We start from the raw sequence: 57,671 nt of genomic DNA, 5'->3' as shown, positions 1-57,671 counted from the left end.
ATAAGCTGACTTGTACGTACGATGGTATTATTGGCGATAGAATCATGCACGCTGGTAACATATGGGTTAAACGCCCCACTAAAGCTGATATTTACCTTTTGCTTAAATATAGCCGTATGACCCGAAAACTGGATGTTTGCCAGTTTCATAGAATCCGCCGCGAAGTTGTAAAAGGTTGAAAATGATAAACCCTGTAGCAATGTTATTTTCCTGTCGGTACCAGATGTATCGGTACTTTTGGCTTTTAACTTAGCTTCGATTGTATTATCCAAAGCAAAACTGATACCCGCCTGTTTACCGCTTGAAGGATAGCCATAAACACCGTTTTCAAAAATAGAATATTTGGTATGCGTGTAAGGGTAAGGCACACTTGCCGTACTTACGGCAGTTTTATAGTAGCCGTAAGTTGGGTCCGAGTAATCGGGGGTGTAACCAAAACCCAATGATGGCGTCATCACGTGCCTGATGGCTTTTAGGTTACCGTGTTTAAAATTCCAGGTGCCATATACTTTGGTTGATAAACCGGTGCTAAGGCTGTAGTTACCGGCGCGTTTAAAGCCCTGTAAAGTATCGGTAATTAAAGCGTCGGTACTGGATATACTTCCGCGTTCAAAATGTTTGTTGATGCTTTGAAAATACCAGCGTTCGGTGTAGTTCACGCTGCTGTTAAATTGAAAGTATTTAAGCACATTAAGGCCCAAACTTACCGGAATCTGGTGCTGAAAACCGTTTTGCAGGCGCCTGGTAACGGAGCTTTTAAATAGTTCCGATTCCGGAATGTTGTTTACCTTATTGGTGGCATTAAGGTTATAACTAATGGTAATTTTTTGATACCATTTTTGCTCGCCTACCCTATCCTTTGAATCGAAGGGATTGATGGACGACATACCAAACGCTACAGTGGGCAACTCAATGGTGATGGTTTTATTGGCAATATCCTGACTATGCCCAATACCCACACTTAAGTTAAACGGCGTACCGGCCCAGGTTTTACCATAGGATATACTTGAACGCAAGCTACTTTGCGCAGCTGTTACCACGTTATAATTTGAAGTTGATGGGTTACGCGAAAAGTAACCGGATGTACCCGCGTTTACCGAAGCACTGAACGTTGAACCAGGGTTGGCACTTGGATCTTGCGAGTGCGTCCAGTCGATGTGAATATCCTTTACCGGTGGGTCGCCCGGCAACTGGTAATTATGCGAACCATAACTTAAAGATAAGTTACCGCTGTATTTATAACGCACTAAATACCTCGATGTAGCATTTACTTCATATGATCCTTTAGAATATATGGTACCCGTAGTGGTTAAATCCATGTAATCGCTAAAACCAAGGTAATAGCCAAAACCGGCCAGCTTAAAGCCCAGTTTGGCATCCTCGCCAAAGGTTGGCAATATCACCCCGGATGTTCGCTGGTTGGGCTTAGGGAAAAAGCCGAACGGAATAGCCAGTGGTAAAGGAACGCCCTCAATTTCAAGGTAAGCCGGGCCGGATATGATCCTGTTTTTTTCGCCAATCCCTTTGGTGATCACGATACCAAAGTGGGTATCAGGATACGGCAAATCGCAGGTACTAAAAATTACGTTGCGATAAGCAACCTCAGTTTCGTTCAATTTTTTGGCCTGGCCGCCAGATATAAAGTTACCCTCCTGCTCAGATGCAGGATTGTATAGTTTACCTTTTTTGGTATTGTAGTTAAATAATAAGGAATCTGAAGCGATTGGCTTTTCGTTTTTGGATTTTGAAATCGGTCGACCTATATAGCGTTTTGTCCGTGGGTCGATGCTGCCGCTGGCAAAAATGAGGTGATTTTTTTGGTCAACCCTAATGTAATCGGCATCCAGCTCAAAATCTTCATAAGTTACCCTTGCCCTGCCGTATAGGTACAATACGTTATGATCATTGTCAACAATGGTCGAATCTTCGGCAACAGCCTTTACTTCAGATTGTATGGCACCTTTATCTTTGGTAGTATCTACTTCGGTAGCAGCTTTTTTACCAGGAATAACAGGCACAGGACTAATCTTTTTATTTTTCCCGGTGTCTATCTTTTTAGTAATAGTATCGTTTAAGGGAGCGATATTCAGGTTTTTTCCGGCCTGCCCATCATTATTAAGCGATGAACTTTGAGTAGATTTATTAATTTTAAGAAGTTTACGATCCTTCTTCTTGTTGGTGTCAAGTTTTATAATAGTATCGGCAACAACCTTGCGGCTATAGCGCTTATGTGTACCTTTGCTTTGCGTAACATATACACTCACCGTTAAAATAATTGCAAGTAGAAAAAAAGGTGTTATGAATTTCAAAATTGATTATGAATAGTATTTTTGCAGATATAGTTAACAGCGTTCAAAAATAATGAAAAATAGGGCATTGAAAAGATTGATTTATAGTTTATCGGTATTAGTGATACTCCTTTCATATTTCCCGGGTACATCTTATGGTTCCATAAAAACAGACACTATTTTAAATAACGGTGGTTTTAAAATCAAAACTATCATTGTCGACCCTGGTCACGGTGGTAAACCTACCGGTACGGGTCACTTTTCTCATGGAGCTTCGGGCAGCTTTTCACAGGAAAGAAATGTAACGCTTGCCATCGCACTAAAATTGCAAAAAGCCATAGAAAAAGATATGGCCGGTGTAAACGCGGTTTTAACACGTAGTACCGAAGACGATGTATCATTTGAACGCCGTGCCGAAATAGCGAACGAGAACAAGGGAAACGTATTTGTATCTATCCACTGCAATTCATTATCAGACAGGCGCGTGCGCGAGCAGGTGGGCACCAAACATCATAAAGCTGTTTATCGTACGGTTACCGTACCAGATCGTTCTGGCCGAGGGGTGTTGCTGCTTATTTATGGTTTACACAGATCAAAAGAAGAAGAAAAAACAATTGTTCACAACCAGGTTGAAGAAGACTCTGGCATGGATGCCGGCTTGGACCCCGATGATCCTGTTACTGTTATTTTAACTAACGAGTATAAAAGAAAATTCAGACAGCAAAGTATTAAACTGGCTACGCTGATTAATAACGAGTTTACCGAAACAGATGGCCGTCAAAGTGAAGGTTTAAGGGAACAGGGTATTTATGTATTATGCCATACCGCCATGCCTTCGGTATTGGTTGAAACAGGATATATTAACAATCCTAAAGATGAAGAATACCTAAACTCAGAAGACGGACAAAACGAGATTGTAAACTCAATAGTACGTGCTTTATTAAACTATAAAGCAGCCGTTGAGCAGGTTGCCCAGTAATAAAAACAAGCACTTAGCGTTTACTGCCAAACTTAATGCCCTGCTCAAACGTATATTAAAAAGTAAATACATTACCTATAGCACTATGGTGCTTTAAAGCAAAAACATATAATCACACATACTACTTACTCTGCTTAATGAAAATTTCAAACGAAACCAAAATAGGTGCGCTTACCGTAATAGCTATAACTATACTTGTATTAGGCTATAGCTTTTTAAAAGGCAACGACGTTTTTTCGGGATCAAATAAATTTTATGCTGTTTACAATAGCGTAGAAGGACTTGGCGTATCCAAACCGGTATTAGTAAATGGTTTCCAGATTGGTCGTATTTCCAAAATGGAGCTTCAGCCCGACGGCCGTACTATTGTTGAGTTTAATATTGAAGAAAAGTACGATGTACCTAACAACACACTGGCTAAATTAGAAAGTACCGACCTTTTGGGCAGTAAAGCCATTGTTTTTGAACTGGGTAACAGCAAAGTGCTTGCCGAAAATAAAGATACTCTTAAAGCTGATATTCAAGGCAGCCTTGCAGAAAGTCTGCAACCTATCCAGAAAAAGGCCGAGCAATTAATCAACAAGCTCGATTCATCGCTTGCGGCTATCAACAAAATTTTGAACCCCAACTTTCAAAAAAATGTTGACCGTAGCTTCATGAGCATTGCCAACTCATTGCAAACATTAGAAGGTGTTACCAAAAAAATTGACAACCTGGTGGGCAGCCAAACCAAACACATTGATGGTATCCTTTCAAATGCCGAAGTAGTATCTGGTAACCTGAAAACCAGCACAGTACATGTTAACGGCATTACCGCCAACTTTGAAAAAGTAAGCAATGATCTTGCTGCATCAAACATCAAAAACACCTTAGATAACGCCAATAAAGCCATGGCCGACCTTCAAGCTACCATAGCCAGTATGAACTCGACCAAAGGTACCTTAGGCTTACTGATTAACGATGATAAAGTTTACCGCAACATGGATAACGCAACCAACAGCCTCAACAACCTGTTGATCGATCTTAAAGCCCACCCTAAACGCTATGTAAGCTTCTCCGTATTCGGCGGCAAAAAAGACTGAGAAAAGAATAAAGAGGTTAGAGTCAAGAATCAAGACAGAAAAATAGCAAACAAAAAGGCCTGCAATCGCTTTGATTACAGGCCTTTTTATTTGTAAAAGAATCCTGATTGAAAATCAAAATCCAAAAAATCTGAGAAATCTCCTTAATCCCGGTTCAGAAAAAATCATTTTCAAATCAAAAAATCTGCACATCTGAAATTTGCACATTTGCACATCAGTCTATATAAAACGTCCTGCCTTCTATAGCCAGATCTGTGTTGGGAAAAACAGAACGTGCTTCTTCTAACAGTTCGTTGAGCGTTTTATAACGCGCCGAAAAGTGCCCAATAAGTAAGCGCCTCGCATTCGTTTTTAATGCCACCTCGCCAGCCTGTAAGGCTGTGGTGTGATTTGTTTCCCTGGCCCTATCCAACATATCATTCAAGAATGTGGATTCGTGATATAGCAGTGTAGCGTCGGTGATCTGCTCAAAATAAGCTTCTGAGTAAATAGTATCAGAGCAATAAGCATATGATTTGGGCTCGGCCGAATCTGTAGTTAAGTCTTCGTTTTTAATTACGTCGCCGTTAGGCGCTGTATAATCAAATCCTTTTTTTAATGAGGTGAAATATGGTACCGGGATTTCTAATTGTTCAATCACTTCTTTACGAAGTTTACGCAAGCGTTTCTTCTCCCTGAAAATAAATCCGGTACAAGCTATACGGTGAAAAAGCGGGATTGTTTCAATGATAATATCATTGTTGCTTACTATCACCTCGGGTTTTTCTGTATTGGTTTCTTTAAACTCCAGCGGAAAATGAAGTTCTGTTTCTGAATATTTTAATTGCAGATTAATAATCTCCATTAAATGTGGCGGACCGAAAAGATAAAGCGGCTTTTTGCGCCCGTTAAGATGCATGGATGATAGTAAACCTACCAGGCCCAGGTAATGATCGCCGTGAAGGTGGCTGATAAAAATATAGTCTATCCGGCTGGCTTTAACATCAAAACGAAGCATTTGTTGCTGGGTGCCTTCGCCGCAATCTATTAAGTACAGGTGCTCATTGATGTTGAGCACCTGCGCTGTAGGATTTCTGTTAAATATGGGAGTTGCAGAGCTGCTACCGAGTATTGTTACCTCAAATTTCATAATGGGATAACAATAAATAATTTATCTTGATTCTTTTTTCAATTCCTTTTCGATCTCTTCCATAAAGATCAAATCAACACCTTCTTCTGCTGTAGGTACAATGGTAAGTACGTTATCCAACTGCGAAATGGTGATTAAACGTGCAACAGCATCGTTTAAACCGGCAAGAATAAATACGCCCGAAGCGTTTTTACATAAACGATGACCAACCAACAGGCTACTTAAACCAGATGAATCGGCAAACTTTACGTTAGAAAGATCGAGAATGATATTCCTTTGTCCCTCCGTATTGATCAGAATCAGTTCGGATTTTAGTTGAGGTGTAACTAATGAATTCAGCTTTGATTCATTCAATTTCACCAAAATATACTTCTCGTGTTTATCGACAGCAAATTTCATTCTTATTAAAATTTATAAGCTAAGATATGATTTATTTATGTGGAATTAAAAATTACATCACACTAAGTGCGTTGTTAATCGCTCCTTCTACCCTGTTTAATACGCTTTCGGTATCCGATTTTACAAACGGTTCGCCAATTATCTTTTCGTAAAGCTCAATATAGCGTTCAGAAATCGACTCCACAATTTCGGGTGTCATCACCGGCACTACCTGTCCGTCTTTACCCTGAAAACCGTTTTCAATCAACCACCTTCTTACAAACTCTTTTGATAATTGCTTTTGAGGCTCCTCCTTTTGCTGGCGCTCCTCGTAACCTTCTTTATAAAAATAGCGTGATGAATCGGGCGTGTGAATTTCATCTATCAGGAAAATCTCACCATCAACTTTACCAAACTCGTATTTGGTATCAACCAAAATTAGTCCTTGCTTAGCGGCAATTTCGGTACCACGTTTAAATAAGGCCTGGGTGTAGGCTTCCAATTGAGCATAGTCTTCGGCAGATACAATGCCACGTGCAAGGATATCTTCTTTTGATATATCCTCATCATGCCCTACCGATGCTTTGGTGGTTGGCGTAATGATGGGTTGTGGTAAAATGTCGTTCTCTTTTAAACCCTCGGGTAAGCTAACACCACAAACCTGCCTGCGGCCGGCAGCGTATTCACGCGCCGCATGACCAGCCAGATAACCGCGTATTACCATCTCTACCTTAAATGGCTCGCAGATACGGCCAATGGTAACGCTTGGATCTGGCACCGAAATAACCCAGTTGGGTACAATATCGGCAGTAGCCTCTAAAAAGCGGGCAGCTATCTGGTTTAACACCTGTCCTTTGTAAGGAATAGCTTCGGGCAATACCACGTCAAAAGCCGATATCCTGTCAGATACCACCATAGCCAGGTATTTATTATGTATGGTGTAAACATCGCGTACCTTACCCTTATAATAGCCCGTTTGTCCCGGGAAGTTAAAATGTGTTTCTTTTATTGCGTTCATTCTTTTAGTATCAAGTAGTAAGTATCAAGTAGTAAGACAAAGGTTGGCACTTCTTATCACGTATCAAAAATCAACTCTTAAAGTCAAAATCTTGATACTTGATACTTACTACTTGCTACTCCTTTATTGTATATCCCCGTAAGCTGCTAATATTTTGCGTACCAGTTTGTGGCGTACAACGTCTTCTCCGCTTAGGTATACTATTTCAATTCCTTTAATATCTGTTAATATGCGCAGGGCTGTGTGCAGGCCCGATTGTTGTTTTTTTGGTAAATCTATCTGGGTAACATCGCCGGTAACAATAAACTTAGCCGATGGACCCATACGTGTTAAAAACATTTTTAACTGCATATCGGTAGCGTTTTGGGCTTCGTCCAAAATCACAAAGCAATTATCCAACGTACGGCCGCGCATAAAGGCTAATGGTGCAATTTCAATGGTACGGTTCTCCAGGTAAAACTTCAGTTTTTCTGCCGGGATCATATCATCTAAAGCATCATATAACGGCCTCAGGTACGGATCAATCTTTTCCTTCAAATCGCCGGGTAAAAAACCAAGGTTCTCTCCTGCTTCAACCGCTGGGCGAGTAAGGATAATACGCTTGATCTCTTTGTTTTTGAGTGCACGTACAGCAAGTGCTACCGCGGTGTAGGTTTTACCTGTACCGGCGGGGCCAATGGCAAAAAGGATATCGCTTTTGTTAATACTATCAACCATTTTACGCTGGTTGGCAGTACGCGCCTTTACCATTACACCATTCGGACCGAAAACAATCACCTCGCCGCTGGCAAACTTATCGGTTACCTGCTCGGCAGATGGCGCTGTAGTTGCTTTTGACCCTAAAATACGTTCAAGGTCGGTAATGTTCAGGTTCTCAAATTTCTCAACGTGACTAAGCAGGTGCGAAAATTTCTCCTGGAAAACATTCAGTTCGTGATCATCACCCAAAACTTTTACTTCGCTGCCCCGTGCAACTATTTTAAGCTTGGGATACTGTTTCTTAATGATCTCAAAATGATCATTATTAGGCCCCCACAATACGGCTGGATTTACGTTTTCAATTGATAGCTTTAGTTCGTTCAATACTAATTTGATTTTTAGTTACGGATTTTTATGAATTAAAAATTGAATATTTGTAGCTTCAAATGCTATTACAAGATTAGCAATAAATATTTATAAAATTAATGGCAATAATAACATTAACTACTGACCTGGGCGATAAAGACATTTATCAGGCTGCTTTAAAAGGAAGCATCTATAAATTACTCCCCACAGTGAATATTGTTGATATTACCAACAGTGTGGCGGCCTTCAATGTGCAGCAGGCCGCGTTTATATTAAAGAACAGCTTTTATTACTTTCCCGAGGATACCGTGCACCTTATAGGTATTGATACCGTTTACAGCGATCATACAAAGTACCTGGCGGTAAGGTACAAAAAACATTATTTTGTAGGTGCCGATAATGGAATTTTTTCGTTGATGTTTGATACCGAGCCCGAGGAAATTGTGGAGATAAATATTATGCAGGATTTGAAGTTTTTACACTTCCCTCTTGCCGATATTTTTGTAAAAGCCGCCTGCCATTTGGCTAAAGGCGGTAAGCTAAATGAAATTGGTTTACCGGTGCAGGATATAGAAAACAAAATGAACCTGCAGCCTGTTATCGAAAAAAACCTGATCAAAGGCGTGGTGATTTATATTGATTCGTTTCAAAATGTAATAACCAATATTACCAAGGAGTTTTTTAACAGCGTACAGCAAGGCCGTAAGTTTGTGTTGAATTTTAAACGCAATGAAACCATAAACCACCTAAGCTGGCATTACAACGAGGTGCCCGTTGGCGAAAAACTTTGCCTGTTTGGCATAAGCGATCATTTAGAAATTGCCATTAACAAAGGTAACGCCAGTGGCTTATTGGGCTTAAACCTTAATGATAAGGTGATTATTGAATTTCAGTAGTTTTAGGATATGAAAAAATTGATACTACTTGGTTTACTGTGCCTTTTTGCCATGGGCGATGTTTTCGCGCAAACTCAAATTGATGCCGATTCTGTTGCCTACCAAAATCAGCGTAAAAAAATAAACCAGATGCTGGCCGACCGTAAACTTAAATTTGGGCAATACAGCCAAAGTTTAAGTCAGCATACCGGTATTTTTGGTTTTCAAACCAAAGATGATATTCGCCGGTCGAGCGCTATTTTGATGGATATAGCCAAAACGGACGATAACATTTTTAAAGAATTAAAAATTCTGTTTGAATACAGCGCTTTTCAGCAACGCCGCATACAGGATCACGGGAAAGAAGCTGAAACTATCAGTCAAAATTACGCGGCCGCTTTAAATAAACTAAAGCAACGCGACGCGCAGTTAAAGGTCGATTTAGAACACAAAAGTACCCTTAGCACGGTTTATATTACCATCATCGTATTCATGTTTGCGTCAATTTTGTATTTGTTATACCAGAGAAACAAACTTAAGGCTTAAATTTGCCGGCTTAACTACTAAAACTATAAATGGCAAGAGGACGACTGAACAGTGGCGCGAAGACTGAAACCGAACTACCAAAAGCAAAAATAAACAGGCAGAGCATCCAAAACATCCGTAAACTGCTCAATTACATTAAACCTTACAGCGGCAAATTTATAGCAGGTATGCTATTTTTGTTTATATCAAGCCTGGTTGGTTTAGCGTTTCCTAAAATTTTAGGTTCGTTAATTGACGCGGCGCAAGGCAAGTATGTAAGCAAATACCTACCGCATAGCCTCAATGGCATCGCCGTTTTTGGATTTCTGCTGCTTTTTGGACAGGCCTTTGTGTCGTTTTTCAGGGTAGTGTGGTTTGTACAGGTTGCCGAACGTTCATTGGCCGATATTAGGCGCGATACCTATTTTAAGCTCATCACGCTTCCGATGAACTTTTTTGCCAACCGCCGTGTTGGTGAACTAAACAGCCGCATTTCTGCCGATCTTTCTCAAATTCAGGATACTTTAACAACCACCATAGCCGAGATTATTCGTCAACTGGTTATTATGGTAGGTAGCGTTATTTTATTGGCCATAGTATCCATAAAATTGACCCTCGCCCTTTTAGCTATCCTACCTTTCCTTGTTGCTTTCGCCGTATTTTTCGGAAAGTTTATCCGCAAGCTATCGCGCCAGGCGCAGGATAAATTGGCCGAGTCGAACACTATTGTTGAAGAAACTTTGCAAGGTATAGCCAACGTTAAGGCTTTTGTTAATGAGGCTTATGAGGCAACCCGTTACGATAAAATTTTACGCAACGTGGTTGATATAGCTGTTAAAGGGGCCAAATTCCGTGGCATTTTTGCATCATTCATCGTATTTTGCTTGTTTGGTACATTTGTGGGTGTTATTTGGTATGGATCTGTTTTGGTAAGCCACAATGAGATCTTAGTAGGCGATTTAACCACTTTTATCATGTACTCCATATTTGTGGGTGCAGCTATGGGTAGTTTTCCAGACTTGTATGCTAACCTGCAAAAAGCGGTTGGCGCAAGTGAACGTGTGTTAGAGATATTGGCCGAGAAAGGTGAAGATATCTCCATGATTGAAAGCAACAACAAAATAGACCAACCTATAAAAGGCGACCTGGCTTTTGATAACGTAGTATTTGCCTACCCGTCCCGTTCCGAGTTAACCATTTTAAAAGGAATTTCTTTTGAGGCATCAGCAGGGCAAAAAGTGGCTATTGTGGGGCCAAGCGGCTCTGGTAAATCAACCATGGCTTCGTTGATATTGCAATTTTATCACCCGCAAAACGGCAGCATTTTATTTGACGGTCGTGAGGCATCGGCATATTCAATTACCGATATCCGTAACCAGGTAGCCATAGTACCGCAGGACGTTTTGCTATTTGGCGGATCGATATTAGAGAACATAGCTTACGGCAGGCTTAATGCATCTAAAGAGGATATTATACAGGCTGCTAAACGTGCGAATGCGCACCAGTTCATTAGTTCGTTTCCCGAAGCTTATGAAACCATTGTAGGCGAGCGCGGAGTGAAACTTTCAGGAGGGCAGCGCCAGCGTATCGCTATAGCGCGGGCATTACTTAAAAACCCGTCAATCCTTATCCTTGATGAAGCCACTTCATCTTTAGATTCAGAATCCGAGCGTTTGGTACAGGAGGCTTTGGAGGAATTGATGAAAGATCGCACATCCATCATCATCGCTCACCGCCTTTCAACCATCCGTGAGGCTGACAAAATCATCGTTTTAGAAAAAGGCGAGATCATTGAAAGCGGTAACCATGCCGAATTGATTGGCAACGAACAGGGCTTGTATCGCTATTTAAGTCAGTTACAGTTTGAAACGCAAGCCGGGTAGTTTAGGTTATACGTTGAGCGTTTTACGTGATACGTTTTGAAAAGCCCTGAATAAACTATTATATTCACCAAATAAGATGTGATTGCCTTGCATCGCAGTCACACAACACATAAGCGTACAACGTAATACGTATAACGTTCAACGTAACAAATGAAATTAACTATTCACGGGGCAGCCCGACAGGTAACCGGCAGCATGCATTTGCTTGAGGTTGACCAATATAAGATATTAGTGGATTGCGGGTTAGATTATGAGAAGGACCGCAGCATACAATCAAACGAAAACTTCCCTTTCAGGCCCGAGGAAATCGACCTGGTAATACTTACACACGCGCACATTGATCATTCGGGCAATTTGCCAACACTGGTTAGGCTTGGCTTTAACGGCCAGATCCTGTGCACCCCTCCTACTGCCGATCTTACAGAGTTACTTTTGTTAGATTCGGTGAGTATTTTCATGAATAAAGCCGGCAAGGGTAATCGTAAAAAAGGCAAAGGAAAATTCAATTCCGGCGGCGGCGCTCAGCCGCTATACCTGCAAAAACACGTGATGGATACGGTGGATAGGTTTGTAACCATTGGCTTTAACCGCCCGTTTAGGATTAATGGTAATATCGAATTAACCTTTATCCCGGTTGGTCATCTTTTAGGCGCGGCAGCAGCGGTTTTAAGGGTGACAGAACACGGCGAAGAAAAATCAATCGCCTTTACCGGCGATATCGGCCGGAAAAACTACCCGGTGCTAAATGATCCGCAGGAATTGCCTCCGGTAGATTTTATCGTATCAGAATCAACTTACGGCGGCCGATACCATACCAAAGGTAAATCTGTAGAGGATGCTTTAATTGAGGTTATTGAAAAGGCTTGTATAAAAGAGCAGGGGCGTTTAATTATCCCGGCTTTTAGTATTGGTCGTACACAATCTTTAGTGTATTCTCTAAACAAGATTTTCACCGAGGGTAAGCTTCCGCAGGTAAAAGTTTTTGTTGATAGCCCAATGGCTACCATGGCCACCGGGATTTTTCGCAAATACCACAGCCACGTAAACCAGGAAGCACAGGATTTTTATAAAGACAAAGGTGATGAGTTTGAATTTGATAACCTCACCTATGTAGAAACCTTGAAGGATAGCCGTCAGATATCTAATTACTGGGAACCTTGCATTATTATTTCATCGGCAGGTATGTTAGAGGGTGGCCGTATCCAGGATCACCTGTTTTACAATATCCAGAATTACTATTGCACCATTCTATTCATAGGCTATTGCGCCAAAGGAACTTTAGGTCACCGGTTATTAAGGGGCGATCCTATCGTTCGTATTAAAGACCGTGAGCTATCCGTTTACGCCACCATACAACAAACCGATGTACTAAGCGCTCACGGCGACCACCAGGATTTAATGGATAACATTAAACACCAGGATAAAGCCAAACTTAAAAACGTTTTCCTGGTACATGGCGAAGACTCATCTATGCAGCTATTGGCTGATGATCTGGAAAAGGAAGGTTATAATGTTACCGTACCGGAGAAGGATGTGACTTATAGTCTTTAGCTCCAAGTTAAAGTCATGCCGAATTTATTTCGGCAACCCACAGGACATTTTGCTCGCATGAAGTATACTTAGCAAGTGGGGGGTGTTGAAACAAGTTCAACATGACAGATCATAAAGCTAAGGCGGCCGGTCATCCTGAGCTTGTCGAAGGGCGCGCGCAGAGGCCTTCGCCCGCGTGCTTCGACAGGCTACCCATGACATCTTTAATTAGACAGGGACTAACTCCCTATTCAACTCAAAGGCGAGTTTTACTAATCGCCTTTCTTTCTGTTCTTTAAGGATATTTTCGTAGGCTTGCAAACCATTTTCAACAAATTCGCTTCCTTTCACAATCAGACGCCAATACTGGGCTGCTAATTTCCTGGCAGTTGCTTTAATTGCTATTGCAAGGCCTTTCCTCCCCCTTAGCCTTCTTGCAAAAGCGCCCCATCCGATATATTTACTGTTTAACAGACCGTGGGCCATCTGTTTGAAGATTTGTCCTACAGTGGGTTTTCCCTTGCTTTTATTTTTATTCTTCTTTCCCGACCTGTCTTGTCCCGGGGCTAACCCAAGCCAACTCGTAAAATGTTTTTCACTCGGCCAGTTACTTAGGTCTGATCCTACTTCAGCATACAATTGCAACCAATTGTAATCGGTGAAGCCCGGAAGTTTGGTTGCATCCCTGCCGCCAAATATCTTCAGCAGATGGTCACCAAGGCCTTTGATAGTGGGTTTATTATGCCGGATCGTTTTTCTCTTTCCTCCTCCTGTACCCGGCGGCAGCTGTTTATCTTTATTGATCTTTTGCAATGTAGCGTCTATCTGCCGGTCGCAATCTAAGATTTGCCCCTGGTAAAACTGATAAGCTTTCAAAGCCTGTTCTAATGCAAAAAGTCCTTGAGGGGTGTAATGACCCTGCAAAGCCTTCAGCAGTTCTTCCTCTTTCTTTTCTCTGATACTTTTGTGGCACAATGAAACCAACTTACGTAAGTCTCTTTCACCACCCAGTATGGCAGTGATCAGGGCCATACCACTTGCTCCATGAACCTGGCTTAAGACTTCCGGTAGCCGGATATTCATTTCTATCAACGCTTTTTGCATATGCTGGACATGCATCGCAGCACTCCTTAAATGATCTTCCCGAAGGCGTTGATAGCTACGCAGTTCCTTGATCAATCCTTCCGATACATAACAACGGTTTAATAAACCATAACTATGCAGCTGCTGTATCCACTGGCAATCTTTTACATCTGTTTTTCTACCCGGTAACTGGCGTGTTTGCCGGCCGTCTACAAGCCACACATCAAGGCCTGCATCCACCAGGATATCATAAAGAACATACCAGTAAACACCCGTCGCCTCCATCGCAACAGTCGTTACTTTATTATCCAATAAATAATCACCGAGAGAAACCAGATCGCTTGTGAACGTCTCAAAGCACCGTACCGGACTATTTTCAACACCTACAAATACTTTACGGGAGCCGATATCAATACCGGCTGCATGAAAATGCATCTTTTCCATTCTTTGACTTAGTTTAATAAGCCGTGCCCGAAGGAGTGTAAAAAAAGACAGGCTACCCATCGGACAAATCACTCTTAGAAAGGATCGTACCACACTTTCAGACTCTGTTCTTCGGAACCATACTCAGCAACAGGCAATTTCGCACTATAACTTGAACGGCCACACTGCACAGCAAAACAAAGATATGTCATTTCCACTTTCACAGGCCCCGGATTTTATAACTCAGACTGACCCCGTTTCTTTTCTAATCCGATCATTCTGATTTTTAGAGGTTTCGGATTTTGCAACTCTCAACGAGATAGCATTTAAACCAAAATGGCACGAACTCCAAAGGAATCCGTGCCATTTGTTTTTATGGGCAAATTTCGCGCAAAATCAAATTCGTGAAATTCGATTCAATTCGCAAAATTAGTGTTACGCTTTCTTAAAATGATCAATGATCAGGTTAGCAAGTTCAACACCAATACGCTCCTGTGCCTCGTTGGTAGCAGCACCAATGTGCGGGGTAAGCGAAATTTTAGGGTGTTTTAATATTTCTTCGCGAGGGGTTGGCTCGTTGTCAAATACATCTAAAGCAGCAAATGAAACCTGACCGCTGTTTAAAGCGTCAACCAGGGCCAGCTCGTCAATTAAACCACCACGTGAAATGTTTACCAGGCCAACTCCTTTTTTAGTTTGCGCCAATTCTTCGGCACCTAAAAGGGCTTTGTCGCTAAATGGCGTGTGCAGGGTAATAAAATCGGCTGTTTTGATGATATCCTCTAAGGTTGAAGTTTTAACAGCTACTTTAACTGTAGTACCGCCACCTAAAACAATATCCAGCTCCGGGTTAAAAGGGAACAGGTCGTAAGCTAAAACTTCCATCCCTACACCAATAGCTATTTTAGCTACCTCTTTACCTATACGGCCAAAACCTACAATACCTAAAGTTTTACCGCGTAATTCGATACCTTTAGCGTAAGCTTTTTTCAGATCGTTGAATTTAGTACCGCCATCAACAGGCATTTTACGGTTGCTATCTGGCAAAAACCTAACCGCGCCAAATAGGCTCGCGAAAACAAGTTCGGCAACAGATAATGATGAAGATGCGGGCGTATTGTAAACGCTAAGGCCTTTTTCCCTTGCGTATTCAACATCAATGTTATCCATACCTACACCACCACGACCGATTACCTTCAAATTAGGGCAAGCGTCAATTAGCGCTTTACGCACTTTGGTAGCACTGCGCACAGTAATGGCATCGTACTCTTGTAATTTTACAGATAGTTCATCCTGTGGGATGTTATTAGTATCAACAAAGAAACCAGCTTCTTCTAAAAGTTGTTTCCCAATCGGGTCGATACCATCATTAGCTAATATTTTGATCATCTTGTTAGTTCATTGGTTCATTAGTTCATTGGTTCATTGGTTTGCTTCGTTAAATACTTAACGGGCTAATGAACGGCTAACTAATAAACAGTTTCTATTCCATTTATTTAGTCCGATAATTCGCTGATTCATCCGCCAAATACTAATGAACGAATGAACCAGTGAACTAATGAACATTTATTTGTTTGATTCAGCAAATTCCTGCATTACGTCTATCAGGGCGTAAACGCTGGTGATAGGCAAGGCGTTGTAAATTGATGCGCGGAAACCGCCTACACTTCTGTGGCCTTTAATACCTACTATGCCTCTTTCGTCACATAGTTTAAGGAATGGTTTCTCTAATTCCGCATTTTCCATTACAAAGGTAACGTTCATGTTTGAACGATCTTCAACGGCGCAAACAGGCTTAAATAATGGGTTACGCTCTATTTCTTCGTATAATACCCTTGCTTTGGTTATGTTTTCCTGCTCAATTACTTCAACACCACCTTTGGCTTTTAACCATTGCAGGGTAAGCATTGATACGTAAATAGCAAAACATGGAGGGGTGTTGTACATTGAACCACCTTCAATTTGAGTTTGGTAGTTAAACATGGCAGGGATTTTCCTGTCAACTTTACCTAACAAATCATCTTTAACAATTACCAGGGTTACACCTGCAGGGCCCATATTTTTTTGAGCACCAGCGTAAATCAAACCAAAATCGGCAACGTTTACTTTGCGGCTGAAAATATCAGACGACATATCGCAAACAACCGGTACGGGTGATTTAGGGAATTCCTGTAACTGTGTACCATAAATGGTGTTGTTTGAAGTGATGTGGAAATAAGCCGCATCGGCAGGAATTGTATAATCTTTAGGGATGTAAGTAAAGTTGGCATCTTTCGAAGAAGCGATAACTTCTACTTCGCCAAAATATTTAGCTTCTTTTAAGGCTTTGTTGGCCCATACACCTGTTTCAAGGTAAGCAGCTTTGCCTGTTGACGGTAACAGGTTGTAAGGAGCCAAAGCAAACTGAGTGCTGGCACCGCCCTGTAAAAACAATACCGAGTAACCTCCTGGTACAGCAAATAATTCTTTCACTAATGCAACAGCTTCATCTAAAACTGCTTCAAATTCTTTTGATCTGTGCGAGATCTCCAGTAATGATAATCCTGTACCATTAAAATCAATAACCGCCTCAGAGGCTTGTTTTAAAACCTCCTGAGGTAAAATGCCTGGTCCGGCACCAAAATTATGTTTCATAAATTAACGAATTGTAGGTTCTGAATACTGATTAGGAACTTTGTATTTAGTTGGGCCGAAGTTAATCAATTTAATAAAATACATAGCGTTTATTTACATTTTTTGAAAAAATAAACAATTAATCAACAAAAGCCTTTTTGATTGCAAATATCAAATTTATCCTATAAGGTTGGTAGTAATTATTACAATTGTAATAACTTTTAGGGGTGTTTTAGATTATATATCGCGGCCGCCGGATTGGCCGACGAGAATACAGAACTACCGGCAACAAGCACATTTGCACCTGCATCCAATAAATTTTGAATATTGTTTTGATCAACGCCACCATCAACCTCAATTAACAAGCCCGGATTTTTCTTCTGGCTCAGTTCTTTTAAGTCGTTTAGTTTTTTGTAGGTATTGGCGATAAATTTTTGGCCACCAAAGCCAGGATTAACAGACATGATAAGCACCATATCCAAATCGGCAATAATATCCTCCAATAAGGCAACAGGCGTATGCGGGTTAAGCGCTACTCCTGCCCTGCACCCAAGCTCCTTAATGGCCTGGATGGTTCTGTGCAAATGCGGACAAGCTTCGTAATGTACCGTCATACCATCCGCTCCGGCGTCTTTAAAGGCTTTTAAATAACGATCCGGGTCAACAATCATCAGGTGAACATCCAGCGGCTTGGTGGCGTGCTTTTTAGTGGCAGCAACAACGGGAAAACCAAAAGAGATATTAGGCACAAACATACCGTCCATAATATCAACATGCACCCAGTCGGCATCGCTTTGATTGATCATTTCCAGATCGCGTTGCAGATTGGCAAAATCGGCAGCTAATATTGATGGTGCTATCAGGTGGTTCATATGCAAATATATAAATCCCTATCATTGTGAGCAGCACATTTTTGTAAAGTTTTGCTTTGAAACTAATCGGATATCATCTGCACATTTGAAATTTGCATATCCGCACATCCGAAGTTTAATCGCAATTAAGCAGCAAATCGTAGTATTTTTTCATTAGTATGGTATCGTAGTTTACTAATGAACTATAGGCCTCAGATACCAGCTCATTCAAAATTGATGAGCCAAGCTGACCACCTCCATTGGGAATGGAGTCATAATATAATATCAATTCTTTTACGCGGATAATTTCATACAATAGCAATTGCACCAAATCTGTTTGCGCACCAGATTGTATTCCCTGCGGACTATTATTAAGAAAACCTAAAGGATCGTTGGTAGCAGGGGTCATGTTTTTTTCAAGCAGGATCGGATAAAAGGGTTTAATCAACTATCTTTCAACTTATATAAAGTTTAAACATGTGATTTTTGTTTTAATTTTTTAATAAAAATTAAAACTTTTTTAGCCTAAAATAGCAAAACCCTCATAAAGAGGGTTTTGCATATATAATAACGATCAATTATTTTGCTTCCGGACGAGGCAATAACGCCTTACGCGATAACTTAAGTTTACCTTGTTTATCAACGTCAAGCAATTTAACCCTCACTTCGTCGCCAATCTGGAAAATGCCATCCATCGTTTCAATACGGCGGTGGTCAATTTCAGATATGTGCAGCAAGCCATCTTTACCCGGCATGATCTCAACAAATGCACCAAATGGCATAATTGATTTTACTTTACCTTCGTAAATTTCACCAACTTCTGGTTTAGAGGCAATAGCGCGGATGCGTGACACAGCGGCATCAATTGATGCTTTGTTATCGGCAAATACCTGAACAATACCCTGGTTGTCTTTCTCTTCGATAGAGATAGTTGCACCTGTTTCGCGTTGCATTTCCTGGATGATTTTACCACCGGGACCAATAACCGCACCAATAAACTCTTTGTCGATTCTAAGAGTAACAATACGCGGAGCGTGTGGTTTGTAATCCTCACGTGGAGCGGTAATGGTTTTAGCCATTTCGCCAAGGATATGTAAACGGCCATCTTTAGCCTGGTTTAAAGCGTTGGTTAACACTTCGTATGAAAGGCCATTGATTTTCAAGTCCATTTGTACAGCAACAATCCCATTAACGGTACCTGTTACTTTAAAGTCCATATCACCTAAGTGATCCTCGTCGCCAAGGATATCAGATAAGATAGCATATTTAGTACCCATTTCGTTGGTGATCAAACCCATAGCGATACCAGATACCGGGTTGGTAATTTTAATACCGGCATCCATCAAAGCCAATGTACCGGCACAAACCGTAGCCATTGATGATGAACCATTTGATTCCAAAATATCAGATACTACACGGATAGTGTAAGGATTTGCATCCTCGGCAGGTAATACTTGTTTCAATGAACGCATAGCCAGGTTACCATGGCCAATTTCACGACGACCAGCACCCCTGTTTGGACGAACCTCGCCGGTTGAAAAGCCAGGGAAGTTGTAGTGTAACAGGAATTTTTGGTAACCGTTGATGAACGCGCCATCAATCATTTGCTCATCATCCTTAGCACCTAAGGTAACGGTAGTTAATGATTGAGTTTCGCCACGGGTAAATACAGCAGAACCGTGTGCAGATGGTAAATAACCAACTTCGCTCCAGATAGGGCGAATCTGGGTAGTTGTACGGCCGTCTAAACGTTTGCCTTCATCTAATACAAGGTTACGGATAGCGTCATACTCCACATCGTGGTAATATTTCTTAGCAAGACCTTTAGTGATGTCATCAATTTCGCCCAAAGTAGCGATGTAAGTATCACGTACTTCTTTGAACTTAGCACCACGTTCGTCTTTTGCAGATGCAGAAGATGCGATAGCGTAAACCTGGTCATAAGTAGCAGCGTAGATAGCCTTTTTCAAGTCCTCGTTGCTGTGCTCATGGCTGTAAACGCGTTTTTCGGTTTTACCGGTTTCAATGGTTAACTCTTTTTGAGCTAAACACTGTAATTTAATAGCAGTGTGTGCAAATTTAATAGCTTCAACCAACTCAGCTTCCTGAATCTCTTTCGATTCACCTTCCACCATGTTGATGTCATGCTCGCTACCTGCAACAATAAACTCTAAAGTAGCTTTTTCAAGCTGGCTTAAAGTTGGGTTAATTACTAACTGACCATCAATTTTAGCAACACGAACTTCAGAGATCGGGCCGTTAAAAGGGATGTTTGATACAGATAATGCAGCAGAAGCGGCTAAACCTGCCAATGCATCGGGCATGATATCTTTATCTGCCGAAATTAGAGAGATCATCACCTGCGTATCAGCATGATAATCATCAGGGAATAAAGGGCGTAAAGCGCGGTCAACCAAACGGGAGATTAAAACCTCATAGTCTGATAAACGAGCCTCGCGGCGTAAAAAACCACCCGGTATACGACCGGTGGCAGCGTATTTTTCCTGGTAATCAACAGAAAGGGGTAAAAAATCAACTCCTTCTTTTGCCTCTGGCGATGATACTACGGTAGCCAATAACATGGTATCACCCATTTTTACTACTACTGCGCCATCAGCTTGTTTGGCCAGTTTACCGGTTTCGATTTCGATGGTACGGCCATCGCCTAAATCAATAACCTTTTTAATTACGTTTAAACTCATTTTTTTTTGTTTGTGGCACGCTTTTCATCTTTCGGAGCGCGCCGGATTTTATGTGTGTAATATTTGTTTTTCTATCTAAAAAACAGATGCTTTTTATTGGCATCGAAGCTACCATAAGTTTTTATATTTTTTTTTGAAAACTTATAGTGGTTAAAGTAAAAAAGCCACCCCCTAAATCGGGATGGCTTCTTAATAAAAAGTATGAGAATTATTTAATGATATCCCTTAGCTGTAAAGCTTTGATGATAGCACGATATCTTTCAATGTCTTTTTTGTACAGGTAAGCCAACAATCCGCGGCGTTTACCTACTAATTTTTGCAGTGATAACTGGGTAGAAAAATCGTGTTTGTTTTTCTTAAGGTGACCAGTTAAGTGTGCGATGCGGTGAGTGAATAAAGCTACCTGACCTTCAGTTGAACCAGTGTCTGTAGCACCCTTACCGTGTTTTGCAAAGATCTCTGCCTTTGTCTCTTTACCTAAATACATTACTTGAATAATATTAAAGCGTTAAATACTTTTGTTAATTGTGGGTGCAAAGATAGTGTTTTAAGTGAAAATTCAAAAGTAAAAATTCAAAAGGATTTAAGTGCTGTATAAGCAATTACTGTACACTATTAAATTATGAAACAACATTACGTTCCTTACTTACATTCTTAAAAATAAGCCCCTCCTAACTATCCAATTTTTGTATATTCATCCCGATAAAATACCAATAGATGAGCCTGATAAACCTTAGTATTAAAGATGAAACCGCCGGAGGAAAAATCCTCAATGAAATCATTATCTCGCTTGAGAATGAACTGGTAACCATTAGGGATATTATTGAAGCCCGGGTTAATGCAGAGGTGGAAGCTTACAACAAAAAACAACCCCAAATTTATCACGGTTTGGTACAACCTACTGAAGCGGAGCTTACTTTAAACGGTTCTAAAATAAAATCTTTAAAAAAGATTGACGCAGAGAAGCAGGTTTATATAGCGCTGGCAGCTTTTCAGCAAAACGGCTTCTTCGTATTGATTGATAATCAACAGGCCGAATCATTGGAAGAAAATGTAATACTTACCAATAAATCAACCGTAAGCTTCATAAAACTAACCCCATTAATTGGAGGATAATCAGATGCGTATCACTACGTTTTTAAAAAATATTTTTGCCCAGGAAGCTGCCGAACAAAAACCTGAAACTACGCAAGACCCCATTATTGAGGAGGCAATAACACAAATGAGTACCATGCGTTATTGGTACAATGTTAAAGCAAATGATGTAAGCATATACCAGGATAAAATTGTACCGCTAACCGATAGCGAAAAAATCGCCTTTATACTGCGCCAGGTATCCAACCTGATAGAGTGGAACTGGGCTAACGGCAAAAAACAATATGATGAAGGCATATCTAAACGAACCCATATCAGCAAGGCCTTTATCGATCAGCTTTTTCGCTCAAAGCTTGATTTAATTGAACAGGAAGTTGAGCAGCTTACTACCGCTTTCATCAAAAATAAAGTTTATGACCACGGCCATTTAATGGACTGGCCGGTGAAAAGTCTGGTAGGTATTATCCAGAAAAAATATAAAAACAAGCCTATCCCGGCTTTGGTTGAAACAAGCCTGTCGGCTATCCGTACCCAACTTGCAACAACCAAGAGCTATACCCACGAAAAAGCATCCATTAAATTAGTAGAACAAATTGATGCAATGCTTTTTAAAGGCGATGAACAACTTGACGAACGTCCTGTACTATTTTTAGGCAAGGACGATTTTGCTGATTACGCCAATAAACTATTGGCAGAGCTACCCGCTGAGGGAAAACCGCAATGGAATAAACTAATGGAGTTGTGCCAAAAATCGGGCACTGCAACCACTCCTACTCAAAAATTTATAACTACAGGGAAAACTATTATTGACACCGTTGGCCCGGATAAATTTATCCGCTTAATCAGCGACTGGTTTACGTTTATCAGCCGAATGAAGGAAAAGGTAGTAGCGAAAGATTATTACCAGCAACTTACTTTTCTTGAAGCTGTAAACGTTGACTGCCTGAAAGGCTTTGTGTGGTTAAGCAGCATCTACTCCAGTAATGGTTTACTACAATTGATAGCAGCAGTTGCCGATCGTTGTTATCGTAAAGTGCCCGGTATAGGGCAAACTTGTACCGCGTTAGGCAACGCCTGTTTGTTTGCCTTGTTTAAAAGCCCCGGCTTAGATGGCATCAGTCATCTATCACGGTTAAAATTGCGGGTTAAACAGGCAAACACGCAAGGCATTATTGAAAAGTACCTTACCACGGCTGCTACCGAGCGCGGAGTTTCTGTGGCAGATATAGAGGACCTTGCCGTAGATGATTTTGACCTGATCAATGGCAAAATTCAGCAAGAGCTGGAAGGCTTTACAGCGCAGATCACCATTGAAAAAGTTGGCAAAGTGAACCTGGTGTGGCAAAAGGCGGACGGCACGACACAAGCTTCAGATCCGGCGGTAGTAAAAGAAAAGCAACCTGCCACGCTCAAACAGCTTAAGGCCACCTGTAAAGCTATCGAGGCCTCGTTAAGTACCCAACGCGACCGGTTTGATCAGCGGTTCCGCTCCTCCGCTAAAATATCATGGGATCATTTCAATATTAATTATTTCAACCACGGGCTTGTATCCTTCATAAGTTACAAACTAATCTGGCGTTTTGAAAAACCAGGGGATGCATTTGACGCTATTTATTGGAATGGTAGTTGGCAAAATCATTCCGGATTAAGCTTCAGTCCTGGCGATGGTTATGAAATATCGCTGTGGCACCCCGCTTTGGATACCTTGGAAAATGTAAAGCTATGGCGCGCGTTTTTCATAAAAAATGAATTACAACAACCTTTGAAACAGGCATTTAGGGAAATTTATCTATTGACCGACGCTGAAATGAATACACGCAGCTACAGCAACCGAATGGCCGGGCATATTTTAAAACAGCACCAATTCAACTCCTTAGCTAAAGGGCGTGGCTGGCGTTACAGCTTGCAAGGTGCGTTCGATGGCGGCTCGAACGGCTCTGCACAGCTAAATTTACTTGAACATAATTTAATTGCCCAATATTTTACCGCGATAGTAGATGCCGAACAAGGCGTCACCGAAAGTGGTATTTATAAATATGTGGCTACCGACCAGGTGCGGTTTAAAAACGCCGAAACCAACGCTACTATCAACCTGGTTGATGTGCCTATTGTGGTATTATCGGAAGTAATGCGGGATACCGACCTGTTTGTTGGCGTGGCCAGTGTAGGTAACGACCCAACGTGGCGTGACAACGGCGATTTGCCAGGCTATCATGGTTACTGGCAGGCTTACTCTTTTGGCGACCTTAGCGAAGTGGCAAAAAATCGGAGGGAAACGTTGGAACGACTGTTACCACGACTTAAAATTGCCAAAGTAACCGAGCTTAAAGACCGCTTCCTGATTGTTAAAGGCAAAAAACGTACTTACAAAATACATTTGGGCAGCACCAATATATTGATGGAGCCAAACGACCAGTATCTATGTATAGTTCCGGACCGTTCACCAAAAGAGGTTCAGACTAATATTTTTCTGCCCTTTGAGGGCGATAACGGACTTTCTATCATTTTGAGCAAAGCCTTTCTGTTGGCTGATGATGATAAGATAAAAGACGAAACCATAACCCGGCAAATTGACAGGTAGCGCATTATCATCTTTAATTTAGGTCCTCAATACCAACCTTTTCGTTTAATCCGGTTTTAGTGCGGCCAAATGAAAGATTGCCTTGCACATCTGTTTTTGCTTTTTGTGTTATTTTACCATTTACTATCACCGAATAAACTGCATTGGGCTTTAACTGCCTAAGCATATAATTAATCAATTTCCCTGAACGCTTTTCAGCCGTTTGCTCCCACTCCATTTGTTCGGTGGTCCATTTATTCATTCTTATTGCTAATGATGCACCAGTTGTGATCTGTAAGCCAGCTACATCGCTGCTGCCATCAAAATAGGATAATTGGTTACCTGTAGCATTAAAACCAAAATTCTTATTGCAGATAACCTTAAACCTACCATTTGATATCGCATAGTTATCATTGTTTAGGCTGATGTTTAAACGCTGTCCCCTGAAATTGTATTTCAATTCGGTACCTGCCAGCTCTGGTGTGATATGCGGGTTAAGGTAAAACCTATTGTACAATGGGTTAATTCCATAAATGGCCTGGTACAAACCAACTATTGACAGGCTATTGCCCGATAAAATATCATCGCCCCTCCCATCCTGCTTTAGCCTGCCATAGCGTTGGTAGGCAAGCCCATCTTTGCTGTATTGCTCCAGCACGTTTTTAACGTACTTAACCGCCAATGCCGGATTATAACTGGCATAAGCAGCCACGCCGATAGATCCCCAGGATAAAAAAAGGTCGCCATTTTCATATTCGGGGAAGGGATATTGATATTCCTTGCCTTCTGCCGGCTCATAAGTGGTCATGGCTAAAGGCCAGAAGAACAATTTTTCGCGCTGCATCTGGGTCTCAATGTTATCAAGTACCAGTTTTTGCCGGGTAGTATCATCACAAATTCCGTAGGCTATAGCCATAAAGTTAACGGGGGTTACCATATTGCGGCCATGAATGGTATTATCCTTATCGCGCCAGTGTACGTAGCACTTTTTTTCTTCGTCCCAAAAACCACCTTCGGTTGTTGGCTTATTAAAACTTGTTTTTAATTTAATCGCGTAGTTTTTATAATGAGCTGCTTTAGCATCGTTATGGAGCTGGCTTTCAATGGCGGCCCATTTTACCAGGGCATGATATAGCTTGGCATTTACAAAAGCGTTTTCGTACGATGCCCAGATGATGTCAATCCAATCGCTGCTTCTTTTTTGAGCGGTGAGGTCGGTCATCATTTCCACCAGGCCGTTGTTGTTGGTGTCACGGTTTAAGATCCAGTCCAACGCCTTCTCACACGATAACTGGTGAGTTTTAACCCATTTTTGATCGCCGGTCATATCGTATAGCTCGGCAACGTTAGCCACAAAATCGGGGTTCGAGTCCATGAGTATCCCCCATTGCGCTTCGTAAAAACCTTCCTTGTTAAACTTGCCGGGCATCGCATCTTCATTGGTGTAAGCCCAGCGAGGGTAAACCCTGCCATCGGGTTTTATGGCATTATCGCGATAATAATCCAGGCAGCTTTGATATCCTCTCAAATAATTAGGGTCATTAATGCCCAAACCCATCTGCCCAATATATTGCTCATGCAGGCAAATAGGTCCGTAAGGCGTTGCCCAGCTATTTCCGCCAAAGTGCAGGGAATCAATTACGCCGATACGTGCTATGGTACCCAATACGGCACTTACCTGCTGCTGGTTTACGCCCACCAGCTTGCCCCTGCCATATTTTTCATTATAATCAAAATAGCTAAAGGTAATGCTTTGCGAGCTTTTGCCGGCAGCAACGGTAAACGGCGCCCAAACATCAGCTTCCTTCCTGATAAACCTGCGCCTGTTGGTGCCGCTATCGGCTTTAGGCAGCATTTCCTGGCTGGCAACGGTCACGATATAAGCTAACTTATCATCGTTGGTACGGGTGTATTTCATGGCTACCTCTTTACCCGGTGCATTAACGGTGATGTTTAAGCCATTACCTGTTTTGCTGTTCCAAAAATTTGACGAACGGGTATGAACGCCGTAAGTGCATAGTTTTTCGTTAAACAGGTAAAACCAGGCCAGGCCGCCATAGCCCTGGTAAGCGCCTTCCCAGGTTTTGATATCATCAAAGTTAATTACCGGCATAGCGGCCTCATCAACTTTCACAGCTTTTGAAAAGCTGCGTTCTATATCCCATTTTATGGTACCGTTTTTTTGAGTAAAAATCCAATTTTCGCTAATAGTAAAAGTTTTATCGCCGTAAGCGATATTTTTAAGCATAATCCCTGTAACAGTTTTTAACATTACGGGGCTTGTTTTCAAATGCAATGAAGAATAGGTAACTCCTCCTACCTTTACAGATGTATAAATGCCATCGGTGTTACTTACCACTTTTTGGCCGTTTATGGTCATTATTGTAATGCTAACACCATCGCCGTAATTGAGCACCATATTGATTTTGGGTGTATTAAAAGCAATGGTTTTGCTATTTGGGGTTGATCCTTTTGCCGCCCCAGCGAAAGGTATTATAACGGCAAGCAGGCAAACTGCGATAATGATATATCTTTTTATAAGCATGAATTGGTTTATTTCAATTAATAATGGCAGCTACAGTTACAACAAATGAGTCCACTACCACAAAACAATGATAATTAATCCATTTAGCAACCAACAATATTACCTGGTTACAAACAACTAAAAGCATCCTTAATAGTTTCTACGCAAATAACAGGTTTAGCGCTTTGCGTATCAATATAACAACATTCTAATCGCCTTATAATCTGATTCTAACCCACTTCTAATATGGCTGTTTTAACTTTGGTACAAACCTAAAACAAACCATTATGAAACTGTCATTAACTGTCTTTTGCGTGTTTTTAACTACCGGTTGCTTTGCGCAGCTCAACGCCGATGGTTTTAGCAACAATATGTTTATTGTATCATTAGGCGTTGATAAGCCTTTTATAAACAACAAAGCGTTCAATAACTGGTCGCAATTAAATTATAACAACCATCAAAACTGTACTGTGGGCGGCACTTTTAATTTAGATGCCATTACCAGGCACTATAATTTTGGAATGAGTGCGGCTATTGGCAACCCGTATGCATTGGCCGGCATATACGCCGGGCGCCGATTAACCGCTCCCCAAAGTGCCATCTCTTCATTTTTAAATTTACAATTGGGTTTATTTGCCTTTCATGGCGCTAATGGCGACGGCCCGCTTAATTACACCCCAACGGCAGATGAGGCCGGCAAAAAGCTTTACCTTGAATATTCGGCGCTATATATTGGCTTATCCAGCAGAAATTATGTTAACAAGTTTCATTTCAGCACGGGGAAGGGCAAAAACAAAATTTCATTTAACTCAGGCTTTTTTTGTAGCATAAATGTAGAACCCTGGGAAAGCGACTGGCGTTATGGCTATAATAAGGCTTCGGGCAGGTATAGCCATTTCATCAGCAACAGGGTGTACGGCATACCAAAACCCAATCAGCTTTTTTTTGAGACTGGGATTTTTATGGGTTTGGGAAATTAGGCAAATGTCCCTAACCCATCCACCAATCACTATATTTGCCTTATGGACAAGCCTACTTACTCCACTTTTGAAAGCGAATTTCGTGTTCGTCCCGATGATATCGATATGTTTCAGCACGTGCATAACAGCAAGTATTTTGATTATGTACTTGCAGCACGTTATGACCAGATGGAACGCTGCTATGGCATGGCCATGGAAAAGTTTATGGAACGCGGCTTTGGTTGGGTGGTGCGTGTGGCCCATGTTGATTACAAGCGCGCCCTCACCATGGGCGACTATTTTATTGTAAAAACCGGCATCGAAACCATCGACGATAAAGGCTGCCGCGTAAAATTCACCTTAACCAACAAAGCCACCGGCAAAGTTTGCTGCGACGGGTATTTTGATTATGTGATGATTGATATGGCCACCGGCCGGGGCGCTAAAGTGCCAGGCGATGTGGTGGCGCATTATTCTATTTAGTCATTAGTCATTAGTCATTAGTCATTAGTAGAAATTGCGTTAAGGGAACGTTTGTTTTTTTTCTGAACCGGAATTTTCAGAATTTAAGAATTAACGAAATTTTAAATTCATTATATTTCCCCAATCTTCTGTCTTGATACTTGATACTAACTACTTGATACTTCTCCGTAGTAATTAAAATATCAAAAACGCTACCCCCAAATTCAGCGGAATTAACACCCAAAGCAGGTGAAACATAATTACCCAAAACAGTACCATAAAAAGGGCAAGGATATATTGAATATATTTATCCATATTAAGGTCGAACCTGTATAACAAGCTGTGGAATAACATGACGGTACTTAGGCCGGTAAGTAGCAAACCTATAGCCATTACCGGGCTAAACCGGCTAAATAGCCAAACCGCTTCTGGCAGCAGCAACAGGGAATAAACACCTATAAAATTGCCAAATAGTTTACCCCTGCTGTAAGGCAGGTTACGCGAAAAGCTTAGCCGTGTTTCTTCAAACCGGCGTTGTTCAAATACTACTACCACGTGGGCGGTAATAACCGCAAGAATGGCTATGCCTGCAACCCTGATGTCGGTTTTAACATCGGCAAAAAGGTAAAATACACCAGTTATAATAAGCCAGGATAGTCCTTTGGTTATAAAATATTGAACTTTCAGATTATCGAACACATTATAAATGTACAAGCTAAAATAGGGCTTGCGCCATTTACTGCTTAGCTTTAGCAATAATGATTGTTTACTACCATCAACCAAACGGTTTAAAATACTGGTGTATAATAAAGCGCTACCGTACACAGTGATAATTAAGAAAGCAGCGATAATACCCGGCAACAGGTAGTAATGATGCTTAATACCTACCCCAATAGCTAACAACGCGTATATCAAAATGGGGCTAATGATAGCAATATGTGTGTAACACCAGCTTATGATTTGTTTTTTACCCTCAAACGCATTTGCGCTGTAAAACAGGAATTGCTTTTCGGGCTTTTGCAGTTGCGTGGCTATGTAATGCCAGCTTTTTATAATATAAATAAGCCATCCCGCGCATACCAGCATCAGCATAACCGGACTGCTGCACATGGCGATCATTAATGATTCATGGTAGCTGATGAGCATATTGCCTGGCACACAGCCTACCATCACAAAAAACACAAAAAACAATATGGGTATATGTACCTGGTAAAAACCGGCGGCAAATACCTTAATGAGCACATTGGTTAATGCCCTGTGCATCAGGATATAAATTTGAGGGTTTGGTTTTCTACCAGTAACTCATGAGCGGTAGGTAATTCATCGTGCTCAAGGCTTTGATGCGATGATAGCAGGAAAGTGGTAGCATGGGTATTATATCTTTCGGCAATCCAGCTATTGAGTACTTTTAACGATGCGGTATCAATGGTAATCAGCGGTTCATCCAATAAGATCAGCTTTGGGTTACCCATAAAAGCTAACACTAACGACAGCTTTTTAAGCATCCCGCTGGAGTAGGTGCCCACCGGCTGCCCTACATAGCTTTGCATTTGCATGCTTTCTAAATAATGCTGCTCCTGCCCTGCCGGCGCGTCTTTAGCTTGTGCAAATAAAGCTATCAGTTCCTTGCCTGTTAAAAATTCAGGAAACAAAGGTTCGGCCTCGGCAAAGTTCACCAGTTTGCGGTAAGCCACGGGTTGTTTTTTTATGCTGATGTTGTTATCCAGTAAAATGTCGCCCTCAAAAGCTAAAATCCCGGCTATGGATTTTAACAGCGTACTTTTGCCAGATCCGTTTACCCCCCTTATCCAATAAATACCGGTACCGATGTTGAGGTCATCAACCTGCATAGCCGGGAAACCACCGTACAACTTTTTATATTTTATGAATTGCAGCATTGGTAATTGGATGATGTTCAATAAACCTTGTTACACGCTCAAACAAAAAAGACGCATATAATGCGTCTCTACAAAAATTTCAAATTCCTCAAAAAAATCCGATATCGAAAATCCGACATCCGAAATCCTTATATCGCTCCCTCTATCAACTTCCCATAAAACTCGCCAACATTCATACCCGCTGCCCTTACCTGCTGCGGGATTAAGCTATTGGCCGATTGACCTGGCGTGGTATTAATTTCGATAAAATAAAAATCGCCGGTGCCTTCCAATAAAATAAAGTCAACCCGTACCATGCCTTTACAATTGAGGCGAATGTACACCTCCGTTACAATTTCTGATATCAGGGCTACCTTTTCGGCGGGCAAATCGGCAGGCGTTACTTCTTTAGTTACACCGGGGGTATATTTAGCCTCGTAATCAAAAAAGTCTTTACTGCTGATGATCTCTGTGGCAGGCAATACGGTTATTTTACCATCTAAACGGGCAATACCGATGCTAAACTCGCGACCTTTAATAAATTCCTCAACCAAAATCTGCTCATCTTCATGGAAAGCTTTTTTCAAAGCATCGGGCAGGCCTGCTACGTTGTAAACCTTGCTCATGCCCACGCTGCTACCACCATTGTTGGGTTTAATAAATAGCGGAAATTTAAGCGTAGCAGCTATAATAGCCACATCGTGCATATCCTTTTCAAATAAACGCAGGGAATGGGCAGTATGTAAGCCGTGAATACCATTTACAATGGTTTTGGTGTACGCCTTGTTCATGGTAAGGGCCGATGTTGTTGCATCGCAGGTGTTATACGGAATGCCCAGCATATCAAGGTAGCCTTGCAATTTGCCGTCTTCGCCAGGCGTACCGTGTACAGTTATAAAGGCGAAATCAAATTTTACTTTGTCGCCATTAACTGTAATGCTGAAGTCGTTTTTATCTACATCAACAGTAACGCCGTCAGTTTCATAAAACCACCTATCACGGGTAATTAATATGGTATATACCTTGTAGTTATCGGCATTAAGACTGGTAGCTATATTTTTAGCACTGTTTATTGATACATCATATTCACCGGTAAAACCACCGGCTAAAAGGGCTATGTTTTTCATATTTTTAGTTGAAAAAAGTCTAGAAGTCCGAAAAGTCGGAAAGTCCGAAAGATAGCTTCAAATCTAATGATTAAATTATTCCGTCGTTCATTTACGGAAGTTTAATTATGGAAAAATCCGAAAGAGTTTTGAGTAGCGAAGCAATCGATACGAGGCAAAAAGGGAACTCCAATACCGATTAATTTCCGGCACGTGTGCGATCCCCCAATTTCATCCCCGCGCTTTACTGACTTTCGGACTATCCTGACTATCCGACTTTACTGACTTCCGGACTTTTCCGACTTTCCGTCTATCCAAATCCGAAATTATCACTATGTTTGATACTTATTTTACTGTAAATATTTTTACATATACCAATGAGCAAATTTGGGGCTTACTTAAAAACAAAATCATTCAGATATAACCTTATAGGCGCTATAGCCACCGTAATAGTTGTTGTTTTAATAGCCTTTTACAGCCTGGGATCATACACCCATCATGGTGATGGTATCCCGGTACCGAAGCTGAAAGGCGAAAAAATTGATCATGCCATGGCTTTGTTAAAAGAGCAGGGTTTTGGCTATAAAATAGATTCGGTTTATGTACAAGATGTTGAACCGGGCACCATTGTGGAGCAAGATCCTGACGCTGGTACCAATGTTAAAGAAGGCAGGGTGATATACCTTACTATGGTTACCCTTCAGGCTCCAAACGTAGCTTTGCCAGATTTGGACCAAAGCACTTACCGCGAAGCTTTTGCAACGCTTTCAAACTATGGCCTTAAAGTTGGTGATACTACTTACCGAAGTGACATCGCCCGCGACCGTATACTGGAGATACGCTACGGTGGCGTTGTGATTAAAACGGGTTATAAATTACCTAAGGGTTCAAAAGTTGATCTTGTGTTAGGCGATGGTGAAGGAGCCAGCGAGGTGGCTATACCGGAATTACTTAATCTTGATTTGGATGCAGCCCGCTTTGCTATTAAAGGTGCCGGCTTATCTATTGGAACTATTACTTACCAGGGCAGCATTACCGATTCGACCAACGTAGTGGTTACAGCGCAATACCCAATGCATACAGATTCGACCAGTAAAACCAGCATCGGCACACGTATTAACTTAACAGTTTCGCAGGGAGCAAAAACAAATGCAGCGCCAACAAATTAACGCGACACAGCTGCTTGAAAGAATTAACAGCGGCGAGGCTTTAAATATGATTGACGTTCGCGGTGCTATAGAGTATCATACCTATAATATTGGCGGTGTAAATATCCCATTAGACAAATTGACCGAAAGCATTGACGACTGGGATTATAACAAAACAGATGAACTGATCGTTATTTGCAAAGTTGGCCTGCGGAGCGCGACAGCGCAAACACTATTGCTGCAAAACGGTTATCAAAACGTAAAAAACTTAGCCGGCGGATTGATGGCTATTCAAAAACTAAAATAATTACCTCTCATACCATTTTATCATGACTGAAAAGAAGTCACAATCAGGCGTATTTAAAAAATTCATTATAGCCCTTGTTATAGTGGGCTTGATATTACTTGCCTTTACAGGTTTTAATTATTACCACAAATATTTTGGTCCAAACGTAACGGCCAAGCAGGAATACCTTTATATACATACCGGCGCCACTTATGCCGATGTGATAAAAACCATCCAGGAACAGGATATGGTAAATGATACCGTAACCTTTAACTGGGCTGCAACCAACATGAATTACCCCCACAGGGTAAAACCGGGGCGCTATCATCTTAAAGAAGGTATGAGCAACCGTGCCTTAATCAACATGCTGGCATCGGGCACGCAGCAACCTGTATCATTGCAGTTTCACGATTTGAGGCAAAAAGAACAATTCGCGGGTTTTGTAGCTAAAAAAATCGAACCCGATTCTGCTTCCATTATCAACCTGTTAGATTCGGCAAGTTTTGTTGCTAAATATGGTTTTACTACCGATAACGTGTACACCATGTTTATGCCAAACTCGTACCAGTTATACTGGAATACATCGCCCGAAAAATTCTTTAAAAAGATGTATGCCAGCTATGAAAAATTCTGGACGCCGGAACGTAAACAAAAAGCCGCCGCGCTTAACCTTACCCCACAGGAAGTATCTGTTTTAGCATCAATAGTTGATGCCGAGGCGCTGCACGATGCCGAAATGCCCGCTGTAGCCGGCTTGTATCTTAACCGCCTTAAAAAAGGCATGAAACTGGAGGCCGACCCTACCGTAATTTTCGCGCTGAATGATTTTACCATTAAAAGGGTATTAAACAAATACCTGTCATACAATTCGCCTTACAACACTTACCTGCATACAGGTTTGCCTCCGGGCCCTATCATGATGCCATCTGTAAACGCGGTTAACGCGGTATTGGATTACCAACATAACGATTACCTGTACATGTGCGCCAAAGCCGATTTTAGCGGTAACCACGCTTTTGCCAGCAACATGGCCGATCACCTGGTAAATGCCCATAAATATCAGCAGGCACTTAACGAGCGTAACATCAAAAGGTAATGTTTGAAAATACCACCAAAATTAGGGTGCGGTATGGCGAAACCGACCAGATGGGCTATATGTACTACGGCAACTATGCCGAATTTTATGAAGTTGGCCGGGTAGAAATGCTGCGCAGCCTGGGTTTAACCTACGCCGGCATGGAGCAATCGGGTATTATGATGCCCGTATTGGAGCTGAAATGTAAATACCTTAAGCCGGCTTTATACGATGAGGAGATCAGCGTTAAAGTTATCATGGATAAAATGCCGGGCATACGCATTCATTTCAGGTATGAGCTGAGCAACCCCAAAGGCGAGCTTATTAATACCGGCGAAACATTGCTGGTTTTTATTAACATGAAAACCAGCCGCCCCTGCCTGCCGCCGCAGGATTTTATAGATAAATTATTACCTTTTTTTGAGTAAGTTTGGGTAGATGAGATGGCTACACCGCTTTTTACTGCGCTTTACATTTTACCAATACATTGTTGAGTGGACCAAGTACATCATTATCCCGGGTTTTAGGCCGCTGCCTTTATATACGGTAATTGTATTCTTCATATCGGAGATCTCTAAAAGTTCGCTCATTAACAGGGCATATTCGTTGGCCTATAGCTTTATGATGGCCATTTTCCCGGCCACCATATTTTTGTGTACGCTTATCCCCTATGTACCTATTAAACACTTCCAGGGGTCGCTATTAAACATCCTGGCCTCCATAATGCCTACCAACGCTTATCTGGCGCTCAGGAGTACCATTATTGACATTATTAAAAATCAAAACGGTAAATTATTATCCTTTGGCTTTTTGCTTACCATATACTTTGCCACTAATGGGGTTATAAACCTTATGAAGGCCTTTAATAAATCGTCGCTGATTGTTGATCGCCGCAGCTGGATAAAGAGGCGTATGGTAGCCGTAAGCATCACCGTGGCACTATGCCTGGTTTTCTTGTTATCGGTATCCATATTTGTAACCGGGCAAGCTATAATAAGCTTTATACAGGCGCACGTAATCAGTACAAGCCATTTCTGGATTTATCCCATTATGCTTTTCCGCTGGGTGATGATTATTGTGATATTTTTTGTCACCATCTCCTGCCTGTACCGGTACGCCCCCGCCCATAAAAAAAAGTGGAAGTTTGTAAATCCTGGTTCTGTATTGGCAACAGGATTAGCATTGCTATTATCACTGGGATTCTCTTACTATATCAACAACTTTTCATCGTATAATAAAGTTTACGGCTCATTAGGAACGGTGATTGTGGCGATGCTTTGGATGTACCTAAACTCGTTAATTTTACTCATCGGGTTTGAATTAAACGCGTCCGTCGAGCTTTCAAAACGGAGTTTAAGAGTTGTAAAACCGCGTCACAACAGCTTCAGACAGAAAAAAACGGAGCAAATTAAAAACTAAAAGTCTGTTTATCAGTTAATTAAAACTCAATGTTAAGAAAATGAAAAAAAATCATTTCCATACTTGTCAATTCGGCCGGGATTTGTACTTTTGTCCCCGGAGAGCTGGCAGAGTGGTCGATTGCGGCAGTCTTGAAAACTGTTGAACTGTGAAAGGTTCCTGGGGTTCGAATCCCTAGCTCTCCGCAAGAAAAAAAAGCAATCCCGCAAATAGCGGGATTTTTGCTTTTATAGCCATTTTTCTATTTTATTTCCCGGAGCGAGAGACAACATGGGCCATAAAAAAAGGCTAAAATCATAAGATGTTTAGCCTTTATTATACTCTAAATAAATCGCATTTAATTCTTTACAATTTTATAAACACTTCCATTTTTACTGCCCGGGCCGGTATCCTGGTTGGTTAACATGTATAATTCGCCGATAGCGTCTTCGCCAAAACCGGTTATTTTCAGGCTTGGCGGGATATTTTGTAATACAACTTTTCCCCTCACCCACTGTGCGCCTGTTTTTTGCAAATAAAACACAGGGCCTGCCCAATCGGCAAAAAAGTATTTGTTTTTTAAGCTTGCTATTTGCGCGCCGTGGTAAACGTACCCGCCTATCACACTCACGCCTTCCTTGTGGCTGTATTCGGTTATGGGCATGGTGATACCTTTGGTATCAGAACCGCTTGCCGGGTTGTAGGGATGGGTACCTTCAAACAAACGCCAGCCGTAGTTGGCTCCTTTGGTTACTATGTCCACTTCTTCCCATAAATCCTGGCCAACATCGCCGGCAAATAGTTTGCCCGTTGCGCTATCAAAAGTAAAACGGTATGGGTTGCGGAAACCGTAAGCCCATATTTCGCCTTTGGCATCGGCACGGCCAACAAATGGGTTGGTTTTGGGTACAAGGTAGCCTTTAGGCGTATTGATATCTATGCGCAGTATTTTACCTAATAAAATATCCATCTTTTGTCCGTTACCTATTTCGCCATGCTTATCGCCCTGGCCACCACCATCGCCAAAAGAAACGTATAAATAACCATCCGGACCAAATTGTAAACAGCCGCCGTCATGATTACCGTCCGGTTTTTCCTGGGTTAATATAATGCGGCCGCTATTAGGATCAATCGGGGCCGAATTTACTGGTAATTTATACTCGGCCACTACATCCATATGGTCGGATTTGTTGGCCGATGGCGCGCTGTAAAAAACGTAAAACTTCCTGTTGGTTTTAAATTTGGGGTGCAAAGCTATGCCCAGTAAACCACGCTCTTCATAGCCATTATTCACCTTTATCATTTTGCTTTTTAAATCAAGCAAAGGGCCATCAAGCAATTTCCCGTTCCTTACAATGCGAATCTGTCCTTTTTGCTCCAATACCCAGGTATCGCCATTTCCAGGGAATATGATTGCGGTCGGCGCTTCCAGTTTATCGGTAATCAATTGAACTTTTACTGTTATGGGAGCCGGATCGGCGTTAGCCTTGGCTTGCTTTAGTTTAGGAAAGCTATAGGATGAACATACAAACATGGTAACACCCAAAGCCGCCAAAACCAACGCGCCTTTGCCCATTGGCAAATAAGCCTGATGTATTTTATTAGTGACTACTTTTTTCATATTGCTTTAAAATCGGTTTAGTTAATTGGTTAATAAAGCATAAATACCGTTACGCCTTTTTGTAATAAAAGGGAGCAACATATAGTTGCTCCCTACGCATCGGCAATTTATAAATTAATCAGGTTCTTATTTTTTATCTAACAGTTCAATGCTGTAACTAAAAGCGGTGGTTTGCGCATGCACCCTATACTGCTCTAACGGCCGCGGACCGCAACCATATGAACCAACACCCAATGTTTTATGGCTGATGCACAACACTGTTCCTTTGCTTTTTGGCAAATCAATTTTATACTCCACATCCGTCATTTCCTCATCGCTGTAAGGTAAAGCGGTTACCTGGAACAGGTCGCCCTCTTTTTTTACAGATAGGCCCAAACCTTTTGCAGATGTTACATTTGCCCACCTAACATCCTCATGGTTACCGCAATCCATCGGTTTTTCATAAGGGGTAAGCTGCTGGGCTATGCTGCTAAAGTAATGCCCAACATCAAAACCGCTTTTCCTGTCACCATAGTTTTCCATCGGGCCACGGCCAAAGTATTCAAACTTATTAAGGTCTTCCTTCAAAAACATGCGTACGCCTAACCTTGCTAAAACCAATTTAGCGTTACCGTCAAAGCTCATATTATTGTCTGCCTTAATGGTGCCGTTGCTATTAATAGTATATGTTACCTGGTGATGAACAACAAAGCCATTTTTACCTGTACCGGTAAGGTTGGCTTTAATTTTCACATCACCGGTGGCAAGCTGGGTAGCTTTTACATCGTCGGCTTTCCAGGCTATTTCTTTTAAACCGTATTTAACCCAATCATCATAAGCCCACATATCATCTTTACGGTGCGGCGCGCGCCATAAATGCAAAATAGGGCCACCGTTGTCTCTCAATATGTTTTCGCCATCTTTTTCCATTTTTGAGAAAGTACCTTTCTCCTTATCAAACTCCAGGCTAAAACCGCTGCCTTTTACTTTGATATCATCTTTTGAATCGGTTAAGGTTAGCTTGCCGGTACCCGGTTGTACCGTAGCAGCAAGGATAGCAATTGGCAATTCCAATTGCTGGGCAGCAACTTCAAATCCTTTTTTGGCCCAAAGTTTATCGGTAGCCAAATCAAATGATACCCTTAAAAAATATTCGGCACCTGGTTTTGGTGTAATGTTATAGGGGATTTTTACATTCTGTTCCTGGCCTGGTTTAATTTCGTTTAAGGCCAAATTGCCAGATGATATGGTGGTACCATTTTCGGTTACTTCCCATTTAGCTGTTAAACCATTAAGGTTGATAAACTGGTAACGGTTTTTGATGGTAACTTCGCCATTTTTTAAATCTTTGGCGTGAATGCTTATCCACTGATAGGCGTGTTTCAGTTCGGGGTAATGAGGTTTCAAAGAACGATCTGAAAACACAACACCTTTATGAATAAAGTATTGATCATTTGGATACTCACCAAAGCCGCCGCCAAAAGCGGTGATCGGGTGTTTAGGATCGCGGTTGTTATAGATACCCTGATCCTGCCACTCCCATATCGCGCCGCCCAATAGCTGCGGATATTTATCAAACAAATCATTATAAATATCTACCGAACCCATGGAGTTAAACATAGCGTGCGCATATTCGCACAGGTAAAACGGCTTGGTTAGCGTTTTATCGTTGGCATGTTTTTCAAGATTTTCTACATCGGTATACATTTCGCTGTCCATATCGGCAGGATTATTATTGCCGATACCGAAACCCTGATAATGCGTTGGGCGGGTTGAGTCGATACCTTTAATCACCTTTAATATGGCACGGAAATTTGAGCCACCGCTGCCGCACTCGTTACCTAACGACCAGATGATAACCGACGGATGATTTTTAAAATTCTCCACGTTGGCAACGTTCCTGTCAATAAGCGCCGCTTTAATCCTTGGTTCTTCGTTAAACTCGTCCCATGCGCCATGGCTCTCCAGGTTAGCTTCGGCAACCAGGTAAATACCATATTGGTCGCAAAGTTCATACCAGCGCGGATCGTCGGAATAGTGGCAGGTACGTACATGGTTACAGTTAGCCTGTTTAATAAGCACAATATCCTGTATCATTTGCTCCTCGGTAACCGCATGGCCATCATTTGGCCAGTTTTCATGGCGGTTAACGCCTTTTAGTTTAATAGGCACGCCATTAACCAAAAACAAACGTCCTTTAATCTCAATGGTTCTGAAACCGGTGCGTGATGATATGGTTTCTACCGCCTGCCCTCCATCGGCAATTTTAACAACAGTGGTGTAAAGCTTTGGCGTTTCTGCAGTCCATTTTTGTGGATTACTGACGTGGAAGGTAGCATCAACTACCACTTCTTCGCCGGGTTTTAATGCTGGGATAGCTTTTTTGGTGGTTGCACCGGGCACAGGTACCAAACCATTGTATAAGGCTACATCCAATAACCTGGCTTTAACCAGTGCGGCACCATAGTTTTTTACTTTGGCCGATACCACTACATCAGCATCTTTGTATTGATTATCAAGGTTGGTTTTTACAAAGTAATCCCTGATATGCTCCTGCGGGGTACTCCAAAGGGTTACGTTTCTGAAAATGCCGCTTAAGCGCCACATATCCTGATCTTCCAGGTAGCTACCGGTAGTAAATCGATAAACTTCTACTGCTAAAACGTTCTTGCCGGGTTTTACATATTTTGTTAAATCAAATTCGGCGGCGTTGCGGCTGTTAACACTGTATCCAACTTTCTTGCCGTTTACCCAAATGAAGAAACCCGCGTCGACACCATCAAAGGTGATAAATACGCGTCGTCCGTTCCATTCTGCCGGAAGTGTAAAATCACGACGGTAGCTGCCTACCGGATTTCTTTCTTTAAAGGCGGTATATTTTTCGGGCGGGGTGCTCATCACCCTCGGGAAATCCTTTTGAAAGATGTAGGTAAAGTTACTGTAGTATGGTGTACCGTAGCCCTCTACCTGCCAGTTTGATGGCACTTTAATATCTTTCCAGCCCGATACATCATAACTGGTTTTGTAAAAGTTAACCGGGCGCTTTTGAGGCCAGTCAACCCAGTTAAATTTCCACAAACCATTAAGGCTCCTGCTGAATGATGATGCATGCCTGTTTGCCGCCAGTGCCTCCTTTAAAGACGCGTAGGGCATTAATGTTGCATGGCTGGCTTCTTTGTTGATACCGATATTTTCGGGATCTTCAATTTCTTTTGGCACAAACGCGGTATCTGTTTTTGACAGTCCATCATTTGCCTGCTGCTGAAAACCAAAACTTACAGCATAGTTAAAAACAAAAGCCATGGCTAAAAAGCCTTTAACAATTTGTTTATTAAATTGGGATTGGTACATAGGTATTAAAAATAATTGATTAGTTTAAAAAGGTTAGCAGTAGATACGAAGGCAAAGAAATTAAAAATACCGAAGCGATAATTGTCATCTTGTACATATTTATTAACCTGGTGTGCATTTCAATTACCGTTTATCAGATTATCCGGCATATAAATCCATTTTTGTGAATTGGTACTTTTTTGTAGCTAAAACCATGGTAAACACCTTAATTTGGCTGTTTAAACAAACCCAATTATCAACCTGGGAAACCCTTTTCATGCAGGCCAGAAAAAAAATGAACTTTTAAAATTTAACACAAAAACAGTAGTATACATGATTAGGCAAAACCTGTGCGTAAAAGATAGAAATATGGTTATAAGAATCCTGTTCTTTATTTTAATTTGCTGCTTCTCACCATACAAAACCCTTGCACAAGCATACCCTTATAAATTCAACTACCTTACGGTTGATGATGGCTTATCGCACACCGATGCCAACGACATTGCCCAGGATAAACAAGGCTATATTTGGGTAGCTACTTTTTTTGGACTGGATAGGTTTGATGGATACACCATAAAAAAATATTACAACAGCAATACTCCACTCAACAACGCCTTTAAAAACAGGATAAGATGTATTTACCCTGATGACGAGGGTAACATATGGCTTGGTACCGAAGATGGTCTGCAATATTTTGATCCGCGGTTAGAAAAATATACCGATTTTGATGAAGCCGGTAACAAGTACGCCCCCATGTTACAAAAAATTTACAAGCCGGCTGGCAACCTGCTATATGGTTTTACGGGCGATCGTGTTATCGTGTACCTCATTAAAGGCCACACCATAACCATTCAAAAACTGCGAGTACCACAAGGACTAAGTTTTTCTGATATGGTAACCGATAAAAATGGCCTTATTTACCTTACCAGTAACAAGGGGCTTTGGACGCTTGATAAAAACCATCAATTTAAAAACGTGGTTATAAACGCGCTGCCCAGCCAAAACTTAAGTCGCGTTTATTTTGATAACAGGAATAATTTACTGCTGGCCGCGGGTAATAAATTATTTCTGCTGGGCCGGGAAAGCGCGGCAGAAAATAACACCCCTACAGGCTCATTTACCTTTATTAAAGCGTATACTACCGCCGATAACCGGGAAATAAGAAACATTACCGAGGCGGGCAGTTCTGATTATTGGTTAAGTACAGGCTTAAATTTAATAAGATTAAATGTGGGCCTTAACTTTGTGCAGTTAGTAAATAATAAAAGCTCGCAGAGGAGTTTAAATTCAAATTCGATATCAAAAATATTCATCGACCGTTCGTGTTGTTTATGGGCAGGCACTTTTGGCGGCGGCTTAAACTATTGCGATTTAAACGAAAAGCTTTTCTACACCTTACAACATAACCCCGAAGACGGAAACTCTTTAGCTGGTAATCATATCCGGTCGGTAATAGCCAATGGCGATGAAATTTGGATAGGCACTACCGCAAATGGGCTTAATCGGTATAATTTAAAAACTCAAAAGTTTACTTTTTATAACACCTATAATTCGCCGGTAAGGCTGAAGAATGATGTGATCTCCGCTTTAACGTTTGATAACGATCATAATTTGTGGATCGGTAGCGCTCATGGTATCGAAATTTTAAAATCTAATGGCCAGGAACTTTGGCGCCCCCCTGGTTATGATCAGTTTCCGGGTTATGTGATAGATACTTTTACTAAGGATTATTACGGAAACATCTGGTTTGGCAATCACCAGGATAAGTTTGGCGTAATATGGCCCGACGATAAAAATTATTATCATGTAAAATATTACGGCGAAGGTTTTTTCATTTTTGCCGATACCAATAAGCCACAACTGTTAATTTCAAGCACGCATGGCTTAAAAAGACTATTGATAGATAAAGAAGGCAACGTAACTAAAAGCTTTACTTACCGGGCATCGGCCAATGCCAATTCTTTAAGTTCTGATTATACCTATCCTATTTGCAAGCAAAACGATAATACTTATTGGATAGGTACTATTGGTGGCGGGCTTGACAAGCTTACGCTGAAACCTAACAGCGACGATTATTCCATCAAATCATACATGGGCGCTTATGGTGTTTTTAATGATGTGGAAAGCATGGAGATTGACAACGCCGGCAACATCTGGATGGGTGGCAACGGGTTAGAATATTTTGATCCTTTAACAGAGAAATTAATCCGTTACGATAAAAATGATGGCCTACAAGGCAATAGCTTTAAAGTGGGCTCATCTTTTAAAGGTGCAGACGGAAGGCTGTATTTTGGGGGTATCAACGGGCTCAATTATTTTTATCCCGACCAGATCAGGTCAAATAAAATTGAAGCCCGGCCGGTATTAACCGATATTTTGATCAACAACCAAAAACCTGTTTACGGCAACCCCGACTCCATGGCAAATGCCATCTCCCAAACCATAGGGCATAATGAAAAACTAACGCTCAATCACCTGCAAAACAATTTCGTTATCTTTTTTTCGTCGATGCATTTTGCCAATCCCTTAAAGTGTAAGTACCGGTATAAACTTACCAGGTACGATAAAGACTGGAAATATACCGATGGCAAAAACCCCAGCGCCGCCTACAGTAACCTCGACTATAGTAGCTACCAGTTTATTGTAGAAGCCACCAACAATGACGGTATCTGGAGTAAACATCGTGCCGAAACCGCCATAATTATTACCCCGCCGTGGTGGAAATCGGGCTTTGCCAAAGCAATTTACCTATTGCTCATTCTCTCGGCCCTTACCGGTATTTACATTTACCAGGCCCGGTGGTACCGTTTAAAAAGAGAAATTGAAGTAAGCGGCATTAATGAAAAGAAACGCGAGGAAATGCACAAACAACGCGAGGACCTGTACCAGCAGCAACTCATGTTTTTTACCAACGTATCGCACGAGTTCCGGACGCCGCTAACGCTGATACTTGGTCCGCTTGAAAGCCTCATCAGCCAAAACAAAAACCCGGCGCTTGATTACTCCTACCAGTTAATGTTCAGGAATGCCAAACGGCTTATTAACCTCATCAGCGAATTGATGAACTTTAAAAAGGTAGCGGATAGTATTATTAAGCTACAGGTACAGCCCCTGGGTGTGAACCAGTTTTGCAAAGATATGGCATGGGAGTTTCAAAACCTATCGGTTAATAAAGGTATCAGCTTTGAAATGACCGACCATACCGTTAACCAAACCCAGCCTGTAACTGGCTATTTTGATGTGCAGGTATTGGAAAAAATTCTTTTTAACCTTTTAAATAACGCTTTTAAATACACCAATACCGGCGGCAAGGTATCGTTTGATATCTTTTTTGACATGGATAAGTTTACGCCCGCCTTTAATACAGGCTTTGAACTGCTAAACAACGATCATCGTGCAAAAAGATACATCTATTTCCGTGTAGCGGATACCGGCATAGGCATCTCCGGCGAATCCATCACCCGTATTTTTGACCGCTATTACCGCATCAGCAAAAATCATTTAGGCTCAGGTGTGGGCCTGGCGCTGGTTAAAAGCCTTACCCAACTACATAAAGGCGATATTTATGTTTACAGCGAGCGCTATCAGGGCACCGAAATTATTATTGGCATACCATGGGGAGAAGAAAATTACAATGAAGCCGAAAAAGGCGCATCGCGCACGGAAGTGGAAACACAGCTTGAGGTTATTGATAATGCCATACTACTCCCCCTACCCAACCAGGATGATAACGGCGCACAGCAAACTTCAAAAAACCGCAAACATATTTTACTGGTTGAGGACAACCAGGAGTTGCGTACCTTTTTGAAAAAAGCGTTTGAAAACTATTATACCATTTATGAAGCGGAAGACGGAAACGCGGGAATTGAAATAGCTATAGCCAAGGTGCCGGATATGATTATCAGCGATGTAATGATGCCGGGTATGAATGGTATTGAACTTTGCAGGCTGGTGAAAGATACATTTGAAACCAGCCATATTCCTTTTATCATCCTATCGGCCAAAGACGCCTTAGATACCAAAATTGAGGGCATGGAATCGGGAGCGGATTTTTACTTTGCCAAACCTTTGAGTGTTGATCTTTTACTGCTAACCGTTAACAATATATTTGAGCAAAGCGAAAAGCTAAAACAACGGCATACCAAAGATTACCTGGCAGACGCTACGGAATTGGTTCACTCCGAAAAAGATAAAGAGTTTTTCCTGAAACTGGTAACGCTGATTGAAACCAATATGCAGGACCCTGATCTTGACGTCGATTTTTTATGCAAACACCTGTATTTGAGCCGTACCAAGCTTTATCAAAAAATAAAGAGCATTTCAGATCAGTCGGTAGGCGATTTTATACGCACCATCAGGCTCAAAAAAGCCATCCAGATTATGACTCATGAGGATATTGCCATGAACGAAGTAGCCGATAGGATTGGCTTGCAAAGCAATTCAAACTTTTCAAGAGCGTTTAAAAAGGAATACGGAAAATCGCCGATGCAGTTTATGCAATCTCTTAAAAAAAATTAGTGGCAGCGCTTGTTAATTAATAACAGTGCTGCCACTAATCTATTTTTAACCTGCTATTTTGTTGTACTAATCAACAACTCTTTGCCTTCCTTCAGCGCCTTATCGGTTATATAATAGTCGCTAATTTTGGCCCCGTCGTAATTGATAGAACTTATCTTTTTCCCTGAGTTTTTCTTGAGGATGGTAAACTTTTTATTGTTATCCAAGGTAAATTCCACCTTATCAAACAGCGGTACCGATACAATGTACTTAGGATCGGCCGGAGAGAATGGATAAAAGCCCATGGCATTAAACACATACCATGACGACATTTCGCCGGCATCATCCATACCCGCGTACGCCAGTTTATCTTTACCCATATCGTAAAAATGGTTCATGATGCTATCCAGCAGCACCTGCGATTTTTGCTGTTTGCCAACAAAATAATACAGAAAGGGGTAACTATGATCTGGCTGGTTGCCCTGGGTGTACTGCCCTATAAAGCCCGAGATATTATAAACCTCGTATCCTTTCCAGGGAATGCTAAACAATGAATCGAGTTTTTTTTCAAAAGCGTTATTGCTCTTATACAAGCCAATGAGGCCTTTCACATCATGCGGAGCAAAAAAAGACGACTGCCATGCGTTGGCTTCACGGTACATATATTCATAGTAAGGATAATATGGATCAAAATTTTTAACCCAGCTTCCATCTGCCAGCCTGCCCCGCATAAAACCGGTAGACGCGTCAAATACGTTTTTGAAATTGCAGGTGCGCTTCATCAGCATTTTATAGTTGGCGGTATCATCAAGCGCTTTGGCAAGCTGCGCAACGGCATAATCATCATAAGCATACTCCAATGTTTTGGTTACCGCGGCTTTGGTTACCGTTTCGGTAACTGGTTTAGGCACATCAAGCTCGGCTATGTAACCTTTGGTATTGTACTCATCAACATATTTGCGGGTGCCTTCAACAGTAGCGTTCTTTAACATCATGGCATAAGCGGTTTTTACATCAAATCCCCGCAACCCGCGCAGGTATGAGCCGGCTATAAATACCGATGCGTGATCACCATGGAAAAATGTGGGCATAAAGCCGCTCCTGGCCCCTTTATCAATTAACGACTGAATTACATCGGCAGTAACCTTTGGCGATACCAGGCCTAACAAAATCAGCTTATTGCGATAATCGTCCCAAAGGGATGGTTCGGTATAATAATTGAACCCCTTGTTTACCACGTTGCCGCTTTGATCGGTAAAATCGCCGTTAATATCGCTGCGCAAGGCAGGCCAAAGGAACGAGCGGTATAAGCAAGAATAAAATATCCCTTTTTGTCTTTCGGTACCACCGGTAACGGTAATTTTTGATAAAAGCTTAGTCCATGTTTCGGTAGCCTCGGTCCTAACCTGGGTGAAACTTTTGCCCAGCATTTCTTTTTCCAGGTTTTCCTTCGCGTTTTTTACGCTCACAAATGAAAAACCTATCTGAATTTCCAGCGGTTTGGCCTCATCCGTAAAATTTACCACCGGAACAATCTTAGCGTCTTTTTTCAAAGAATCTATTTTTTTAATCTCATGATTGGCAACAGCGTAGAAATACATTTTCTCGCCGCATTGCTGAAATCCGGTGAAAACGTTTTTGCCCTCCTGGCTAATGTTCCAGCTATGTACCCTTTCATTAGCCATACCCAGGTCCGCTATCAGCTTTTTGCTTTCACCGGGTTTAAAGGTGTATTTATGAAAAGCGCAACGCAGGGTTGATGTTAATTCGGCGTTAATGCCATAGCGGTTCAGATAAACCTGGTAATACCCCGGATGTGCCGATTCATTTTTATGACTGTAGCCAGACTTATAATCATCTGCCGCGAGGTTGCCAGTGGCAGGCAACAAAGGAATGTTACATAAATTCCAGTGCCCCTTGCTAGTATGGGCAAAACCATAAATAACGGTATCTTCATACTGATAACCCGAGCCACTGTGAAATTGCGTTACCGGGGTTAACTGCACCATAGCGTTAGGCAGGGACGAACCCGGAAAAACCTCGGCGCCCCAAACGCGGTGCGTTGGCGTAAACCCAGCGTCCTTAGCATCCCACACCGTAGCCGTACCCAGCAATGGGTTTACATATTTAACCGGCGATTGCTGCGCCCTGGTTACGCCTATGGAACATAAAAACGAGGAAATAATAAGAACATGTTTCTTCATAGAATAGAATTGTAGGTAGTGTATATTGGTTTGATAAAGTAGTTTAAGATAAATGTTACGCTTTTGCGGTTGCGCAAATAAGCAATAATAACATTTTGGGGTGTTATGTAATTATGCATATTTTTTGACGCAACGTACATTTGTAAACAATCATACTGTACTACTTGCAGTAAAGGCACCATCTATTGCAAATTGCTCCTCAAGATATGAACCGATACCTGCAACAGCAACCCCTACAATCCTGAACGTCGCTACCCCTATTACCACCCGGCTAAAATCATCGACACCGATGTGCCAAGATTTGTCGACCGAAACTTTTTTTTGAGCAAAATGATCTTGATTTATCATAAAAACCGCAATCGATTGCGAAAAATATTGCAAAAGCCTGTTTTTACCCCGTTTTATAGCCGTAATTAATCTATTATTTATCTTTTATTAATACCGGCCTCTTCTTTTGTACACCAGTATTATTAACCAATTATTACGTCTGCGGGGCAGCCTTAGCCCTTTAGACGGTGTACACCAAACCAATTAACCAATGTATAACAACAAGCTTCATCCGCCTTGAGCGTGGTGCATTAACGCATCATTAATTACCCTTACCCAGGGTAACAAATTCCAATTAACCCTAACCATTAACAGAGAGACAATATGAAAAAAATTAAATACTTACTTCTACTTCTCCTCCTTTCGCCGCTTGGTTTGTTAGCCCAGCAAATCTCCATCAGCGGGAAAGTGATCGACTTAACTGATGGGTCGACACTGCCGGGGGTGAGTGTAAAAATTAAGGGCACAACAGCCGGAGCCGTTACAGATATAAGCGGCAAATTCTTGATTGTAGTGCCCAACTCGGATGCCGTTTTACAATTATCATACATAGGCTATGTAACCCAGGAAATAGCGGTTAAAAATATCAAGGATGGTGTTATAGCTTTAACGGCAACTAACAAAAGCCTTGATGAGGTAGTGGTTGTAGGCTACGGCGTACAAAAAAGAGCCACTGTAACCGGCTCCATTGCAACGCTGCAAAGCAAAGAAATCATCACCACCAAAAACGAGAGTGTTGTAAACATGCTAACCGGTAAAATACCGGGCATACGCGTTGTCCAAACCACTGCCGAGCCAGGATCTTTTGCCAACAAGCTAAACATCAGGGGCTACCAGGGCTTGCCGCCATTGGTTGTTATTGATGGGGTAATTGCCGGCAACGACCAGGCCATTATTGCCAAAATGGACCCGAACGAAATTGAAAACATGTCGGTACTGAAAGACGCCGCCGCTTCAATTTACGGTATGCGTGCCGCCGGCGGTGCTATTTTGGTTACCACTAAAAAAGGTGGCAAAAACGGCAAGATCAATGTAAACTATTCGGTTAACAACTCCATCCAAACATTTTTGGGTATGCCCGAAGGTGTAAACGCTGTTGATTACATGATGCTTACCAATGAGAAAGTTAAACGCGATTTTGCCAATAACTTTGTAGCCAATGTAACGCCGCAATATTCATATGCCGATATCCAGCCGTATTTGAACGGCACACGTAAATCGGCAGATTGGTCGAGCCTGGTTTTCAGGAAAACAGCCAACCAGATTGAGCACAACCTGAATATTGATGGTGGCAACGATAAAATAAGCTACTTTTTCAACTTTGGTTACCAAAAGCAGGATGGTGTTTTTAAAACCGGCGATTTAAATTACAACAAGTATAATTTCCGCTCCAACGTTACGGCTACCATAACCAAAGGCTTAAAGGCACAGGTGTTAACATCGGCCTATATGGATCAAAAAAATCAGCCATATACCGATGAGTGGACGGTATACAAATACACCTGGAACCAGATTCCTATTCACCAGATCTATGCCAATGACAACCCGTTGTACCCGGCTGTGATGGACGATAACATGAACCCATCCATCATTACCGACGATAGCAAAGTAGGTTTTAAAACGAGTAAAAATAAAAGCATCACCAGCCAGTTAAACTTTACTTACGATATCCCAGGCATACAAGGACTTACTGCCAAGGCTTTATTTAACGTTGATTACGGCGTTAATGATTTTAACCAGATCAAAAGAGCATACTCACTGTATACCTACAGCGCGGCCGATAATACTTATATCCCCAGCCTTGTAAACTCGCCATCGGGCATTACCCGTGCTTATTACACGCACTTTAATACCCTTAGCCAGTTAACATTAAGCTACCTGCACACTTTTGGGCAGGATCATAATGTGAATGCTACCATTGGCTATGAGCAAAGCCACGAAACTGCCGATAACTTTAATGCCTACAGGGATATTGAAATTCCGGTAAACTACTTGTTTGGCGGGTTGCAAAACTCCAACATGTCGGGCGGGATGGATGCCGGCGCTTTATCAGATCGTGCCCACCGGAGCATCATCGGCAGGGCTAATTATGATTACAAGGGTAAATACCTTGCAGAGTTCAGCTTCCGCAGAGATGGTAACAACCTTTACAAACCCGGTGCCGATCAATGGGGTTTCTTCCCCGGTGGCTCTGTGGGTTGGGTTATCACCAAGGAAAAGTTTTTCAGTAACCTTGTTTCAGACCGTATCCTATCCAACCTGAAAATAAGGGCATCTTACGGCCAGGTGGGCGATGAAAGTAACGCGCAGGCTTTTAACTACGTTAACGGCTACACCTACCCCGTAAACACCTACATTTTTGGCGCCAGCGCCGTAAACGGATCGGCCCCCAAATTGGGGAATCCTGGGTTAACCTGGTCTGTAAGTACCATCAAAAACATCGCGTTGGATTTTGGACTGTTTGGTGGCAAAGTGGATGGTACAGTTGAGGTTTTCAGAAACGACAGGACAGGATTACCAGCAACACCCGCGGTAGCCTTACCGGGTACAGTAGGTGCCGATGTACCGCAAATAAATTACAACAGCGACAGGGTGCAAGGTTTAGATTTTAGCCTATCATACCGTAATACCTTTGGCGCTTTGGGCGTAAATGTTACCGGTAATATTGGTACCACCCGGTTGGAACGTATTAAAGTTTTAGAAGGCGGCGCGGGCAACGAGTACCTGGCCTGGAAAAACAGCCAGACAAACCGTTACCAGAACATTTGGTGGGGACCGGAATATGCCGGCCAATTTACCAACTATAAACAAATTTATAACTACGGCATAAATACCGGCGGTGGCAACAACAACGTAGTACCCGGCGATTATTATTATAAAGACTGGAATAACGACGGTGTTATTGATGATAAAGACAGCCACCCTATTGCAACCAATGATATCCCGTTGTACAATTATGGCCTTAACATTGGCTTAAGCTACAAAGGTTTTGACATGACGCTGCTTTTGGCAGGTGCTGCCGGTGTTTATGTACAATACGGCGAGCAGTTTGCCTCACCGCTAATGTATGGCCGAAGCGCGTTAACCCGTTTCCTGGATAGCTGGCACACAGCCGATCCGAACGCTAACGTGTTTGATCCTAATACGCAATGGGTACCCGGCTTTTACCCGGCTATGGGATCACCGGATGCGCAGGGCACCAAGGCCATTCAAAACGCCAGTTATTTGCGCATAAAAACGCTTGAGTTTGGTTACTCGTTATCTCCTGCAACATTAAAAACCATAGGGATCAAAAAGCTGAGAGTTTATGTAAACAGCTACAACCTGCTAACATTTACCGGCCTTAAAAATTACGATCCGGAGCACCAGGGACCAAACCCAACCGATGGCGGCAACTTTGGCGTAGCCCTTGGCGGTTACACCTACCCAATGAACAGGACTTTTAATGTGGGAGCTAACGTTTCCTTTTAAACCATTTTACACATGAAAATTATAAACAAATTAGTTATAGCAATAGCTGTTACCGTTGGCGTTTCGGTAACATCCTGCCAAAGGCTGGATATACCGCCAACCAATATAGTTACCCCCGATATTATATATAGCAGCGAAGCGGGCGTTAAGTCGTTTTTAGCTACTATATATCAAAACCTGCCTATTGAGGATTTTAAATTCAGACCCGATGCGGGCGGCGGTATCAGAACTGGATCAAACGATTGGGAAAACTTTTATAACGAGGCATCATGTATCGGTGAGGAAGTTGGCCCCTTTGGTGGCATGGATATAGCAGGTGGCTTTGGCTACTGGCCATACGGCGATATCAGGAACGTAAACACCCTGATTGCCGAACTGCCTAAGCATGTTTCAACCCTAAGTCAGCCTACTGTCGACGCGCTTTTAGGCGAAGCGCACTTTTTAAGGGCCTACTATTATTTTGCCATGGCAAAACGTTATGGTGGTATACCTATCATCACTACGCCACAAGATCCCGCCGCTCCCCTATCCCAACTGCAGGTGCACCGCGATAAAGAGCAGGCTACCTGGGATTTTATTGCTACCGAACTTGATTTAGGTTATAAAATGATGCCCGAAACAAGCGATGCCGGCAGGGCAAACAAATATGTTGCCGCTGCACTAAAATCGAGGGCCATGTTGTATGCTGCCTGTGTGGCTAAATATGGCTCGGTAAACTTTGTAGACGGCCAGGCACGCTCATTAGGACTGGTTGGTATCCCCGCAGACCAGGCAAGTAAATATTTCCAGGCCGCTTATGATGCAGCCAAACTGCTTGATGGTAAATACAGTCTTTATAACGCCAACTCAGATAAAGTACAAAACTATGTGGATCTGTTTTTGAAAAGCGGCAGCCCCGAAAACATTTTCATAAAACAGTACTCCATAGCCAACCATACAGCTCATAGCTGGGATGCCACTATGTCGCCACGCTATTTTACAGCCAACGCGCTTTCGCGCTCATACCCGACTTATGATTTTGTTAGCCTTTGGGGTGATTTACAGGTGACCAATGCCGATGGTACACCCAAACGTTTTGATAACCGCGCGCAATTGCAACAAGGCCTTGAGCCAAGATTGCTGGCTACGGTTTATTTCCCTGGCGCAACTTTAAGAGGTTTAACCTTTGATATGCAACGCGGCATTTACCCGTCATTTAGCGGTACAGCAGCTGCCGAAGTGGCCAAACAGCCAAACTCACGCTCATATATACTTGCCGGCGATACTAAAACACTGTACAACGGTAAACAGGTAATTGGCTTTACCGGCCCGTGGACAGGCGGCGACGAGTTAACCCGCACCGGTTTTTACGTACGCAAATATGTTGATTACAACAAACCACAGGCCGCGGTTGACCTTAACCGCAGCGAACAACCTTGGATTGACTTGCGCTACGGCGAAATATTGCTGAACCGTGCCGAAGCAGCGATGGAATTAGGCAACACAGGGGATGCGTTAACCAGCGTAAACCTGATCAGGACCCGCGCCGGTGCAACCCCTTACGCTTCTATCGACCTGGATAAAGTACGTAAAGAAAGACGTATGGAGCTTGCTTTTGAAAACCAGTACTACTGGGATTTAAAAAGGTGGCGCACTGCCGATGTAGTACTTGACCGTGCCCACTTTAAAGGCCTGATGCCCTACTATGTATTTAATGAAAACAAATACATTTTTATGGTAGAGCCAGAATTATTTAACCGCGAATACACCTTTCAGAAGCAATTTTATTATGAAGGAATACCAGGCGACCAAATTGGCAAGAACCCCAATTTGCTCCCTAACAATCCTAATTACTAAGACTTAAAAATTTAAGATATGAAAAAACTAATTAATATAATTTTGGCGGGCGTAGCTATAATGGCAATTTCTGCCTGCACAAAAATTGATAATTACGATGGGCCGAATGCTTCATTCCAGGGTAACATCATTTCATCCGAAGGCGGCAATCTGCTTACTTCGGGCGGTAGTGTTACCATCAAATTACAGCAAATTGGATGGACAACGCCGCAAACCATCCCAAGCAAATTTGATGGTACGTTTGAGGATAGCAAGCTTTTTCAAAGTAACTACAAGGTTATCCCTACAGGTGGCGCTTTTTGGCCTATATATGATACCGTTGTAGTAAAAATTGGCAAAGATACCCGGCACGATTTTACTGTTACGCCATACATCGTTATCAAAAACTTTAAAACGGCTTTAAATGGTACAACGCTTACGTTAACCTTTAATATTGTTGCGCCTATTGCTGCAGGCCTACCAACTATTAAGGATATCCAGCCTTATGTTAACACTACCAAACTGGTGGGCGCAGGCGCATCCATCCGCGATTTTTCGGACGTAAACGCCATCACCATCAACAAGGAGTATACCGATATGAGCGATGCTGATAAGGCCATCACCCTAACTATTCCAAACCTCATTAAAGGCCGTACATTTTTTGTGCGAGCGGGCGTGCGCTTAAGTGATAGTTACAATAGCTCCAATTTTTCGGAAATAATACAGGTAGATGTTCCTAAATAATTTAACCTAAAACCAACAGGAAAATGAAATTTATTAAAGCAATGATGGTTTGTTCCATCTTTATAGCAGCCTTTGCACTCGGCAGCTGTAAAAAAGAGAAATACATATCAAGGGATACATCTGGCTTAAAACCACCGCCACCGGTTGATACCACCAAACCACCGGTTGTTGATACATCCGTTGTAATTGACAACGCCGATAAACTCGATGGCTGGTCGAGCGCCGGTGATCCTTCATTGGCAACAACCGGGCAAAAAGAGGGAACCGGCTATATCAAAAACAGCATTAAAGCCGGAAGCGACTTTATGCAATTTATTAAAACCCTACCCGCCCCGGTTAATACCAAAGTAAGCCTTACCACAGGCGAGCTGGAGTTTTGGTTTTATGTTCAGGATGTATCGCTATTGAAGTTGGATGGGCAGATACAGTTTAGCAGCTCCGGCGACCCAGATAAAAACCGTATTGGCTGGGCCATGGACAAAATTATCCCAACCCTCAAAAACGGCTGGAACCACCTGGAACTTAAATTTATTGACGGACAAACAACAAGCGACGGTGGTCCGGATTTAAAAGCGATGAACTTCTTCAAGATGTTCTTCTGGAGCGCGGCCAAGGCAACTGCAGATCAGCAATACGGCATTGACGATATCAGGGTGGCAGCCGTACCGCCGCCTGCTGATGTTGTAATAGATAACTGCGATAGCAAAGATGGTTGGTCGAGCGCCGGCGATCCTATGCTGGCCACATCGGGACAAAAAGAAGGAACCGGTTATATCAAAAACAACATTACAAGCGGCAATGATTTTATGCAGTTTATTAAACCCCTTGCCGCGCCGATTAATACCAACGAAACCATTGCCACAGGCGAATTAAAATTCTGGTTTTATGTTCAGGATGTTTCCCTGCTAAAATTGGATGGTCAAATACAGTTCAGCAGTTCGGGCGATCCTGATAAAAACCGTATTGGCTGGGCCATGGATAAAATTATACCAACGCTCAAAAATGGCTGGAACCACTTAGAGTTAAAATTCTCTGACGGGCAAATAACCGGCGATGGTGGCCCTGATTTAACGGCGATGAACTATTTTAAAATGTTTTTCTGGTCGGCAGCAAAAGCCACAAGCGATCAAACTTACGGGATTGACGATGTGCGGGTTGGAGCCAAACCATAACGTTAAACATCCCCTAAAATCAATACAATTAATTTACAATAACACCAGGGAGAAGCTATTCTTTCTGGTGTTTTAACTAAAACCAATGAAAATCAAACAGTTATTGAATATCCACCGGAAAGACCAACCAACACGCTTTTTTAGCATTATAATTACAGGCCTGGCCATGATGGTTTCATCACACGGCATTGCCCAGGAACAGCAGGCAACATCAGTTGGCAATCCATTTGTTACCGATATGTTTACCGCCGATCCATCGGCACATGTTTGGAAAGACGGGCGGTTGTATGTTTACCCTTCGCATGATATTGCCCCGGCGCGCGGCTGTGATTTGATGGACCGCTATCACGTTTATTCAACCGCAGATATGGTACACTGGAAAGATCATGGCGAAATCCTAAACGCCAGCCAGGTTGAATGGGGACGCCCCGAAGGCGGCTTTATGTGGGCACCGGATTGTGCTTATAAAAACGGTACTTACTACTTCTATTTTCCGCATCCAAGCGGTACAGCCTGGAACAGTACCTGGAAAATTGGCGTGGCCACCAGCAAAAGTCCCGCAAGCGGCTTTAAATCACAAGGCTATATTAAAGGCCTCGAATCGATGATTGACCCCTGCGTGTTTATTGACGATGACGGCCAGGCGTACTTTTACTACGGCGGCGGCGGTACCTGCAAAGGCGGCAAGCTTAAAGCCAACATGACCGAGATTGACGGCGAAATGAGCAAAATGGAAGGTTTGGAAGATTTTCATGAAGCCAGCTGGGTACATAAACGCAATGGCATCTATTATTTATCCTACTCCAATAACCACGATGTTAATGGGAAACATAATCAGATGTGTTACGCCACCAGCAACAACCCGCTTGGCCCCTGGACTTATAAAGGCATCTATATGGATGCTACCGATAGCTATACCAACCATGGCTCTATAGTAAAATTTAAAGGCCAGTGGTACGCGTTTTATCACAATAGCTCCATCTCGCACCAGGATTGGCTGCGTTCCATTTGTGTAGATAAGCTTTATTATAATGCCGATGGTACTATCAAAAAAGTTATACCGGGCGGCCCCATTAAAGGTAAATAACTATGAAATACAGAGCATTTCATAAGTTACTGATAGTGTGTTTGCTGATTGCCGCGACAAGCTGTTCTAAAAAAAGCAATAACGCAAAAGATACTCCTCCGGTAGTTATTGAAGATCCCAATGGTGATGGTTTTAAAAACCCGTTTGTCACCAGCATTTACACTGCCGATCCATCGGCACATGTTTGGGCCGATGGCAGGTTGTACGTTTATGCATCTCACGATATCGACCCGCCAAGAGGTTGCGATTTAATGGATAAATACCACGTTTTTTCTACCGACGATATGGTGCATTGGACAGATCATGGCCAGATATTGCAAGCCAGCGATGTGGATTGGGGTCGCCCGGAAGGCGGCTTTATGTGGGCGCCCGATTGCGCTTACAAAAACGGCACCTACTACTTCTACTTTCCGCACCCAAGCGGTACCGAATGGAACACCACCTGGAAAATTGGCGTGGCAACCAGTAAAAGCCCTGCAAGCGGCTTTAAATCGCAAGGTTATATCAAAGGGCTGGAGTCGCTGATTGACCCCTGCATATTTGTTGACGATGACGGGCAGGCATATTTGTACTACGGTGGCGGCAACGTTTGTAAAGGTGGCAAGCTTAAAGACAATATGATGGAGCTTGACGGCGATATGAAAACCATGACTGGCCTTACCGATTTTCACGAAGCCAGCTGGGTGCATAAGCGCAACGGTGTTTACTACTTATCATATGCGGATAATTTTAACGAAGCCGGTAAGTATAACCGCATGCGTTATGCCACCAGCAACAGTCCGCTTGGCCCGTGGGAGTATAAAGGCGTTTACATCGACCCAACAGATAGCTTTACAGATCATGGCTCTATTGTTGAGTTTAAAAATCAATGGTATGCCTTTTATCATAACAGTTCGCTTTCACATAACGATTGGCTGCGCTCCATCTGTGTAAACAAATTGTATTACAACGCCGATGGCACCATTCGCAAAATTATCCAGACAGATTTAAACGGCACTAAAAAATAAATACATCAAAAAACAACGCAATGAGGACAAGATTTAATGTATTACTAATTACAGCAGTTGTAGCAGCAAGCTACGGATGCTCCAAAAAGAACAGCGGCGGCGATCAAACACCGGTAACGCCTGTGGATACAACCACCAAACATACGCCATCGCCGGTTGGTGATGTGGTGGGTAAAGTGGTAGTTGGTTACCAGGGTTGGTTTGCCGCCATAGGCGATGGATCGCCGATTAACAGGTACTGGCATTGGTCGCAAACCTGGGAACAGCAGCCCTCACCTACCAATAAAGCGATTTCGGCATGGCCCGATGTGCGCGATTATACTACTACCTTTCCTACCCAGTTTGCCAATTTGGGCAACGGGCAACCTGCCAATGTTTATTCGTCCTTCAGCGATCAAACCATTGATGTGCAGTTTAAATGGATGAAGGATTATGGTATAGATGGCGCGGCCCTGCAGCGCTTTAACCCAAGCGGGTTAGAAGGCCCGGTACGTGATGCCATGGCAGCCAAAGTAAAAACCGCCGCCGAAAAAAATGGCGTTAAGTTTTACATTATGTACGATGTGAGCGGTTGGACCAATATGCAAACCGAACTTAAAACCGACTGGACCAACAAAATGTCGGCTTACACCTCATCAACCGCTTATGCAAAACAAAACGGTAAACCCGTAGTGTGTATATGGGGTTTTGGTTTTGCCGATGATAACCACAACTTTACCGCCGATGCCTGTATTGATGTAATCAATTGGTTTAAAAGCAAAGGCTGTTATGTAATTGGCGGCGTACCTACCAACTGGCTTAACCAGGTTAGCGATTCGAGGCCCGATTTTTTGAAGGCGTATAAAACGCTTAATATGATTTCGCCCTGGATGGTTGGTCGTATTGGTAATGCCAATCAATCAGATGGATTTTATGTGAACACCAACAAGGCCGATCAGGCTTATTGTAACGCCAATGGTATTGATTACCAACCCTGCGTATTACCGGGCGATATATCGGCTCATCAGCGTGCCCATGGCGACTTTATGTGGCGTCAGTTTTACAACATGACCAGGGTTGGCGCCCAGGGACTTTATATATCGATGTTTGATGAATATAACGAAGGTAACCAGATAGCCAAAACGGCCGAAAGCATGGATTTTATCCCTGCCGGATCGGGTTTTGTACCGCTTAATGAGGATGGTACCGCTTGCTCATCTGACTATTACCTGCGCTTAACCGGCGACGGTGCCAAAATGTTCAAAAAGATAATACCCCTTACCGCAACACGCCCTACCAAGCCGACACTTTAATTTTTTTAGCTGCTATAAAAAAGCCGCCAGATCAGTTGATTTGGTGGCTTTTTTGTGGCTGTTATTTAAATCGCTATTCTTTCGCGGGTTCCCCTGCCTAATGTTGATCGAAGTCTCCCGACTTCGATCTGTCTCGTCCTAAAAAAAGTTTACAGTTTTTAGATTAATCCTGTAATGAGTTTACAGGTTGATTTGTGTCCTGAATTAGCTT

The 57,671-nt window shown here is 42.3% G+C and carries 43 protein-coding genes and 1 tRNA gene (1 of these 44 running past the window's edge); 24 read left to right on the top strand and 20 right to left on the bottom strand.

From position 1 onward, the window contains the following. Positions 1-2,264 carry the 5' portion of a putative LPS assembly protein LptD gene (locus tag QWZ17_RS19630; RefSeq protein ID WP_290307001.1) on the bottom strand. 535 nt of this gene lie to the left of the window's left edge, so the window shows 2,264 of its 2,799 coding nt (coding positions 1-2,264); the start codon lies at positions 2,262-2,264; its stop codon lies beyond the left edge, outside the window. 97 nt (positions 2,265-2,361) lie between these two features. Here QWZ17_RS19630 and QWZ17_RS19625 point away from each other — a divergent pair, with 97 nt between their 5' ends. After that, positions 2,362-3,267, top strand: a complete 906-nt coding sequence (locus QWZ17_RS19625; protein ID WP_290307000.1) for an N-acetylmuramoyl-L-alanine amidase family protein — start codon at positions 2,362-2,364, stop codon at positions 3,265-3,267. A gap of 137 nt (positions 3,268-3,404) precedes the next feature. Then, complete coding sequence (locus tag QWZ17_RS19620; RefSeq protein ID WP_290306999.1) at positions 3,405-4,349, top strand: MlaD family protein; 945 nt, start codon at positions 3,405-3,407, stop codon at positions 4,347-4,349. Positions 4,350-4,563: 214 nt separating this feature from the next. On the opposite strand, the gene QWZ17_RS19615 is transcribed toward QWZ17_RS19620, so the two are convergent. The 4 genes from QWZ17_RS19615 to QWZ17_RS19600 form a co-directional block, all read right to left on the bottom strand. Continuing rightward, a complete protein-coding gene (locus QWZ17_RS19615) occupies positions 4,564-5,478 on the bottom strand; it encodes a ribonuclease Z (protein ID WP_290306998.1) in 915 nt (304 codons plus the stop codon). 21 nt (positions 5,479-5,499) lie between these two features. Next, a complete protein-coding gene (locus QWZ17_RS19610; protein WP_259090294.1) occupies positions 5,500-5,877 on the bottom strand; it encodes an STAS domain-containing protein in 378 nt (125 codons plus the stop codon). 52 nt (positions 5,878-5,929) lie between these two features. After that, positions 5,930-6,874: a phosphoribosylaminoimidazolesuccinocarboxamide synthase gene (locus QWZ17_RS19605; protein WP_290306997.1), complete on the bottom strand. Its 945-nt coding sequence runs from the start codon at positions 6,872-6,874 to the stop codon at positions 5,930-5,932. 123 nt (positions 6,875-6,997) lie between these two features. Further along, positions 6,998-7,957 (bottom strand): PhoH family protein, encoded by a 960-nt coding sequence (locus QWZ17_RS19600; RefSeq protein ID WP_290306996.1) that lies wholly within the window; start codon positions 7,955-7,957, stop codon positions 6,998-7,000. Positions 7,958-8,058: 101 nt separating this feature from the next. Here QWZ17_RS19600 and QWZ17_RS19595 point away from each other — a divergent pair, with 101 nt between their 5' ends. From QWZ17_RS19595 to QWZ17_RS19580, 4 genes are all read left to right on the top strand, one after another. Next, positions 8,059-8,835, top strand: coding sequence for an SAM hydrolase/SAM-dependent halogenase family protein (locus QWZ17_RS19595; protein WP_290306995.1), 777 nt, complete (start codon positions 8,059-8,061; stop codon positions 8,833-8,835). 9 nt (positions 8,836-8,844) lie between these two features. Continuing rightward, positions 8,845-9,360: a hypothetical protein gene (locus QWZ17_RS19590; protein ID WP_290306994.1), complete on the top strand. Its 516-nt coding sequence runs from the start codon at positions 8,845-8,847 to the stop codon at positions 9,358-9,360. 29 nt (positions 9,361-9,389) lie between these two features. Next, a complete protein-coding gene (locus tag QWZ17_RS19585) occupies positions 9,390-11,222 on the top strand; it encodes an ABC transporter ATP-binding protein (protein ID WP_290306993.1) in 1,833 nt (610 codons plus the stop codon). A gap of 150 nt (positions 11,223-11,372) precedes the next feature. Next, on the top strand, positions 11,373-12,773 hold the full coding sequence (locus QWZ17_RS19580; RefSeq protein WP_290306992.1) for an MBL fold metallo-hydrolase: 1,401 nt from the start codon (positions 11,373-11,375) through the stop codon (positions 12,771-12,773). Between the two features lie 207 nt (positions 12,774-12,980). On the opposite strand, the gene QWZ17_RS19575 is transcribed toward QWZ17_RS19580, so the two are convergent. From QWZ17_RS19575 to rpsO, 7 genes are all read right to left on the bottom strand, one after another. Then, positions 12,981-14,279, bottom strand: coding sequence for an IS110 family RNA-guided transposase (locus QWZ17_RS19575; protein ID WP_290306991.1), 1,299 nt, complete (start codon positions 14,277-14,279; stop codon positions 12,981-12,983). Between the two features lie 414 nt (positions 14,280-14,693). Next, entirely contained in the window at positions 14,694-15,647 is a 954-nt protein-coding gene (locus QWZ17_RS19570; protein WP_290306990.1) for a D-2-hydroxyacid dehydrogenase, read from the bottom strand. Between the two features lie 177 nt (positions 15,648-15,824). Next, entirely contained in the window at positions 15,825-16,892 is a 1,068-nt protein-coding gene (gene serC, locus QWZ17_RS19565) for a 3-phosphoserine/phosphohydroxythreonine transaminase (RefSeq protein ID WP_290306989.1), read from the bottom strand. A 200-nt stretch (positions 16,893-17,092) separates the two neighbouring features. Beyond that, on the bottom strand, positions 17,093-17,743 hold the full coding sequence (gene rpe, locus QWZ17_RS19560) for a ribulose-phosphate 3-epimerase (RefSeq protein WP_290306988.1): 651 nt from the start codon (positions 17,741-17,743) through the stop codon (positions 17,093-17,095). A 115-nt stretch (positions 17,744-17,858) separates the two neighbouring features. After that, on the bottom strand, positions 17,859-18,131 hold the full coding sequence (locus QWZ17_RS19555) for a hypothetical protein (protein WP_290306987.1): 273 nt from the start codon (positions 18,129-18,131) through the stop codon (positions 17,859-17,861). Between the two features lie 169 nt (positions 18,132-18,300). Then, the gene (pnp, locus tag QWZ17_RS19550; RefSeq protein WP_290306986.1) at positions 18,301-20,424 is read right to left on the bottom strand and encodes a polyribonucleotide nucleotidyltransferase; all 2,124 of its coding nucleotides are present in this window, start codon (positions 20,422-20,424) and stop codon (positions 18,301-18,303) included. Between the two features lie 208 nt (positions 20,425-20,632). Next, complete coding sequence (rpsO, locus tag QWZ17_RS19545; protein ID WP_090647072.1) at positions 20,633-20,911, bottom strand: 30S ribosomal protein S15; 279 nt, start codon at positions 20,909-20,911, stop codon at positions 20,633-20,635. 230 nt (positions 20,912-21,141) lie between these two features. Here rpsO and QWZ17_RS19540 point away from each other — a divergent pair, with 230 nt between their 5' ends. Together QWZ17_RS19540 and QWZ17_RS19535 are read left to right on the top strand one after the other, a co-directional pair. Then, on the top strand, positions 21,142-21,540 hold the full coding sequence (locus QWZ17_RS19540) for a hypothetical protein (RefSeq protein WP_290306985.1): 399 nt from the start codon (positions 21,142-21,144) through the stop codon (positions 21,538-21,540). 4 nt (positions 21,541-21,544) lie between these two features. Continuing rightward, positions 21,545-24,100, top strand: a complete 2,556-nt coding sequence (locus QWZ17_RS19535) for a DUF4132 domain-containing protein (RefSeq protein ID WP_290306984.1) — start codon at positions 21,545-21,547, stop codon at positions 24,098-24,100. 13 nt (positions 24,101-24,113) lie between these two features. Here QWZ17_RS19535 and QWZ17_RS19530 read toward each other — a convergent pair whose 3' ends face one another. Next, a complete protein-coding gene (locus tag QWZ17_RS19530) occupies positions 24,114-26,624 on the bottom strand; it encodes a glucosidase family protein (protein WP_290306983.1) in 2,511 nt (836 codons plus the stop codon). 266 nt (positions 26,625-26,890) lie between these two features. On the opposite strand from QWZ17_RS19530, the gene QWZ17_RS19525 reads away from it, so the two are divergent. After that, a complete protein-coding gene (locus QWZ17_RS19525; RefSeq protein WP_290306982.1) occupies positions 26,891-27,583 on the top strand; it encodes a hypothetical protein in 693 nt (230 codons plus the stop codon). Between the two features lie 42 nt (positions 27,584-27,625). Beyond that, positions 27,626-28,045 carry an acyl-CoA thioesterase gene (locus QWZ17_RS19520; protein ID WP_290306981.1) on the top strand — a complete coding sequence of 140 codons (420 nt, stop codon included), beginning with the start codon at positions 27,626-27,628 and terminating at the stop codon, positions 28,043-28,045. Between the two features lie 174 nt (positions 28,046-28,219). Here the strand turns inward: QWZ17_RS19520 and QWZ17_RS19515 are convergent, their stop codons facing one another. The 3 genes from QWZ17_RS19515 to QWZ17_RS19505 form a co-directional block, all read right to left on the bottom strand. Further along, positions 28,220-29,287, bottom strand: coding sequence for a hypothetical protein (locus tag QWZ17_RS19515; RefSeq protein WP_290306980.1), 1,068 nt, complete (start codon positions 29,285-29,287; stop codon positions 28,220-28,222). Next, positions 29,287-29,922, bottom strand: coding sequence for an ABC transporter ATP-binding protein (locus QWZ17_RS19510; RefSeq protein WP_290306979.1), 636 nt, complete (start codon positions 29,920-29,922; stop codon positions 29,287-29,289). Before QWZ17_RS19510 ends, QWZ17_RS19515 begins: the two co-directional genes overlap by 1 nt. Positions 29,923-30,050: 128 nt before the next feature. Next, positions 30,051-31,028, bottom strand: coding sequence for a D-alanine--D-alanine ligase (locus QWZ17_RS19505; RefSeq protein WP_290306978.1), 978 nt, complete (start codon positions 31,026-31,028; stop codon positions 30,051-30,053). A 356-nt stretch (positions 31,029-31,384) separates the two neighbouring features. Here QWZ17_RS19505 and QWZ17_RS19500 point away from each other — a divergent pair, with 356 nt between their 5' ends. From QWZ17_RS19500 to QWZ17_RS19475, 6 genes are all read left to right on the top strand, one after another. Then, complete coding sequence (locus QWZ17_RS19500) at positions 31,385-32,176, top strand: PASTA domain-containing protein (protein ID WP_290306977.1); 792 nt, start codon at positions 31,385-31,387, stop codon at positions 32,174-32,176. Next, complete coding sequence (locus QWZ17_RS19495) at positions 32,157-32,462, top strand: rhodanese-like domain-containing protein (RefSeq protein ID WP_290306976.1); 306 nt, start codon at positions 32,157-32,159, stop codon at positions 32,460-32,462. The genes QWZ17_RS19500 and QWZ17_RS19495 overlap by 20 nt, the downstream gene beginning before the upstream one ends. Positions 32,463-32,484: 22 nt before the next feature. Beyond that, on the top strand, positions 32,485-33,537 hold the full coding sequence (gene mltG / locus QWZ17_RS19490; RefSeq protein ID WP_290306975.1) for an endolytic transglycosylase MltG: 1,053 nt from the start codon (positions 32,485-32,487) through the stop codon (positions 33,535-33,537). After that, positions 33,537-33,944, top strand: a complete 408-nt coding sequence (locus tag QWZ17_RS19485; protein WP_290306974.1) for an acyl-CoA thioesterase — start codon at positions 33,537-33,539, stop codon at positions 33,942-33,944. The genes mltG and QWZ17_RS19485 overlap by 1 nt, the downstream gene beginning before the upstream one ends. A 10-nt stretch (positions 33,945-33,954) precedes the next feature. Further along, positions 33,955-34,935, top strand: coding sequence for a YihY/virulence factor BrkB family protein (locus QWZ17_RS19480; protein ID WP_290306973.1), 981 nt, complete (start codon positions 33,955-33,957; stop codon positions 34,933-34,935). A gap of 98 nt (positions 34,936-35,033) precedes the next feature. Beyond that, positions 35,034-35,120: transfer RNA gene (locus QWZ17_RS19475), tRNA-Ser, on the top strand. Positions 35,121-35,272: 152 nt separating this feature from the next. On the opposite strand, the gene QWZ17_RS19470 is transcribed toward QWZ17_RS19475, so the two are convergent. Together QWZ17_RS19470 and QWZ17_RS19465 are read right to left on the bottom strand one after the other, a co-directional pair. Then, a complete protein-coding gene (locus tag QWZ17_RS19470) occupies positions 35,273-36,535 on the bottom strand; it encodes a PQQ-dependent sugar dehydrogenase (RefSeq protein WP_290306972.1) in 1,263 nt (420 codons plus the stop codon). Positions 36,536-36,661: 126 nt separating this feature from the next. After that, positions 36,662-39,865 carry a glycoside hydrolase family 2 TIM barrel-domain containing protein gene (locus tag QWZ17_RS19465; protein ID WP_290306971.1) on the bottom strand — a complete coding sequence of 1,068 codons (3,204 nt, stop codon included), beginning with the start codon at positions 39,863-39,865 and terminating at the stop codon, positions 36,662-36,664. Between the two features lie 348 nt (positions 39,866-40,213). Here QWZ17_RS19465 and QWZ17_RS19460 point away from each other — a divergent pair, with 348 nt between their 5' ends. Then, positions 40,214-44,362: a hybrid sensor histidine kinase/response regulator transcription factor gene (locus tag QWZ17_RS19460; protein ID WP_290306970.1), complete on the top strand. Its 4,149-nt coding sequence runs from the start codon at positions 40,214-40,216 to the stop codon at positions 44,360-44,362. A gap of 53 nt (positions 44,363-44,415) precedes the next feature. Here the strand turns inward: QWZ17_RS19460 and QWZ17_RS19455 are convergent, their stop codons facing one another. Both QWZ17_RS19455 and QWZ17_RS19450 read right to left on the bottom strand, forming a co-directional pair. Next, positions 44,416-46,545 carry a GH92 family glycosyl hydrolase gene (locus tag QWZ17_RS19455; protein WP_290306969.1) on the bottom strand — a complete coding sequence of 710 codons (2,130 nt, stop codon included), beginning with the start codon at positions 46,543-46,545 and terminating at the stop codon, positions 44,416-44,418. Between the two features lie 150 nt (positions 46,546-46,695). After that, positions 46,696-46,926 carry a hypothetical protein gene (locus tag QWZ17_RS19450; RefSeq protein WP_290306968.1) on the bottom strand — a complete coding sequence of 77 codons (231 nt, stop codon included), beginning with the start codon at positions 46,924-46,926 and terminating at the stop codon, positions 46,696-46,698. A 270-nt stretch (positions 46,927-47,196) separates the two neighbouring features. On the opposite strand from QWZ17_RS19450, the gene QWZ17_RS19445 reads away from it, so the two are divergent. The 7 genes from QWZ17_RS19445 (at position 47,197) to QWZ17_RS19415 (ending at position 57,460) form a co-directional block, all read left to right on the top strand. Beyond that, positions 47,197-50,343 carry a SusC/RagA family TonB-linked outer membrane protein gene (locus QWZ17_RS19445; RefSeq protein WP_290306967.1) on the top strand — a complete coding sequence of 1,049 codons (3,147 nt, stop codon included), beginning with the start codon at positions 47,197-47,199 and terminating at the stop codon, positions 50,341-50,343. 12 nt (positions 50,344-50,355) lie between these two features. Then, complete coding sequence (locus QWZ17_RS19440) at positions 50,356-52,179, top strand: RagB/SusD family nutrient uptake outer membrane protein (RefSeq protein WP_290306966.1); 1,824 nt, start codon at positions 50,356-50,358, stop codon at positions 52,177-52,179. Positions 52,180-52,197: 18 nt separating this feature from the next. After that, entirely contained in the window at positions 52,198-52,902 is a 705-nt protein-coding gene (locus tag QWZ17_RS19435; protein ID WP_290306965.1) for a DUF3823 domain-containing protein, read from the top strand. A 23-nt stretch (positions 52,903-52,925) separates the two neighbouring features. Beyond that, the gene (locus tag QWZ17_RS19430) at positions 52,926-54,074 is read left to right on the top strand and encodes a hypothetical protein (protein ID WP_290306964.1); all 1,149 of its coding nucleotides are present in this window, start codon (positions 52,926-52,928) and stop codon (positions 54,072-54,074) included. 85 nt (positions 54,075-54,159) lie between these two features. Further along, a complete protein-coding gene (locus QWZ17_RS19425; protein WP_290306963.1) occupies positions 54,160-55,161 on the top strand; it encodes a family 43 glycosylhydrolase in 1,002 nt (333 codons plus the stop codon). Positions 55,162-55,163: 2 nt separating this feature from the next. Further along, positions 55,164-56,168, top strand: coding sequence for a family 43 glycosylhydrolase (locus QWZ17_RS19420; protein ID WP_290306962.1), 1,005 nt, complete (start codon positions 55,164-55,166; stop codon positions 56,166-56,168). Positions 56,169-56,188: 20 nt separating this feature from the next. Continuing rightward, positions 56,189-57,460: a glycoside hydrolase family 99 protein gene (locus QWZ17_RS19415; RefSeq protein ID WP_290306961.1), complete on the top strand. Its 1,272-nt coding sequence runs from the start codon at positions 56,189-56,191 to the stop codon at positions 57,458-57,460. The last annotated feature ends 211 nt before the right edge of the window (positions 57,461-57,671 follow it).

It is taken from the genome of Mucilaginibacter flavus (genome assembly GCF_030409315.1).
Lineage (GTDB): Bacteria > Bacteroidota > Bacteroidia > Sphingobacteriales > Sphingobacteriaceae > Mucilaginibacter > Mucilaginibacter flavus.
This window is presented reverse-complemented; position numbering and strand designations above follow the sequence as displayed.

Bases quoted from the DNA above. Each gene is read 5' to 3' on its own strand.
- QWZ17_RS19625 (WP_290307000.1), top strand. From the start codon at position 2,362: ATGAAAAATAGGGCATTGAAAAGATTGATTTATAGTTTATCGGTATTA.
- QWZ17_RS19620 (WP_290306999.1), top strand. From the start codon at position 3,405: ATGAAAATTTCAAACGAAACCAAAATAGGTGCGCTTACCGTAATAGCT.
- QWZ17_RS19615 (WP_290306998.1), bottom strand. From the start codon at position 5,478: ATGAAATTTGAGGTAACAATACTCGGTAGCAGCTCTGCAACTCCCATA.
- QWZ17_RS19610 (WP_259090294.1), bottom strand. From the start codon at position 5,877: ATGAAATTTGCTGTCGATAAACACGAGAAGTATATTTTGGTGAAATTG.
- QWZ17_RS19605 (WP_290306997.1), bottom strand. From the start codon at position 6,874: ATGAACGCAATAAAAGAAACACATTTTAACTTCCCGGGACAAACGGGC.
- QWZ17_RS19595 (WP_290306995.1), top strand. From the start codon at position 8,059: ATGGCAATAATAACATTAACTACTGACCTGGGCGATAAAGACATTTAT.
- QWZ17_RS19590 (WP_290306994.1), top strand. From the start codon at position 8,845: ATGAAAAAATTGATACTACTTGGTTTACTGTGCCTTTTTGCCATGGGC.
- QWZ17_RS19585 (WP_290306993.1), top strand. From the start codon at position 9,390: ATGGCAAGAGGACGACTGAACAGTGGCGCGAAGACTGAAACCGAACTA.
- QWZ17_RS19580 (WP_290306992.1), top strand. From the start codon at position 11,373: ATGAAATTAACTATTCACGGGGCAGCCCGACAGGTAACCGGCAGCATG.
- QWZ17_RS19575 (WP_290306991.1), bottom strand. From the start codon at position 14,279: ATGGAAAAGATGCATTTTCATGCAGCCGGTATTGATATCGGCTCCCGT.
- QWZ17_RS19570 (WP_290306990.1), bottom strand. From the start codon at position 15,647: ATGATCAAAATATTAGCTAATGATGGTATCGACCCGATTGGGAAACAA.
- serC (WP_290306989.1), bottom strand. From the start codon at position 16,892: ATGAAACATAATTTTGGTGCCGGACCAGGCATTTTACCTCAGGAGGTT.
- rpe (WP_290306988.1), bottom strand. From the start codon at position 17,743: ATGAACCACCTGATAGCACCATCAATATTAGCTGCCGATTTTGCCAAT.
- QWZ17_RS19555 (WP_290306987.1), bottom strand. From the start codon at position 18,131: ATGACCCCTGCTACCAACGATCCTTTAGGTTTTCTTAATAATAGTCCG.
- pnp (WP_290306986.1), bottom strand. From the start codon at position 20,424: ATGAGTTTAAACGTAATTAAAAAGGTTATTGATTTAGGCGATGGCCGT.
- rpsO (WP_090647072.1), bottom strand. From the start codon at position 20,911: ATGTATTTAGGTAAAGAGACAAAGGCAGAGATCTTTGCAAAACACGGT.
- QWZ17_RS19540 (WP_290306985.1), top strand. From the start codon at position 21,142: ATGAGCCTGATAAACCTTAGTATTAAAGATGAAACCGCCGGAGGAAAA.
- QWZ17_RS19535 (WP_290306984.1), top strand. From the start codon at position 21,545: ATGCGTATCACTACGTTTTTAAAAAATATTTTTGCCCAGGAAGCTGCC.
- QWZ17_RS19530 (WP_290306983.1), bottom strand. From the start codon at position 26,624: ATGCTTATAAAAAGATATATCATTATCGCAGTTTGCCTGCTTGCCGTT.
- QWZ17_RS19525 (WP_290306982.1), top strand. From the start codon at position 26,891: ATGAAACTGTCATTAACTGTCTTTTGCGTGTTTTTAACTACCGGTTGC.
- QWZ17_RS19520 (WP_290306981.1), top strand. From the start codon at position 27,626: ATGGACAAGCCTACTTACTCCACTTTTGAAAGCGAATTTCGTGTTCGT.
- QWZ17_RS19515 (WP_290306980.1), bottom strand. From the start codon at position 29,287: ATGCACAGGGCATTAACCAATGTGCTCATTAAGGTATTTGCCGCCGGT.
- QWZ17_RS19510 (WP_290306979.1), bottom strand. From the start codon at position 29,922: ATGCTGCAATTCATAAAATATAAAAAGTTGTACGGTGGTTTCCCGGCT.
- QWZ17_RS19505 (WP_290306978.1), bottom strand. From the start codon at position 31,028: ATGAAAAACATAGCCCTTTTAGCCGGTGGTTTTACCGGTGAATATGAT.
- QWZ17_RS19500 (WP_290306977.1), top strand. From the start codon at position 31,385: ATGAGCAAATTTGGGGCTTACTTAAAAACAAAATCATTCAGATATAAC.
- QWZ17_RS19495 (WP_290306976.1), top strand. From the start codon at position 32,157: ATGCAGCGCCAACAAATTAACGCGACACAGCTGCTTGAAAGAATTAAC.
- mltG (WP_290306975.1), top strand. From the start codon at position 32,485: ATGACTGAAAAGAAGTCACAATCAGGCGTATTTAAAAAATTCATTATA.
- QWZ17_RS19485 (WP_290306974.1), top strand. From the start codon at position 33,537: ATGTTTGAAAATACCACCAAAATTAGGGTGCGGTATGGCGAAACCGAC.
- QWZ17_RS19480 (WP_290306973.1), top strand. From the start codon at position 33,955: ATGAGATGGCTACACCGCTTTTTACTGCGCTTTACATTTTACCAATAC.
- QWZ17_RS19470 (WP_290306972.1), bottom strand. From the start codon at position 36,535: ATGAAAAAAGTAGTCACTAATAAAATACATCAGGCTTATTTGCCAATG.
- QWZ17_RS19465 (WP_290306971.1), bottom strand. From the start codon at position 39,865: ATGTACCAATCCCAATTTAATAAACAAATTGTTAAAGGCTTTTTAGCC.
- QWZ17_RS19460 (WP_290306970.1), top strand. From the start codon at position 40,214: ATGGTTATAAGAATCCTGTTCTTTATTTTAATTTGCTGCTTCTCACCA.
- QWZ17_RS19455 (WP_290306969.1), bottom strand. From the start codon at position 46,545: ATGAAGAAACATGTTCTTATTATTTCCTCGTTTTTATGTTCCATAGGC.
- QWZ17_RS19445 (WP_290306967.1), top strand. From the start codon at position 47,197: ATGAAAAAAATTAAATACTTACTTCTACTTCTCCTCCTTTCGCCGCTT.
- QWZ17_RS19440 (WP_290306966.1), top strand. From the start codon at position 50,356: ATGAAAATTATAAACAAATTAGTTATAGCAATAGCTGTTACCGTTGGC.
- QWZ17_RS19435 (WP_290306965.1), top strand. From the start codon at position 52,198: ATGAAAAAACTAATTAATATAATTTTGGCGGGCGTAGCTATAATGGCA.
- QWZ17_RS19430 (WP_290306964.1), top strand. From the start codon at position 52,926: ATGAAATTTATTAAAGCAATGATGGTTTGTTCCATCTTTATAGCAGCC.
- QWZ17_RS19425 (WP_290306963.1), top strand. From the start codon at position 54,160: ATGAAAATCAAACAGTTATTGAATATCCACCGGAAAGACCAACCAACA.
- QWZ17_RS19420 (WP_290306962.1), top strand. From the start codon at position 55,164: ATGAAATACAGAGCATTTCATAAGTTACTGATAGTGTGTTTGCTGATT.
- QWZ17_RS19415 (WP_290306961.1), top strand. From the start codon at position 56,189: ATGAGGACAAGATTTAATGTATTACTAATTACAGCAGTTGTAGCAGCA.